The organism is Citrobacter sp. Cf125, from assembly GCF_030333935.1.
GTDB lineage: Bacteria > Pseudomonadota > Gammaproteobacteria > Enterobacterales > Enterobacteriaceae > Citrobacter > Citrobacter freundii.
In genome coordinates this window covers 1,191,245-1,248,357 of record NZ_JAOWEY010000025.1, presented here as the reverse complement: position 1 = coordinate 1,248,357, position 57,113 = coordinate 1,191,245, and the positions used below count along the sequence as shown (strand labels likewise).

The window sequence follows — 57,113 nt, the reverse complement described above, 5'->3', positions numbered from 1 at the left end:
CTCGAACAGCAGGCTGTACCGGAAACAGCCGAGCCGGTTGATCCACGCAAAGCCGCCGTCGAAGCGGCAATTGCTCGCGCCAAAGCCCGCAAGCTCGAGCAGCAGGCGGTACCGGAAACATCCGAACCGGTTGATCCACGCAAAGCCGCCGTGGAAGCGGCCATCGCCCGCGCTAAGGCCCGCAAGCTCGAGCAGCAAGTGGTAACGGAAACAGCCGAGCCGGTTGATCCACGCAAAGCCGCCGTCGCGGCCGCTATCGCACGCGCTCAGGCAAAGAAAGCCGCACAGCAGCAGGTTGTTAACGAGGAATAAATGGTATTCAGAATAGCAAGCTCCCCTTATACCCATAACCAGCGCCAGACATCACGTATCATGATGTTGGTGTTACTTGCGGCATTGCCGGGAATCGCCGCACAGCTGTGGTTCTTCGGCTGGGGTACGTTGTTCCAGATAATTCTGGCCGCCATCAGCGCTATCGCAGCCGAAGCGGGCGTGCTTAAACTGCGTAAACAACCCATTGTGCCGATTTTAAAAGACAACTCTGCGTTACTCACCGGGTTGCTGCTGGCCGTGAGTATTCCCCCGCTCGCCCCCTGGTGGATGGTGGTATTGGGCACGGTATTCGCGGTTATCATTGCGAAACAGCTGTATGGCGGTCTCGGTCAGAACCCGTTTAACCCTGCCATGATTGGTTATGTCGTGCTGCTAATCTCATTTCCAGTACAGATGACCAGTTGGCTGCCGCCGCACGAAATTGCGGCTACAGTGCCTGGGTTCTTTGACGCGCTGAACGTTATCCTTAGCGGCCATACAGTCAGCGGTGGGGATATGAATACACTGCGTATGGGCATTGATGGTATCAGTCAGGCAACGCCTCTCGATACCTTTAAGACATCACTGCATGCCGGGCATACCGTTGAACAGGTGATGCAATACCCGATTTACAGCGGTGTGCTGGCAGGCGCGGGCTGGCAGTGGGTTAATCTTGCCTGGCTGGCGGGTGGTATCGTTCTGTTATGGCAGGGGGCGATTCGCTGGCATATCCCGGTTAGCTTCCTGCTGTCGCTCGCCGTTTGCGCCACTCTGGGATGGTTGTTCTCACCTGAGTCACTCGCGTCTCCTCAGTTACACCTGCTTTCCGGCGCAACCATGCTGGGTGCATTTTTTATTCTTACCGACCCCGTTACGGCCTCGACAACTAACCGCGGCCGCCTGATTTTTGGCGCACTTGCGGGGTTGTTAGTATGGTTGATTCGCAGTTTTGGCGGTTATCCTGACGGTGTAGCCTTTGCTGTATTACTGGCAAATATCACGGTTCCCCTGATTGATTATTACACCCGCCCTCGCGTGTACGGACATCGCTAAGGACTCCCAATGCTGAAAACGATTCGTAAACACGGTATTACGCTGGCACTGTTTGCTGCTGGTTCAACGGGATTAACCGCGGCAATCAATCAATTAACCAAGTCCACCATTGATGAACAGGCCGCGCTGCAGCAAAAAGCACTGTTCGATCAGGTGCTACCTGGCGATCGCTACAATAATAACTTGTCTGAGAGCTGTTATCTGGCCAATGCGCAGGCATTGGGCAAAGGTACTCACCGCGTGTATATTGCCCGCCAGGACGACCGTCCCGTTGCAGCAATTCTTGAAGCTACAGCACCAGATGGGTATTCCGGGGCGATTCAACTGCTGGTCGGTGTCGATTTTACGGGTACCGTGTTGGGTACGCGGGTAACTGAGCATCATGAAACCCCGGGACTGGGCGATAAAATCGAACTGCGACTGTCCGACTGGATCACCCACTTTAGCGGCAAAACGATCGCTACGGGTAACGATGCCCACTGGGCTGTGAAAAAAGACGGCGGCGACTTTGACCAGTTTACTGGCGCAACCATTACGCCGCGGGCGGTAGTGAACGCAGTAAAACGCGCCGGTTTGTATGCGCAAACGCTACCCGCGCAGCTTCCTCAACTTAGCGCCTGTGGAGAATAAACCATGAGCGAAATTAAAGACGTTATTGTCCAGGGGTTATGGAAAAATAACTCCGCGCTTGTGCAGCTACTCGGGATGTGTCCGCTGTTGGCCGTTACCTCTACCGCCACTAACGCGCTGGGGCTGGGGCTCGCGACGACGCTCGTTCTGACGCTGACCAACCTGACGATTTCGGCCCTTCGTCGCTGGACTCCGCCTGAAATCCGTATTCCAATTTATGTCATGATCATCGCCTCCGTGGTGAGTGCGGTGCAGATGCTGATCAATGCCTATGCCTTTGGCCTGTATCAGTCTCTGGGCATCTTTATCCCGCTGATTGTGACCAACTGTATTGTTGTTGGCCGCGCAGAGGCCTTCGCCGCCAAAAAAGGCCCTGCATTATCCGCACTCGATGGTTTTTCCATCGGTATGGGGGCGACCGGCGCCATGTTTGTTCTGGGCTCGCTGCGCGAAATAATTGGTAACGGTACACTGTTTGATGGCGCAGACGGTTTGTTGGGTAGCTGGGCCAAAGTATTGCGCGTTGAGATCTTCCATACTGATACGCCGTTTCTGCTGGCCATGCTGCCACCAGGCGCGTTTATTGGTCTGGGCTTGATGCTGGCAGTTAAGTACCTGATTGATGAGAGAATGAAGAAACGTCGTGCCGAAGCGGCTGTCGCGGACAGTCCAGTTGGTGAAACAGGGAATGTCTCATGAACAAAGCAAAACGTCTGGAAATACTGACTCGCCTGCGGGATAACAACCCGCATCCGACAACCGAGCTTAATTTTACATCGCCGTTTGAACTGCTGATTTCGGTCTTGCTTTCCGCTCAGGCCACCGATGTCAGCGTCAATAAAGCGACGGCTAAACTATACCCCGTCGCCAATACGCCTGCTGCGATGCTGGAGCTCGGAGTTGAAGGTGTTAAGTCCTACATCAAGACAATCGGTTTGTTTAACAGCAAAGCGGAAAACGTAATTAAAACCTGCCGCATTCTGCTGGAACAACATAATGGTGAAGTGCCTGAAGACCGTGCTGCGTTAGAAGCTCTCCCCGGCGTTGGGCGCAAGACGGCTAATGTGGTGTTAAATACCGCCTTTGGCTGGCCCACTATTGCCGTAGATACCCACATTTTCCGGGTATGTAACCGGACACAATTCGCCCCAGGTAAAAACGTCGAGCAGGTAGAAGAAAAGCTACTGAAAGTTGTACCCAGTGAATTTAAAGTCGATTGCCACCACTGGTTAATTCTTCATGGCCGCTACACCTGTATAGCCAGAAAGCCACGTTGTGGTTCCTGTATCATCGAAGATCTCTGCGAATTCAAAGAGAAAGTCGATATCTAATGCTGCCGGGGCATCCTCTTTGCCCCATACATACATAACGTTTAGTTATGCACTCCCTAAAGTTTCTTTTCCCGACAATGATGCCATTCAATTGCTCAAATCTAATGCAATATTCTTGTTAATTAACACCTGAACAGGTTAATCGTTTTTTTAGCAAAAGAAATTTCTATCTATACGTGATCCAGATCATCCAGCTAACACAATGTTAATAATTTTTTATTTTTTAGTTAAGGTGACAATTGGATGACCTAACTGCACAGTTTATAAACAAAACATTACACTGCCTATTTTTCAGATAATGGCCTATATCACTGGATTCAACCTTAAATAGCAGAACATATAGCCACATTGCGGTTTTAGCGGTGATTAAACAGTGTAAAAATCTGCCATTTTACAAATGAAGAAATTTAACGCTAGATAACATTTCTCAGCCCCGACGATTTCACCAGCTATGATATATGTAACAGATTATTACAAACCACTTGTCTGAATGGTCAAGATAGTGAACATTACTTGCCGTTTCCCCTCCCACTATAACAATCGGACGGATGAACTTGACTCATCACGTACCTGAACACCCCCGTTGATATGGGATGTAAAAAAAGAGGTAAAAGTGTCTACTGCAAACAATAAACCAACAGAAAGCGTAAGTTTAAACGCCTTCAAACAACCAAAAGCGTTCTATCTCATTTTCTCTATTGAGCTGTGGGAACGTTTTGGTTATTACGGCCTGCAAGGGATCATGGCCGTCTACCTGGTTAAACAACTGGGCATGTCAGAAGCGGATTCCATCACCCTTTTCTCCTCCTTTAGCGCCCTGGTATATGGCCTGGTTGCGATTGGCGGCTGGTTAGGTGATAAAGTTCTGGGTACAAAACGCGTCATTATGCTGGGTGCCGTTGTCCTGGCCATTGGTTATGCGCTGGTAGCATGGTCCGGTCACGATGCGGGTATCGTTTATATGGGCATGGCGGCTATCGCGGTCGGTAACGGCCTGTTTAAAGCAAACCCATCCTCCCTGCTCTCTACCTGCTATGCCAAAGATGATCCGCGTCTTGATGGTGCATTTACCATGTACTACATGTCCGTCAACATCGGTTCATTCTTCTCTATGCTGGCAACGCCATGGTTAGCTGCGCGTTACGGCTGGAGCACCGCGTTTGCGCTGAGCGTCGTGGGTATGCTGATTACCGTTGTTAACTTCGCATTCTGTCAGCGCTGGGTTAAACAATACGGTTCTAAACCTGACTTTGAACCAATCAACTTCCGTAACCTGCTGCTGACTATCGTTGGCGTTGTGGTTCTGATCGCGATTGCGACCTGGCTGCTGCACAACCAGCAGATCGCACGTATGGTTCTGGGTGTAATTGCCATTGGTATCGTGTTTATCTTCGGTAAAGAAGCCTTCACCATGAAAGGTGCTGCGCGTCGTAAAATGATCGTCGCCTTCATTCTGATGCTGGAAGCGATTATCTTCTTCGTGCTGTACAGCCAGATGCCGACCTCACTGAACTTCTTTGCGATTCGTAACGTTGAGCACTCTATTCTTGGCATTGCTTTCGAACCTGAACAGTACCAGGCGCTGAACCCGTTCTGGATCATCATTGGTAGCCCAATCCTCGCCGCTATCTATAACAAGATGGGCGATACCCTGCCGATGCCGACCAAGTTTGCGATTGGTATGGTTCTGTGTTCCGGTGCATTCCTGATCCTGCCGCTGGGCGCGAAATTCGCTACCGATGCGGGCATCGTTTCCGTTAACTGGCTGATTATCTGCTATGGCCTGCAAAGTATCGGTGAGCTGATGATCTCCGGTCTGGGTCTGGCAATGGTGGCACAGCTGGTTCCGCAACGCCTGATGGGCTTCATCATGGGTAGCTGGTTCCTGACCACTGCCGGTGCAAACATCATCGGTGGCTACGTCGCTAACATGATGGCTGTACCAGAGAATGTGACTGACCCGCTGATGTCCCTTGAAGTCTACGGTCGTGTGTTCCTGCAGATTGGTGTTGCGACGGCTGTTATCGCTGTTCTGATGCTGCTGACGGCTCCGAAACTGAACCGTATGACTCAGGATGACGAAGCCGATGAGAAAGCCTCTAAGGCCGCGACAGCGTAATTCTCAGGGAAACTCATTTTCAGGCCGCTAACTGTTGTTAGCGGCTTTTTTTTTGCATGAGGTAGCACTACCATACGATATACCTCAGCCAAAAGGAGTTACCGATGAAACTGTTCTACAAACCGGGCGCTTGTTCTCTCGCTTCCCACATCACACTTCGTGAGAGCGGTAAAGATTTCACGCTGGATGGTGTTGATCTGATGAAGAAACGTCTGGAAAATGGCGATGATTTTTTCGCGGTAAACCCAAAAGGGCAAGTTCCCGCACTGCTGCTGGATGACGGTACGCTACTTACCGAAGGTGTCGCCATCATGCAATACCTGGCGGACAGCGTGCCAGACCGTCAGCTCCTTGCCCCTACCAGCAGCCTCTCCCGTTACAAAACCATCGAATGGCTTAACTACATTGCGACAGAACTGCATAAAGGCTTTACGCCACTGTTCCGTCCCGATACGCCGGAAGACTTCAAGCCAACCGTTCGCGCGCTGCTGGAGAAAAAAATGCAGTATGTGAACGACTCGCTAAAAGATAACCAATGGATCTGCGGCCCGCGCTTCAGCATCGCCGATGCCTACCTGTTTACCGTACTGCGTTGGGCCTATGCCGTTAAGCTGAATATGGCAGGATTAAGCCATATCGACGCGTATATGGCGCGTATGGCTGAACGCCCGGCGGTTGCCGCGGCGCTTAAAGCAGAAGGGTTAAATTAATTGTTGTTGCCGGGTGGTGCTGCGCTTGCCCGGCCTACAGCTAAAAATATGCCCGATAGGCGTGAATGCCATCGGGCATTTATTACAGCTGCGTCGCGCTGAAGTAGTGTTCAGGCTTGGCGATGCGATCCTGTGCAGCCACCACCTGCAGCTCATACTCGTGCATCTCTTTGGTGGCGATCATCACTTCGTACACTGCCGCAGTCACATGCTCAAGCGCCTGCTGTAAAGACGCGCCCTGTAACAGTTTCACCAGCAACAAGCCACTGGTAACATCACCCACACCAACCGGTTGACGTGTGCCAAAATCGACCAGCGGGCGACTGATATGCCACGCCTGCTCAGCGGTGACCAGCAGCATCTCGAAACGGTCGGTGCTAATACCTGCGCGTGCCAGATGCTTCACCAGTACAATTTCAGGTCCCTGAGCGATCAGTTCACGCGCCGCCACAACGGCCTCATCGACATTGTTCACCGCATGCTCGCACAGAATTTCGAGCTCAACCAAATTCGGGGCAATAATGTCACTAGCCGGAAGCGCATGACGTACATGAAATTCCGCCACACCCGGAGCTACGATACACCCCTTTTCAGGGTGTCCCATCACCGGATCGCAAAAGTATTTTGCCTGCGGGTTGGCCGCTTTTACTTTACGTACAATACCCAGAATATGCTCGCCCTGTTCAGCGGAGCCAAGATAGCCGCTCAGTACTGCGTCACAGGTCTGGAGTTTATCAATATCAGCAATGCCCTGGACAATTTCAGTCAGGTGGCTCGGCGGCATAACGCAACCGGTCCATTTGCCATACTGCGTGTGGTTTGAAAACTGGACGGTATTCAACGGCCAGACGTTTGCGCCAAGACGACGCATCGGAAATTCTGCTGCACTGTTGCCCGCATGGCCAAAAACAACGTGGGACTGGATGGCGAGGATATTCTTCATTTTACTTACCACAACCCTGAAAAAATAAAGGGGCGTAGTTTCCCACGCCCCTGCTAACTCAATCTTACTTCCAGCAAATCAGACAATAGTTCTTCTTGCCACGGCGCAGTAAGGTATAGCGCCCGAACAGGATATCACTCTCCTGGAAGAAATATTCCGGATCGGACTGCTTCTCACCGTTGATGGTCACTGCGTTAGACGCAATGGTCTTACGGGCCTGACCGCGAGAAGGTTGCAGCTCGGAGTCCACCAGCGCCTGCATCAAATCGGCACCTTTGTCCATCTCGATCATCGGCACGCCATCCTGCGCCAGCTGTTCGAAATCTGCTTCACTCAAATCGCTGAGATTGCCATTGAACAAGCTTTCGGTAATGCGTTTTGCCGCGACCAGACCTTCTTCACCGTGAACCAGACGCGTAACCTGTTCGGCCAGAACATACTGGGCACGCGGCGCTTTACCGCTGTTTTTATCTTCTTCTTCCAGCGCATTGATCTCTTCAATGTCCATGAAAGTGAAGAATTTCAGGAAGCGATAAACGTCCGCATCGGCGGTGTTAATCCAGAACTGGTAGAATTTATACGGACTGGTTTTCTTCGGATCCAGCCACACTGCGCCGCCTTCCGTCTTACCGAACTTGGTGCCATCAGCTTTAGTAATCAGCGGAACGGTCAGACCAAACACCTGATTCTGATGCAGACGACGGGTCAAATCGATACCCGAAGTAATGTTACCCCACTGGTCAGAACCACCAATCTGCAGCGCCACGCCGTGTAGTTTATTCAGGCAGGCAAAGTCATAACCCTGCAGCAGGTTGTAAGAAAACTCAGTAAAGGAGATCCCCTGATCGTCACGGTTCAGACGCTGCTTAACCGCTTCTTTGTTGATCATCTGGTTGACGGAGAAGTGTTTGCCGATATCACGCAGGAAAGTCAGTACGTTCATACTGCCAAACCAGTCGTAGTTGTTCGCAGCAATCGCCGAGTTGTCGCCACAGTCGAAATCGAGGAACGGTGCAACCTGTTTGCGGATTTTATCCACCCACTCCTGCACAGTGTCTTCGGTATTCAGTTTACGCTCGGCGGCTTTAAAGCTCGGGTCACCAATCAGACCGGTTGCGCCACCTACCAGTGCGACAGGCTTATGGCCTGCCTGCTGGAAGCGTTTCAGGCATAACAATGGAACCAGATGCCCCAAATGCAAGCTGTCAGCGGTAGGATCGAAGCCGCAATAGAGCGCGATCGGGCCTTGCGCCAGTCGCTCTGCTAACGCTTCCTCGTCCGTCACCTGGGCCACCAGCCCCCGCTCTTGCAATTGTTTAATCAAGTTACTGCTTGCCATCAAAATCTCCATGTATAAAACGACTGCACCTTTGCCGGTACACGACTTTTCGCCTGATGCGAAAGAAACATAGAATAAAGCGCCGGATTGATCAGCACCAGCGCTTAAAACAAGAAATTTGCATCTTTAGGGGGCCAGGCGATCAATTTTCCACGCGTTATCTTCGCGTTGGTATAAAAAACGATCGTGTAAACGGTTTTCACCACCTTGCCAGAACTCCATTTGCTCAATACTCACGCGAAAGCCGCCCCAGAAACTGGGCAGTGGAACTTCTCCTTGTTGAAACTTCTGCTTCAGTTCGAGAAATTTACTTTCGAGAATACCACGAGCTGAGATCCTGCTGGATTGCTTAGAGACCCAGGCGCCAATCTGGCTGTCGCGTGGGCGACTGTGGAAGTATTTCACTACTTCTAACGTGGAGAGACGCTCAGCCTTGCCGATCACCATCACCTGCCGTTCCAGCGTATGCCAGGGAAATAAAAGGCTGATGCGTGGATTTTTCTCGATCTGATGCGCCTTACGGCTGCCAAGGTTGGTATAGAACACCAGCCCTTTGTCATCAAAATGTTTGAGTAACACGATACGCTGATACGGCTGGCCATTTTCATCGACGGTCGCAACGACCATCGCGGTGGGATCGGCCAGTTTGGCGTCACAGGCTTGCCCCAGCCAGCGCTCAAACAGCGCAAGGGGTTCGGCGGGAAGATCGCGGCGGCGAAGACCGCCTTTCGTGTATTCACGGCGCAGATGCGCGATTTGCTGCAATTCGTCGTTATCAGACATGATGTTGGGCTACGGATTGTCAGTGGGTGACGCTATTGTGCGCCGCCCAGGTGAAAATCTCAACGCTTCGGGTTCTGTAACTGACAGTTATTTAGCACAATTCTGTCTCGTTTATAGACCGTTGCCTCGTCGCCTTTAGACCAGAAAACGTAGATCCCATCGGTATAGCGCGCACCTGATGCCGACATGCCCTGTTTGAGGTTCAATAGCTGATTATCATAAACAAAGCTTGCCGTCTGGCGGGTATTGTTCAGCTTGACGGTAAGTGGTTTTTCGTCGCAGCGGTATTCGAGCGTATCCGTTTGCATACGCTCAACAAATTGGTTGTACACGCTACACCCGCTAAGCAGTACCGGCAGACACACTAACAATAGTTTTTTCATAGCCATATCCTGAAGACTTTCCTGGTCCCGGAGGGTAATGGAACCCTCCCTAATATCCCTAGTTTACCGGCATACGGTGCTGAATAATTTCAGTTAACTCTGAGTTCGTGGGTTAGCAGGATAAATCGCCCCTAAAACGCTCGGCTCTGATGCGCCAGTCACAGAAGGCAGATTTCCAGGTAATCCGGCCAGTGTCCGCCACGCCAGCCAGGCAAAGGCTAACGCTTCCATATCATCGCCGCTGATCCCGGCTTCATCAGTTGAGGTGACCTCTGTTCCCGGCAATAGTGCCGCCAAACGCATCATCAGCAGCGGATTACGGCTTCCTCCACCGCAGACCATGAGCCGTTCACAACCGCCGCTTAGCAAGACCTGCTCTGAAATGGTCACCGCGGTCAGTTCGGCAAGCGTCGCCTGCACATCCCGCGGACTAATCCCCGGGAACTGCACCAGATGACGTTCTATCCAGCCATAATTAAAATACTCACGACCAGTGCTTTTCGGCGCAGGCGCGGAGAAATAAGGGTCGTTAAGCATATTTTGCAGTAACGGCAGGATAACCATTCCCGAAATGGCCCACTGCGCATCTTTGTCGTAAGGTTGACCGCATTGCCGCCAGATCCAGGCATCCATCAGCATATTGCCGGGCCCGGTGTCGTATCCGCGAACGGGTTGTTGCGGAATAAGCAGAGACAGATTGGCAATCCCGCCGATGTTTAACACCATCCGCCGTTCCGTTGGATGTGCCAGCAGTGCCTGATGAAACGCGGGAACGAGCGGTGCACCCTGCCCGCCAAGTGCAATATCACGTCGACGAAAATCGCCGACTACGGTTATCCCTGTACGCGCAACAATCTGGTTGTTATCGCCAATTTGCAGCGTGTGTGGCGCAGCACCGTTCGGTTCATGCCACACGGTTTGCCCGTGGCAACCAATCGCAACGATATCCTGCGGTTTCAATTTTTCTTGCGCCAATAACGCATTCACCGCCTCAGCAAATAAATAACCGAGCTGCGCGTCCAACTGACCAAACTGAGAAAGTGTAAGCTGCTGCCCCTGGCAGATATCCAGAATCGCTTGTTTAACATGAATGGGGATGGGCCAGGTCAGACTCGCCTGCTGCGCAACCATCGTTTCATCTATTGTCGCCAGCACAACATCGACGCCATCAAGGCTGGTTCCAGACATTACACCGATAAAACGGCCCGATTTCATAGGTCATCCTTTTAAGCAAATTAGCCTTGACACTCAACCATAAAGTGTCGACTAATGCCATGCTTCCTTAATGATTTTTGGTGGCTAATCATTACAATGATCGTTTAATTACATCAATTACATGAATGATTCGTTTATACTCGGTTGATCCGATTTCGGTTAAGATTTTCATATTGTTCCAGTAGAACATGTGATCTTAGGCTCACAAATGCCATATAATTTAACCATGAAGGGTGCTTTATTAGCGTTTCGTGGTGACAAAGGAGATTTGTAAATGATTAAACGTGTGCTGATTGTTTCATTAATGGGCGTATCTTTAGCGGGTTGCGTTAACAATGATAGCCTTTCAGGTGACGTGTATACCGCATCCGAAGCGAAACAAGTTCAGAACGTTACCTACGGTACGATTGTTCATGTTCGTCCGGTGCAAATCCAGGGTGGCGATGACGCAAACGTGATTGGTGCTATTGGTGGTGCGGTACTCGGCGGGTTCCTCGGTAACACCGTCGGCGGCGGTACGGGGCGTTCATTAGCGACGGCTGCAGGCGCAGTTGCCGGTGGCGTAGCGGGTCAAGGCGTACAAGGTGCGATGAATAAAACCCAGGGTGTGGAACTGGAAATCCGTAAGGATGATGGTAATACCATCATGGTGGTTCAGAAACAGGGTGCGACCAAGTTTTCAGCCGGCCAGCGCGTTGTTATGGCTAACAACGGCAGCCAGGTTACCGTGTCTCCACGCTAATCAAATTCACGTGTGGTCAGACTCTGGCCACACGTCATTTTTTTGCTTCAGCCCTGTGACTGCAGCTCAATAATATTGTGTTCCAGCCTGGCGACCAGTTTAATCAGCAGATCAATTTCCTCAGCTGAAATCCCTTCCAAAATTTCTCCACGCGTCTTGTTGATAACCGCTTCCATATCAGCGATCAACGGCTCTGCTTTTTCTGTCAGTTTAATTCTCTTTGCCCGACGATCGCTGGCGCAAGTCTGTCGTGAAATGAGTCCCTTTTCCTCTAACTGGTCAAGCGTACGTACCAACGAAGGCTGCTCGATGCCAATCGCTTTAGCCAACTGAATCTGCGATTGATCCGGCGGCAACTGATGAATGTTGTGCAGCGTAACCCAATGCGTCTGCGTCAACTCCAGAGGTTTCAGGCGATGGTCAATCAGAGCACGCCAAATGCGCACCAACCGTGCCAGATCAGAACCTAATGGCGATTCCAATTTCATCTCCTTATAATTAGCTTGCTAAGTTATTGTGCTGATTTTAGAATAGTGTGCAGCATTTGTATTCCCAAAACAAATGTATTGCCAAATTTGCTTACCGGCTGACATTTTTTCAGACATCATGCGTTACGGAGACTCATTGTCTCTTTTTTGCTAAACCTATAGCAATGCTCTCTTCCGCCAAGGATTTTGCCCGTGAAGTTTATGTTTAATGCAACAGGATTGCCCCTACAAGATTTAATGATCGGCGCATCTGTCTACTTCCCTCCTGTTTTCAAGGCGATTGTAGCAGGATTTATTCTCTGGCTGGTTGTTCATCGCCTACTGCGCGACTGGATTTACTCTGGCGAAATCTGGCATCCCTTGTTAATGGATCTGTCACTCTTTACGCTTTGCGTATGTCTGGCCTTTGTTATGCTGATAGCGTGGTGATTATGTCGCTTAAAACCGTTAAATACTTCTCCACTATTATAGTCGCTGCAATCGCAGTTTTCGCCGGGTGGTGGATGTGGAATTACTATATGCAATCGCCCTGGACACGTGATGGCAAAGTGCGAGCTGAGCAGGTCAGCATTACGCCACAGGTGTCAGGTAGCATTAGCGAACTCTATATAAAAGATAACCAGTTTGTGAATAAAGGCGATGTCCTTTTTATTATTGACAAGACACCATTTCACATTGCTGAACTGAATGCGCAAGCGCAACTTGCAAAAGCGCAGTCTGACCTGGCGAAAGCCAATAACGAAGCCAACCGCCGCCGTCATTTATCGCAAAATTACATCTCAGCCGAGGATCTGGATACCGCAAATCTCAACGTGAAAGCCATGCAGGCGAGTGTTGAAGCAGCAGAGGCCAGTCTGCGCCAGGCACAGTGGCAATTGACGCAAACGGTGGTCAAAGCCCCCGTAGCGGGCTGGGTCACCAATCTTTCAACCCGTCCCGGAGACTACGCTTCAACCGGGAAACCTCTGTTTGCTCTCGTCGACAGTCACTCTTTTTATGTAATGGGGTATTTTGAAGAAACTAAGTTGCGCCACATTCGCGAAGGTGCACCTGCCCTCATCACGCTCTACAGCGGTGATATAAAGTTACAGGGTCACGTTTCCAGTATTGGTCGTGCTATCTACGATCAAAGTGTGGAAAGTGATTCCGGCCTGATTCCAGATATCAAGCCCAACGTGCCGTGGGTGCGTCTGGCGCAGCGTATCCCGGTACGCATCGAATTCGACGCCCTGCCGCGGGATGTCACGCTGGTATCAGGTACAACCTGCAGCGTATCCATCGGCCAGCGTAAATGAAACTACCTCGCCTGACACCTGGCAATTTGCCGTGGTTTAAAGCCACGGCGGCACAGTGGCGTTATGCGCTGCGTAACACCATTGCGATGTGTCTGGCGTTAACTTTTGCTTATTATCTGAATCTGGACGAACCCTATTGGGCGATGACCTCAGCGGCGGTGGTCAGTTTTCCCACCGTTGGCGGGGTTATCAGCAAAAGTCTGGGGCGCGTGGCGGGGAGCTTACTGGGTGCCACCGCCGCATTGATTATTGCCGGTCATACCCTTAATGAGCCGTGGTTGTTCTTGCTGAGCATGTCGGTGTGGATCGGTTTTTGTACCTGGGCCTGTGCGCATTTCACCAATAACGTTGCCTACGCCTTTCAACTGGCAGGTTATACGGCGGCGATCATTGCGTTTCCCATGGTCAATACCGTGGAAATTACGCAGTTATGGGATATCGCGCAGGCACGCGTGTGTGAAGTCATCGTCGGTATCTTGTGTGGCGGTGTGATGATGATGATCCTGCCCAGCACCTCCGATGGCATCACGTTACTGACTGCATTGAAAAATATGCATTCACGTTTACTGGAACATGCCAGCCTACTCTGGCAACCAGAAACCACGGACGCCATTCGCACAGCCCATGAAGGTGTTATCGGTCAGATTCTTACTATGAACCTGCTGCGTATTCAGGCGTTCTGGAGCCATTACCGTTTTCGCCGACAAAATGCTTTGCTCAATTCGCTGTTGCATCAACAGTTAAGGATGACCAGTGTGATTTCCAGTCTGCGCAGGATGCTGTTGAACTGGCCTAATCCCCCTTCCAATACCCGGGAAATTATCGAGCAGTTGCTCAGCGAACTGATAAAATCCAATGCTAATAGCTACACCGTTGCACGTATTATTGCCCCACTGCGACCCGTCGATGCACGCGACTATCGACACGTCGCCTTCTGGCAACGACTGCGTTATTTTTGTCGGCTCTATCTGCGCAGCAGTCATTATCTGCATTTACTGGAAAATGGCGTTACCGCCGAGCGTATTAATATCGTCCGCACGCCGGGGCTTGCCCGTCATACCGATAATGCGGAAGCTATCTGGAGCGGGTTACGTACGTTCTGCACTTTGATGCTTATCGGCGCATGGAGCATTGGCGCACAATGGGAATCAGGCTCTGGCGCACTCACGCTCGCCGCCATCAGCAGCGTGCTGTATTCCGCCGTTGCCACGCCGTTCAAGTCGCTTTCTTTGCTGATGCGCACGCTGGTTCTGCTGTCGCTGTTTAGCTTTGTGGTTAAGTTTGGCCTGATGGTGCAAATTTCCGACCTCTGGCAATTCATTCTCTTTCTCTTCCCGCTACTCGCCACCATGCAACTGTTAAAGCTGCAAATGCCAGCCCTGGCAGGTCTTTGGGGGCAACTGATTGTATTTATGGGTTCGTTTATCGCGGTAACCAATCCGCCGGTATATGATTTTGCTGATTTCCTGAATGACAATATGGCGAAAATCACTGGTGTGGCGCTGTCATGGCTGGCCTTCGCCATTCTGCGGCCTGGATCGGATGCACGGAAAAGTCGCCGCCATATTCGCGCCCTGCGCCGGGATTTTGTCGATCAGCTCAGCCGACACCCATCACTCAGTGAAAACGAATTTGAATCGCTGACCTATCATCACGTCAGCCAGCTCAGCAGCAGTCAGGATGCGCTGGCGCGACGCTGGTTATTACGTTGGGGGGTCGTATTGCTGAACTGCTCGCACGTGGTGTGGCAACTGCGCACCTGGGAGGCGCGTTCGGATCCGCTGGCTCGCGTCAGGGACGTGTGTATCTCTCTGCTGCGCGATGTAATGAGCGAGCGTGGCGTCCAGCAACGACCACTGAATGCCACGCTGAGTGAGCTACAACGCATCTGCGATACGCTTGCCCACCATCATCAACCTGCTGCACAGGAGTTATCGGCATTGGTCTGGCGGCTACACTGCTCGCTTTCACAACTCGAACAGGCGCCACCGCCGGGCACTCTCAGTAGTTGATTATTTGATAACACCACAGGCGTAGCGCGCTCCGCCACCGCCAAGCGGTTTCGGTTGATCGGACATATTATCGCCGCCCACATGGATCATCAGCGCTTTGCCTTTAACCTCATCGAGCGTTTTGAGGCGCGGCGCAATGACCGGTGTTGTGGCGTTTCCGTCGTTATTCACCACCAGCAGCGGCAGGTCACCCATATGACCTGCGCCTTCCGGGCCTTCGTGTTTGCCGGTTTGGTTCGGATCATAATGGCCTCCAGCCGATTCCGCGGCTGAGGCTTTCCCTTCTTTAATCGCCGGTTGGCAGCTGCCGTTCATATGCACATGGAAGCCATGTTCTCCCGGCGGCAACGCTTTCAGATCGGGCGAAAACTCCAGCCCCTTTGCAGTTTCAGCAATAGTGACCGTACCAATCGCCTGGCCAACGCCTTGCGACGTGACCAGATTCATCGTCACTTTTTCTTCAATGGCAGCCTGCGCACCTGCACAGGCGAGTAGAGTGATGATGGCCAAACTCAAACGCTTCATAAGACCTCCGTCCAAAAGGTGTCTGATTGTTAAGTGTAAACCAGTGACACAATTTTGAACGGAGATGCACCAAAAACGCGATTAAGGTACGTCGTAACCCAGTGCCGCTTTACGAATGCGGAACCATTGCTGGCGAGACATGTTCAGCGTCTCAGACTCAATGGCGGCGCGTACGCGCTCTATTTTTCCTGAGCCAATAATCGGCAGCGGCTGAGACGGCAAACGTAAAATCCAGGCGTACACCACCTGCTCAATAGACTGCGCGTTTAGCTCTTCTGCGATCGCGGCAAGTTCATTTCGTAATGGCTGGAACGCATCGTCATTAAACAAGCGACCGCCGCCGAGGCAGGACCAGGCCATTGGACGAATACGCAACTGCTGCAGTTGATCTAAAGTGCCATCCAGCAGGAGCGGCTGATGTACCGGAGAGATTTCAACCTGGTTGGTCGCCAGCGTAAACGGCAGACGCGATTGCAACAATGAGAACTGTACCGGGGTGAAATTAGAGACACCAAAGTGACGCACTTTGCCACTGTGGTGCAATTTTTTGAAAGCGTCGGCGACGTCGTCAGCATCCATAAGCGGATCGGGACGGTGGATCAGCAACAGATCAATATGATCGGTCGCCAGCAGCTTCAGCGATTCTTCCGCACTGGCAATAATATGCGCGCTGTCGGTAATGTAATGGCCCAGCGCATTTTCCGCGCGCGCCGTCGTCGCGATCCCGCATTTGGTCACAATCTGCATTTTTTCACGCAAATGCGGAGCCAGTTTCATAGCCTCACCAAACGCCGCTTCACACTGGTATCCACCGTAGATATCGGCGTGATCGACGGTGGTCACGCCCAGATCCAGATGCTCTTCAATAAAGCTGACTAGCTGGCGCACGGACATATTCCAGTCCATCAGGCGCCAGTACCCCATCACAAAGCGAGAAAATTCCGGGCCTTGCGGCGCAATAGTAATACGCTGAACCATAGCAGCTTCCTTTTAAGTGAATGTGCCTCGAGTATACGCAATTACGCTTTTAAAAGAGTGAAGGTTGTTGCGGTTCTTCCGAAGGGTTGGCTTTGTTCGCACGTAATTTACGCATCAGGCGCTGACGACAAAGCCGTAGCACTTCCTGCTTTTGGGCATCGCTCATCTTTTGCCAGTTAAAACGCTCATCCCGACTGCGAAAACAGCCACGGCAAAATCCGCGTTCGTCAGACTGACATATTCCACGGCATGGGCTCTGGACGGGGAAAAACTCCAGCTGTTCGGCCACATCCCCTCCTTTAGTAAGATTGATATACTTATTGAAGACGTTAACTGAATTTCTCGCAAGCGCTATTGCATTAGACCGACTGGTCTATTACACTCCTTTTCATGAACAAAATCACTGAACACGATACACGCGAACATCTGCTGGCGACTGGCGAACTGCTGTGTATGCAGCGCGGCTTCACCGGCATGGGTTTAAGCGAACTACTGAAAACCGCTGAAGTACCCAAAGGTTCGTTTTATCATTACTTTCGCTCTAAAGAAGCGTTCGGTGTCGCGATGCTGGAACGCCACTATGCGGCCTATCATCGGCGACTGGCTACGCACTTTGATACGGGAGCGGGAAACTACCGCGACCGCATTCTGGCCTACTATCAGGAAACCCTGAACCAGTTTAGCCAGCACGGCATTATTAGCGGCTGTTTAACTGTAAAACTGTCTGCCGAAGTGTGCGATCTGTCAGAAGATATGCGCACAGCGATGGATAAAGGCGCGCGGCACATTATTGTGCTGTTAGCGCAGGCGCTGGAGAAAGGTCAGGCCAGCCATTGCCTGTCTTTTGTTGGCGAGCCGTTACAGCAGGCGCAGGTACTGTATGCGCTGTGGCTTGGCGCCAACCTGCAGGCCAAGATTTCTCGTAGCGCCACTCCGCTGGAAAATGCGCTGGCGCACGTTAAAAACATCATCACAACGCCTGCCGTTTAACAGGCGTTTTTATTTCCCTTATTACTAGACGACCGGTCTATTCAGGAGTACCACATGTCATCTGAAAAACTGTTTTCCCCACTGAAAGTGGGTGCCATTACGGCAGCAAACCGCGTATTCATGGCGCCACTGACGCGTCTGCGCAGTATTGAGCCTGGCGACATCCCTACTCCGCTGATGGCCGAGTATTACCGTCAACGCGCCAGCGCGGGTCTTATTATCAGCGAAGCGACGCAGATTTCCGCACAGGCGAAAGGTTATGCCGGAGCACCCGGCTTACACAGCGAAGCGCAAATTGCCGCATGGAAGAAAATCACCGCTGCCGTACACGCTGAGCAAGGTCATATTGCTGTCCAGTTGTGGCACACCGGACGCATCTCTCACGCCAGTCTGCAGCCAAATGGTCAAGCTCCAGTTGCACCTTCCGCGATTAGTGCAGGAACCCGCACCTCGCTGCGCGATGAAAACGGCTTGGCAACGCGTGCCGATACCTCAATGCCACGTGCGCTGGAAACCGAAGAGATTCCGGGCATCGTTAATGACTTCCGTCAGGCGATAGCCAACGCGCGCGAAGCGGGTTTCGACATGGTTGAACTGCACTCTGCCCACGGCTACCTGCTGCACCAGTTCCTGTCGCCAACCTCTAATCAGCGTACCGATCAGTACGGCGGTAGCGTCGAAAATCGTGCGCGTCTTGTGCTGGAAGTGGTTGATGCCGGTATTAAAGAATGGGGTGCCGATCGTATTGGTATTCGCGTCTCCCCGATTGGCTCATTCCAGAACGTTGACAACGGTCCGAACGAAGAAGCCGATGCGCTGTATCTGATTGAACAATTGGGCAAGCGTGGAATCGCTTACCTGCACATGTCTGAGCCGGACTGGGCCGGTGGCGAGCCGTATTCCGATGCGTTCCGCGAAAAAGTTCGCGCGCGCTTCCACGGTCCTATCATTGGTGCTGGTGCCTACACCCCTGAAAAGGCAGAAGCGCTGATCGAGAAAGGTCTGATCGACGCCGTTGCTTTTGGTCGTGCCTATATTGCTAACCCGGATCTGGTGGCGCGTCTGCAACGCAAAGCGGAGCTGAATCCACAACGTGCTGAGAGCTTCTACGGCGGCGGCGCGGAAGGTTACACCGACTATCCTACCCTCTAACGTCACAATCTCCGTTCTGCCATTGATAGCGGCGTAACAACGCCGCTATACTAAAACAACATTTTGAATGTATTAGCCATTTTCGAAGGGGAAAAAGATGCGTTTACTCCATACCATGCTGCGCGTGGGTGACCTGCAGCGTTCCATCGAGTTTTATACCAACGTGCTGGGCATGAAGCTGCTGCGTACCAGCGAAAACCCTGAATACAAGTACTCTCTGGCTTTTGTCGGCTACGGTCCTGAAACCAGTGAAGCCGTAATCGAACTGACCTATAACTGGGGTGTCGACAAGTATGAGCTGGGTACTGCCTATGGCCATATCGCCCTGAGCGTAGACAACGCGGCTGAAGCCTGTGAACGTATTCGCCAGAATGGCGGTAACGTAACGCGTGAAGCGGGTCCGGTAAAAGGCGGCACCACAGTGATTGCGTTCGTTGAAGATCCGGACGGCTATAAAATTGAGCTGATCGAAGAGAAAGACGCCGGGCGCGGCCTGGGCGACTAACCTCCCCTCGGGCGCAGATCGTCTGTGCCCGTAGTTTTATACTCATCATTTTGCCATAATACGCGCTGCAATTTTCCCGTATTAAGAGACCCAGATGTCCGATAACGCTCAACTTTCCGGTCTGTGTGACCGTTTTCGTGGTTTTTATCCTGTCGTCATTGATGTCGAAACCGCAGGGTTCAATGCCAAAACCGATGCGCTGCTTGAGATTGCAGCCATCACACTGAAAATGGATGAACAAGGCTGGCTGATGCCGGACACGACGTTACATTTCCACGTAGAGCCGTTTGAAGGCGCGAATCTGCAGCCGGAGGCCCTCGCCTTTAACGGTATTGATCCGAACAATCCGCTACGCGGCGCGGTCAGCGAATATGACGCTCTGCATGCCATCTTCAAAATGGTGCGTAAAGGCATTAAAGACAGCGGCTGCAATCGGGCAATCATGGTGGCGCATAACGCTACGTTCGACCACAGTTTCATGATGGCAGCAGCAGAACGCGCTTCGCTGAAACGGAATCCGTTTCATCCATTTGTAACCTTTGATACAGCGGCATTAAGCGGTCTGTCATTGGGGCAAACGGTGTTGTCAAAAGCGTGCCTGGCGGCGGGAATGGAGTTTGACGGGAATCAGGCACACTCGGCACTGTATGACACCGAACGTACGGCCGTGCTGTTTTGCGAAATCGTTAACCGATGGAAACGTCTCGGTGGTTGGCCTCTTCCCGTGCCTGAAGAAGCGTAACGGCGACATAAAAAAAGCGACCATTTCAGGTCGCTTTTTTACTTCTGCTGATATTACTCAGCGTCCGGCTCTTCGGTTTTGTATTTCGCAGCTGTTTCTTTAATCAGCTGCTGCAACTCACCGCGCTGGTACATTTCGATCAAAATGTCACAACCGCCAACCAGCTCACCATCAACCCACAGTTGTGGGAAAGTTGGCCAGTTTGCGTATTTCGGCAGTTCGGCGCGAATATCCGGGTTCTGCAGAATATCAACGTAAGCAAAGCGTTCACCACAGGCTGACAGCGCCTGCACAGCCTGAGCGGAGAAACCGCAGCTTGGCAGTTTAGGAGAACCTTTCATGTACAGGAGAATCGGGTTTTCAGCGATCTGGCGCTGGATTTTTTCGATAGTGGTGCTCATTATCTTGCTTCCTTAAACTTCTTTTACGGCAGTAGTCTGACATTGTAACGGGTCAGACAGGCAACGGAAAATAACATTTTCATTACGCGTTATTATTTTATCCCCTGACGCTAAAAGTTGCATTCATAATCTCATTTATCCCCTTCAAACATGTGGATTTGATTATCTGTTCACCAACTCCAACGTTAATTGATGTTTTTTTTTGCGGTCGGTTACGAAACATAGTTTTAAACAAAAAAAGCTATTAACTTTCCCTCTTTCTATAGATTAGAATCGTCAAGTTTTGAAAATCACACGCAGGCACGATAGACCTGCCTTACCAGAGGACTGCTCAGTGGCGCGGATAAACCGAATCTCGATCACGCTCTGTGCTTTACTTTTTACCACACTGCCTTTTACGCCTATGGCTCATGCTTCCAAGCAGGCCAGGGCGACACCTACCAATTCTCACACCATCAAAACGGTAGATAAAAAGAAAAGCGCAACAACCAGCCAAAAAACAACAAAGACCAGCAAGAAAACGGCGACAAAAACCGCCAGTAAAATCAGCACCAAAACCGCTTCCTCTTCTAAAAAACGCACTGCCACTCCGGCAAAGTCGACTAAAACTGCAAATCGTCGTGGTAAAACTGCCGTAGCACACACCGCAGCCGTTACCTGGACTGAAAAATGCACACCGCGCAAAGGTCATAAACCACGCTGCGTGAAGGTGAAAACCACTGCACCAACTACGCTTGCTGACGCCCATAAAGTGAAAGTGCAGAAAGCGACTAAAACCGCTATGTCCACTTTGATGAACCAAATCGGTAAACCTTATCGTTGGGGCGGTTCCTCGCCAAGAACCGGGTTTGACTGCAGCGGTCTGGTTTATTACGCCTATAAAGATCTGGTGAAGTTCCGCATTCCGCGTACCGCGAACGAAATGTATCATCTGCGTGATGCCGCACCGATTGAACGTGGCGAACTGAAAAATGGCGATCTGGTCTTCTTTCGTACCCAGGGTCGCGGAACGGCCGATCACGTCGGCGTCTACGTCGGAAACGGTAAGTTTATTCAGTCACCGCGTAGCGGGCAGGAAATTCAAATCACCTCTCTGAGCGAAGATTACTGGCAGCGCCACTATGTGGGCGCTCGTCGGGTAATGACGCCAAAAACAATTCGCTAAAAACTTACCCTACAGAACATGCTGTAGGGTAAGTTCTTCTTTTGCATAACCTTTCAATTTGCTACCCTATCCTTACTCACAATGAGGCTATTGTGTGTACTCAATATAAATAATAAGGAGAGAAGCAATGTCGTTTGAATTACCTGCATTACCGTATGCCAAAGATGCTCTGGCACCGCACATTTCTGCCGAAACGCTGGAATATCACTATGGCAAACACCATCAAACCTACGTGACCAATCTGAACAATCTGATTAAAGGCACGGCGTTTGAAGGCAAATCACTGGAAGAGATCGTTCGTAGCTCTGAAGGCGGTGTATTCAATAACGCAGCACAAGTATGGAACCACACGTTCTACTGGAACTGCCTGGCACCAAACGCAGGTGGCGAACCAACCGGTAAACTGGCCGATGCAATTGCCGCCTCCTTTGGCAGCTTTGCAGATTTCAAAGCGCAGTTCACCGATGCCGCTATCAAAAACTTCGGTTCTGGCTGGACCTGGCTGGTTAAAGGAACTGATGGCAAACTGGCTATCGTCTCCACCTCCAACGCAGGTACTCCGCTGACCACCGACGCGACGCCGCTGATGACCGTTGACGTATGGGAACACGCCTACTACATCGACTATCGCAATGCCCGTCCTGGCTACCTGGAACATTTCTGGGCGCTGGTGAACTGGGAATTTGTTGCGAAGAACTTCGCAGCATAAAAAAGATAACGCAGAAGGGCTTCCTTCTGCGTTTTTGCATTAATTCGCGGTCGTGAAAGCCTCTTCTGGCTGTCTTCTTGCGGAAATAAACACCAGCAGCAGCGCAAGACCCGCCACAATCGCCCCCATCACTGGCACAAAACTGTAGCCCAGGCCGCCTGATATCACCGCCCCACCGGCCGCTGCACCCAGAGCGTTCCCCAGATTAAACGCGCCAATATTGACTGACGATGATAATCCAGGCGCTTCACTGGCAACGCGCATCACACGCATCTGCAACGGTGGAACGACCGCGAACGTCGCCGCGCCCCAGACCACCATACTGATCGCCGCACCCAGCTCATTACGCGCAAGGAAAGGAATGGCCAGCATAATAACCATCAGCAGCAGTAAAAAGCCTTTCAACGTACCGTTGACTGAACGGTCAGCAAACTTGCCACCAAAGTAGTTACCGATCGAGAAACCAATGCCTATCAACACCAGCATCCCGGTAACAAATGCCGGAGTGGCATGAGTGATAGTATGCAGAACTGGCGAGATGTAGGTATAAAGCGTGAACATCGCCCCAGCACCCAGTACGGTAGTCAGTAACGCCGACAACACCTGTGGGCGCATAAGTACCGCCAGTTCGCTGCGAACATCCGGGCGCTCTCCGGCTCCACCCTTGGGTAAGGAGAAGAACAGGCTGACCATAGCAATGACGCCCAGACCCGCAGTGGCCATAAATGACATGCGCCAACCGATGGTTTCACCAAGCCATGTCGCCGCCGGAACGCCGCCAATATTGGCGATGGTTAACCCCATAAACATCGTTGCTACGGCGCTGGCCTGCTTATGTTTGGGTACAACACTGGCAGCAACCACTGAACCGAGACCAAAAAAGGCCCCATGGTTAAGACTGGTCAAAATACGCGATAGCATTAGCGTGGTGTAATCCGGCGAGATAGCCGAAAGCACATTACCCAGCGTGAAAATTGCCATCAGGAATATCAAAGCATTACGTCGCGCGCGATGAGACAGCAGCAATGTCATCAGCGGTGCACCTACCATCACACCTACCGCATAGGCGCTGATCAGCATGCCGGCCGCCGGAATCGAGACATCCACACCTTTGGCTATGACGGGCAATAATCCCATTGGCGAAAATTCGGTGGTGCCAATGCCAAACGCTCCGATCGCCAGCGCCAGTAAAGGATAATTGAGTTTCATATTGCGACTCCGTAACGTCGAGCCGTGGCGCGACATAAAATAAGAGTCAAAAGCATGACATTGATCGCAAAATTAATAAAGTTAACAAAATTGCAAAAGACTTTTGCTAATTCGCAAACAATAGAAGAGATAGACGAGCGGAAAGAGTGAGGGAGAGCTAACTCCCTCGGGGGAAATCAATGCAGCGCTGCGGTCAGGCCACCCGCGACGATCAAACTCAGAACAATAATGGTAGTCACTAACGAAAATTTCAGATCGGTGCTCATCAAGTTTTCTCCTTTTTATTCCCACACAAAAAGTGATATTGCGCATTTTTACACACTTGAAAGCAAAAATCTCTCACGATTTATATTGATAACTGCTTTTAACTCTTCCCCTTTTCGTTAAGATCAGACAAAATTCCACGCTTACTTGATTAGCGTACCGGCCATTGACCCCTTCCTGACGTTCCGTGTCGTTTTCCCGGCGTGCCGCAACCCTTACGTTGCGCTAAGGGTGTGTAAAGGCAAACGTTTACCTGGAGTATTCTCAGGAGCTTAGGATATGGTCTGGAGTGAGATGTAATGGCAACAATTAAAGATGTAGCGAAGCGAGCAAACGTTTCCACTACAACCGTATCACACGTAATTAACAAGACGCGCTTTGTCGCGGAAGAAACGCGTAATGCTGTCTGGGCAGCGATCAAAGAACTGCACTATTCTCCGAGCGCAGTTGCCCGCAGCCTGAAGGTGAATCACACCAAGTCTATTGGCTTACTGGCGACCAGCAGCGAAGCGGCCTATTTCGCAGAAATTATCGAAGCCGTGGAGAAAAACTGTTTCCAGAAAGGCTATACGCTGATTCTGGGTAACGCATGGAACAGTCTCGAAAAGCAGCAGGCCTATCTGTCGATGATGGCGCAAAAGCGCGTTGATGGTCTGCTGGTGATGTGTTCTGAGTATCCGGAGTCGCTGCTTTCGATGCTCGAAGAGTATCGCCATATTCCGATGGTCGTCATGGACTGGGGCGAAGCTAAAGCCGACTTTACCGATACGGTCATTGATAACGCCTTCGAAGGCGGTTATATGGCGGGTCGGTATCTGGTAGAACGCGGTCATCGTGAAATTGGCGTGATCCCAGGTCCAATGGAACGTAACACCGGGGCCGGGCGTCTGGCGGGCTTTATGAAAGCGATGGAAGAAGCGCTGATTAAAGTGCCTGATAACTGGATTGTCCAGGGCGATTTCGAGCCTGAGTCCGGCTATCGCGCCATGCAGCAAATTCTGTCGCAATCGCATCGTCCAACCGCTGTCTTCTGCGGTGGCGATATTATGGCGATGGGTGCGCTGTGCGCCGCTGACGAAATGGGTCTGCGCGTACCACAGGATGTCTCACTCATCGGCTACGACAACGTGCGCAACGCCCGCTTCTTCACGCCGGCCTTAACGACCATTCACCAGCCGAAGGATTCACTAGGTGAAACGGCCTTCAACATGCTGTTAGACCGTATCGTGAATAAACGTGAAGAGTCACAGTCTATCGAGGTGCATCCACGTCTGGTTGAGCGTCGCTCCGTTGCCGACGGTCCGTTCCGCGATTACCGCCGTTAAGCCTGTTGTGCGGGAGTCTCATCTGGCTCCCGCAGCCATTCCTTGTTCAACGTTTCACTATCCCCTAAATAGTCCAGCAGCCAACTCAATGCCGGTGACATATCGTTCTGCTGCCATGTCAGACAGCATGCAGCATCAGGAAAGGGGTTCTCCAGTTGCAGCGCAACCCACTTGCCGCTATCGATCCACGGCTTGGCAAAATGCGTCGGTACCATGCCAACACACAGCCCTGCTGATAAGCAGGTAGCGGATGATTCCCAGTCAGGCACCACGACGCGCTTTTGGTTATCCAGCAGCCAGGTAATACGCTTTGGCAGTGTACGGGAGGTATCTTCGCGCACCAGTGACGGCCAGTTGCGCAACGTATCATCACTTAGCGGTCCGGGCATTGATGCCAGTGGATGATGGCTGGCTACCACGCAACTCCAGCTCAGCATTCCCATATCGCGGAAGGTATAGCGCCCCCCTACCGGAATCGCCTGTGTGGCGCCGATGGCCAGCTCCACGCGTCCATCGGACAGCGCGTCCCATACGCCGTTAAACACTTCCTGAAAAACTAACAACTCCACATCATCAAAGTGACGGTAAAAATCCACGATCATCTGTCGGGTACGATCCGGGCGGACAATGTTATCGACTGCGATCGCCAGCTGCCCGCGCCAGCCGTTGGCAATTTGCTGGCATTGCTGGCGCGTGATCTGCATTTTTTTGATAACAGAGCGACCTTCTTTTAAAAACCATGCCCCGGCAGGCGTTAATTCCACATCCCGATGGCGTCGCTCAAAAAGTGGTACCGCTAGCCACTCTTCCAGTTGGCGCACAGTGTAGCTTACCGCCGAAGGTACACGGTGTAACTCCTGCGCGGCCGAACTAAAGCTACCGTTACGCGCAACCGCATCAACCACTTCAAGTGAATATTCCGACCACATATTCTGCCTGCAAAAATTTTGAAATCAGTAAGCAAATATTAGCGTTTCACAGCGAGAATTACACTCACTACACTCAGCGGCATTGTTCTACTGCTAAAAAAAGAGAAATGATGATGCAACCTGGGAAAGGGTTTTTAGTCTGGCTGGCGGGCCTTAGCGTGCTCGGCTTTCTGGCAACAGATATGTATCTGCCCGCCTTCGCCGCAATTCAGTCCGATCTGCAAACGCCTGCATCTGCCGTCAGCGCTAGCCTGAGCTTGTTCTTAGCCGGTTTTGCCGTCGCACAACTGCTGTGGGGACCGCTCTCTGACCACTATGGTCGCAAGCCTATTTTGCTGCTGGGTTTATCTATCTTCGCACTGGGCAGTCTGGGCATGCTGTGGGTTGAAAACGCCACAGGCCTGCTGGTACTGCGATTTGTTCAGGCCGTTGGCGTCTGTGCAGCATCGGTTATCTGGCAAGCGCTGGTTACCGACTATTATCCTTCACAAAAAGTAAACCGCATCTTTGCCACCATTATGCCGCTGGTCGGGTTATCACCTGCCCTCGCCCCGTTATTAGGTAGTTGGATCCTGGTACATTTTTCCTGGCAGGCCATTTTTGCCACCCTGTTCGCCATTACTCTGATTCTGATGCTTCCGGCGCTGCGTTTAAAGCCTACAGCTAAAGCACGCGATGACAGCCAGGATAAACTGACTTTCACCACCTTGCTGCGCTCGAAAACTTACCGTGGAAACGTGCTGATTTATGCCGCCTGTTCCGCGAGCTTTTTTGCATGGCTGACGGGTTCCCCGTTCATCCTTAGCGAAATGGGTTATAGCCCAGCGGTAATTGGTCTGAGCTATGTTCCGCAAACTATCGCCTTTTTAATCGGTGGTTACGGCTGTCGTGCTGCGCTGCAAAAATGGCAGGGTCGTCAGCTGCTGCCCTGGTTACTCATTCTGTATGCCTTCAGCGTTGTGGGCACCTGGGCGACCGGCTTTATTCATCATGTCGCATTGGCTGAAATCCTGATCCCATTCTGCGTTATGGCGATTGCAAATGGCGCAATCTACCCTATCGTTGTCGCGCAGGCATTACGCCCTTTCCCACAGGCCACTGGACGCGCTGCCGCATTGCAGAATACGCTGCAACTGGGTTTATGCTTCCTGGCAAGCCTTGTCGTTTCCTGGTTGATTGCTACCCCGTTGCTCACCACTACCAGCGTTATGCTGACCACGGTATTGCTGGCTGCTGTGGGTTACAAAATGCAATCGCAGAAAACTGACGCCCCGCAAACAGATGACCGCGCGCAAATTGCCCACGGAGAGTCTCACTAATAATTGTCGCGGGCAATTAATTAGCCCGCTAAGAATTATCGGTTGAATCGTCAAAAATTCAGGCCTATACTGATTTCCGGATGTTAAAAAAACGATAATTTTTATGTGTTAACGGGAACAAGAATGTTCCCGTATTCCCACGGATGGTCTTTTCGGCAAGGGTTCCTCCCTTCCTCTGTTCTACGTCGGATTATAGATTCACGGATTAATTCCGTGAGATTTCTCACAAAGCCCAAAAAAGCGTCTACGCTGTTTTAAGGTTCTGATCACCGACCAGTGATGGAGAAGCTATGAGTTCATCGTGTATAGAAGACGTCAGCGTACCGGATGATGACTGGTACCGCATCACCAATGAATTATTGAGCCGTGCAGGCATTACCATTAATGGTCCGGCACCGGCGGATATTCGCGTAAAGAACCCCGATTTTTTCAAACGAGTATTGCAGGAAGGATCGTTAGGGTTGGGTGAAAGTTATATGGATGGCTGGTGGGAATGTGACCGGCTGGATATGTTTTTTAGTAAAGTCCTGCGCGCCGGTCTTGAAAACCAACTCCCCCGCCACTTCAAAGATACGTTACGAATTGCCGCTGCTCGCTTGTTCAATTTGCAGACCAAAAAGCGTGCATGGGTTGTCGGCAAAGAACATTACGATTTAGGCAACGATCTCTTTACTCGCATGTTGGACCCCTATATGCAGTATTCCTGCGCCTACTGGAAAGATGCCGACACCCTGGAATCTGCCCAGCAGGCGAAGCTAAAAATGATTGCTGAAAAATTGCAGTTGAAGCCAGGGATGCGGGTGCTCGATATAGGCTGCGGCTGGGGCGGCTTATCCCAGTTTATGGCATCGCAATATGGCGTAAGCGTGGTGGGTGTAACCATTTCGGCAGAACAGCAGAAAATGGCGCAGTCACGGTGTGCGGGGCTTGATGTCACAATTTTGCTGCAGGATTATCGTGACCTGAATGACAAATTCGATCGTATTGTTTCCGTCGGCATGTTTGAGCATGTAGGGCCGAAAAACTACGCCACCTATTTTGACGTGGTCGATCGCAATTTAAAACCGGATGGTCTCTTTTTACTGCATAGCATCGGCTCCAAAAAGACCGACAATAACGTTGATCCGTGGATCAATAAATATATCTTCCCGAACGGCTGTTTACCATCAGTTCGCCAGATTGCCAACGCCAGCGAGCCACATTTTGTAATGGAAGACTGGCATAATTTTGGCGCGGATTACGACACGACGCTGATGGCCTGGCACGAACGTTTCATTAACTCCTGGCCTGAAATCGCCGATAACTATACCGAACGTTTCAAGCGGATGTTCAGCTATTATCTGAACGCTTGTGCCGGAGCGTTTCGAGCTCGCGATATTCAGTTATGGCAGGTGGTATTTTCTCGCGGCGTTGAACACGGCCTGCGCGTTCCCCGTTAATCGTTATCGCCCCCGTATCAACGAGGGCTTAACTCTCAGGCTTAGGCTCCCGCTTCGCCCGTTATGTTGCTGATGGCGCTTTCACGCGCCGCCAGTACACGCTCAACAGTATCAACCACCGCCTGCGTTTGGGGATCGATTTCGATATTGACCCTTGCGCCCAGCTTTTTCTTGCCAAGCGTCGTACGCTCCAGCGTTTCCGGGATCAAGTGCACACAGAAACGCGTCGGCGTCACTTCACCGACCGTCAGACTGATACCGTCAATACCAATAAATCCTTTGTACAGGATATATTTCATCAGCGACGGGTCCTGGACTTTAAACCACACCTGACGGTTATTCTCCGAGGTCAGAATTTTCGACACTTCGGCAGTGGTCATAATATGGCCCGACATTAAATGTCCGCCAATCTCATCACTGAATTTTGCCGCACGCTCAACGTTAACCAAATCACCGACCTTCAGATCGCCCAGATTGGTGATACGCAGCGTTTCTTTCATCAGGTCAAAGCTTATCTGGTTACCGTTAATTTCGGTGACCGTCAGGCAGCACCCATTGTGGGCAACCGATGCGCCGGTCTCCAGCGCATCCAGCATATATTCAGGCAACTCCACAACATGCGTACGAAAATTTGGTTTTTCATCAATGGACACCAATTTTGCGGTGCCCTGCACAATACCCGTAAACATACTTCCTACTCCTGAACTCAATTAAGACATCTCTGCACAGCACAATAGCAGGTGGAAATTCAGGTTGCCAGCAATGCGCCACCAGCGCCTGTTTTTTCACTGGAGAATTACGTATTCCTCGCTACAATAGACTGAAATTTCCCCTGCTTTTTCTCCTTGCTGCCATATAAGGCGGCTTTTTTAGTCTCTCAAATAACAACAATATAGTGGTGTACACGTGCAAAAGTATGTAAGTGAAGCGCGTCAGTTATTAGCTCTGGCAATACCGGTGATTCTTGCGCAAATCGCTCAAACCGCAATGGGATTCGTTGATACCGTCATGGCGGGCGGATACAGCGCTACTGATATGGCGGCAGTCGCCATTGGTACCTCTATCTGGTTACCTGCCATTCTGTTTGGTCATGGACTACTGCTGGCTTTGACGCCGGTCATTGCGCAACTCAATGGTTCCGGACGCCGCGACCGTATCGCCCATCAAATACGTCAGGGATTCTGGCTGGCGGGCAGCGTCTCCGTGCTGATTATGGTTGTGCTATGGAACGCAGGGTACATTATTCGCTCCATGCATAACATTGACCCGGCGCTGGCGGATAAAGCCGTTGGCTACCTGCGTGCCTTGCTGTGGGGTGCACCGGGGTATTTGTTCTTCCAGGTAGCCCGTAACCAGTGCGAAGGATTAGCCAAAACTAAACCAGCGATGGTGATGGGCTTTCTCGGCCTGCTGGTGAACATTCCGGTTAACTACGTTTTCATTTATGGACATTTAGGCATGCCGGAACTGGGCGGCGTAGGCTGCGGCGTGGCTACGGCGGCTGTTTACTGGGTGATGTTTATCGCCATGCTCTCTTACATCAAACGTGCGCGCTCAATGCGCGATATCCGTAATGAGCGTGGTTTCCAGAAACCTGACACCGCAGTAATGAAGCGTCTGGTGCAACTGGGTTTACCTATCGCGCTGGCGTTATTTTTCGAGGTAACGCTGTTTGCGGTGGTCGCTCTGCTGGTTTCCCCGCTGGGGATTGTCGACGTGGCCGGACACCAGATCGCACTGAACTTCAGTTCGTTAATGTTCGTCCTGCCGATGTCTCTGGCTGCTGCCGTCACCATTCGTGTCGGTTATCGTCTGGGCCAGGGCTCCACGCTGGATGCACAAACTGCAGCCAGAACGGGTCTGGGTGTCGGTGTCTGCATGGCGGTCGTAACGGCGCTTTTCACCGTGACATTCCGCGAGCATATTGCCCTGCTCTACAACAATAATCCGGAAGTTGTCGCCCTGGCCGCGCAGCTCATGTTACTGGCCGCGGTGTATCAAATATCGGACTCTATCCAGGTTATTGGCAGCGGGATCCTGCGTGGTTATAAAGATACGCGTTCCATTTTCTTTATAACCTTTACAGCCTACTGGGTGCTGGGTCTGCCGAGTGGCTATATTCTGGCGCTGACCGATCTGGTGGTTGACCGCATGGGGCCAGCAGGATTCTGGATGGGCTTTATTATCGGCCTGACCTCTGCGGCGGTGCTGATGATGCTGCGGATGCGCTTTCTGCAACGCCAGCCGTCAGCGGTTATATTGCAACGAGCTGCACGATAATGCCTAAATAGCCGCCGTCTGGCGGCTTTTTTTACATCCTCAGAACGGACTGGCGTTTTGGGCGTTCATCCACGCTTCACTAATGGGATGCCTGAAATGCAGTTCACTGGCATGCAGCATCAGTCGCGGCACCCTTTCAGTGCCAGGCAGCAGACGCCCGCCATACAAATCACAGCCTAAAATCGGATGTCCCAACAGCTGACAGTGGATCCGCAGTTGGTGGGTCCGCCCGGTTTCAGGCATCAGTTGTACCCGCGTCAAGGGGAGCAACGCCCCCTTTTCCTGACGATGATAAAAGCGCTCGACAACCTGATAGCGCGAACGTGCGGGTTTGCCGTTGAGAGCACAAATTGACATTAATGGAAACAGCGACGGGTCTTTGGCAATCGCTGCATCGATAACTCCTTCGTCGTTTTCCAGATGCCCGCATAACAGTGCGCTGTACACCTTAGTGACCGTACGCTGGCTGAACTGCTGGCAAAGCGCAGCGTTGATAGCCTTGTTACGGGCGACCACCATCAGTCCAGAAGTGCCGAAATCAAGCCGATGTACCAGCGTGCAGCCAGGGTAAATCTGTACCAGCCGATGATGTACCGAATCGAGATTCTGCGGATTTTTGCCCGACAAGCTAAGTAACCCGCTGGGTTTATTGATTAGCACCAGATGCTCGTCCCGATAGAGGATCTCTATCTCGTCATGACAAGGCGGGGCAATAAAGGTATCGAGGATCGTAGACATCAGGCGGCCAGAATGAGGTGTGGGGACGGATGATAACGAATTTTCACCGCAGTGGCGAATCGGAGCGCTGACCCAATGGCTGGCATGGTAGAGTGTGATTTATCCTGAGTGCGATGAGAGGGTTATTCTGTGCAACAAATCGATTTTTACATGGTGGATGCCTTTACCACCACGACGTTTGGCGGTAATGCCGCAGCAGTCTGTCCGCTCACGGACTGGTTACCCGATGAAACATTATTAAAGATGGCGCAGCAGCATAATCAGTCAGAAACCGCTTTTTTTGTCGCCAATGAGAATGGTTTTGAGCTGCGTTGGTTTACCACTCAGGGTGAAATCAATCTGTGTGGGCATGCCACGCTTGCCGCCGCGCATGTCATCTTTGAACATCTGGATTACCCGGATACAAAAATCCATTTTGCTACCCGCTTTGTGGGACCGCTGACGGTCACGCGCAGCGGTGAATGGCTGACGCTCGATTTTCCTGCCTGGCAAAGCGAATCTGCCGTGCCGCCCGCTTTACTGCTGGAAACATTAGGCATCACCGAATACAAAGAGATGCGCGTGGCACGCGATTACATGGTGGTGTTGGAAAATCAACAGCAGGTTGAGGCTGTTCGCCCAAACATCCACGCCATGCTTCCGCTGGGGAAAATGGTGTGCATCACCGCGCCGGGTGACGGGGAATACGATTTTGTCAGCCGTTTCTTCTGCCCGGGTGAAGCCGTCGCGGAAGACCCGGTCACAGGCTCGGCACATAGCATGCTGATCCCTTACTGGGCTGCAAAACTGAATAAAACACAGATGCTGGCGCGCCAGGTCTCTGAGCGCGGCGGGGATTTACGCTGTCAGTTAGCAGGAACGCGTGTTTATATCAGTGGACAGGCAATAACTTATCTGACCGGTAAAGTGCTGCTGCGCTAGCAGCCTTACCCGAAATAACCAATCCATGGAGGATTTATGTCGAACAAACTCGTACAGATACACTTTGATTTTCATGGTCCGTTTGGGGCTAAGATGTCGAATCAGCTCGTTGAACTGGCCGAATCAATCAACCAGGAGCCGGGGTTCATCTGGAAAATCTGGACCGAGAACGAAGCAAATCACGAAGCGGGTGGCATCTACCTGTTCCAGGACGAAAACACCGCTCAGGCCTATATCAAAAAGCATACCGCCCGCCTGAAGCACCTGGGTGTGGAAGACGTGACGTTCAAAATCTTCGATATCAATGAACCGTTAAGTAAAATTAACCACGGTCACATCGGCTAGTATTTTGCCTTAGACGCCCCGCCCGGGGCGTTTCTTCACTCTCCTGCCTTCCCCTCTTCGTTCCTACCCAGGTTAGCGATTTACGTTAGCCACATTTGCAATAGTTCACAAAATCATCACCCGCGAAAATTATCTCTAGCCGAAAGTGGCATATAGGCGTATAAAATAATACAAATTGTATTATTTTATACAAAGTGAATCATCAGCTACAGGAGGTTTATTATGTCCGCGGACATTACACTGAACTCATCTGCTGGAAGCTTCCCGCCAGCAGGTCATTACTCGCACAGTACAACGGCTGGCGGTTTCGTATTCATTTCCGGGCAATTGCCGGTCACTTTCGACGGCGAGAAAAAAGCGGATGCCTCTTTTGAAGATCAAACCCGGCTGGTGCTACAGAATATTGATGCTTGTCTGGCGGGTGCTGGAGTTTCCCGCCAGCATCTGGTGTCAGTTCGCGTCTATGTGACGGATATGAATCAGTGGCCGACGTTTAACAAAATCTATGGGGAGTGGATCGGTGATTTCCGTCCATCCCGTGCTGTAGCCGGTGTTGCGGAACTTCATTATGGTTTTGCGCTGGAAGTTGAAGCTATGGCGTTGGCCCCGCAAGCGTGACATTTAACAACATACAGGTGAACAACAATGACTGAAATGACACTGCCTGATTATAACGATGTTGCCGCTGCGGCAGAGCGCATCGCAGATTATGCTAACAAAACGCCGGTGATGACATCCCGAACGGTTAATGAAGAATTTGGCGCGGAAGTCTTCTTTAAGTGCGAAAACTTCCAGAGAATGGGCGCCTTCAAATTTCGCGGCGCTATGAATGCGCTACGCCAGTTCACACCACAACAACGTGCTGCGGGCGTCGTGACGTTTTCTTCCGGTAACCATGCGCAGGCCATTGCACTGTCGGCAAAATTATTGGGGATTCCAGCAACAATTATCATGCCGCATGATGCTCCGGTAGCTAAAGTTGCAGCAACAAAAGGCTATGGCGGAAAGGTGGTAACTTACGATCGCTATACTGAAGATCGTGAAAAAATTGGTCGGGACCTGGCAGAGAAACAGGGGTTAACGCTGATCCCCCCTTACGACCATCCGCACGTGATTGCAGGCCAGGGCACCGCCACAAAAGAGCTGATTGAAGAAGTGGGTCAGTTAGACGCCCTTTTCGTTTGTCTGGGCGGTGGCGGCCTGCTCTCAGGATCCGCTTTGGCGGCCAGACATCTGTCTCCTGACTGCATCGTCTATGGTGTCGAACCTGAAGCGGGTAATGATGGTCAACAGTCGTTTCGTAGCGGAAAAATTGTTCATATCGATACGCCCAAAACCATTGCTGACGGTGCTCAGACCCAACATCTCGGGAACTATACGTTTCAGATTATCCAGCAAAACGTGAACGATATTCTGACGGTTTCAGACGCTGAGTTAATCACCTCAATGAAATTTATCGCTGAACGCATGAAAATCGTCGTTGAGCCGACCGGGTGTCTGGGTTTTGCTGCCGCCAGAGCGCGCAAAGCTGAACTTCGCGGCAAGAAAGTCGGCATTATCATCAGCGGCGGAAACGTGGATATCAGCCGCTACAGTGAATTTCTGGCCGGATGATAAACAGGGTATCTGTCATGCAGATACCCTAATGTTACTGTCTGTACATTGCCGTCTGGAAAAACGATCCCAGGTCACTGTAAACTGCTCGCAATCATGGCAACAGGCATCACCGCAGGAGACTGGCATGCCAAAAACCGACAATAACTCGCTTCTCAGCCAAATTGATACTATCGCCAGGGGATTGAGTGAGACCTTCTCTCCGTTTTGCGAAGTGGTGGTTCATGACCTCGAAAATCCTGAACATGCCATTTTATCCATCCATAATAATCTGTCCGGACGTCAACCCGGCCAGCCAGCAACCGAGCTTGGCCTGGCGAGAATCGCATCGCCTGACTTTCCCAGCATCATTGCAAACTACAGTAATCAGTTTGCCGATGGTCGCCCGGTGAAAAGTACCTCAATTGGCATCAAGGACGAAGAAGGCAGATACGTAGCAGCTCTCTGTCTGAATGTAGATATGACGCTGTTTCGTGGTATGCAGAGTGCTCTTGCGCGTTTTACTGAAACCGAAAACTCCCCCATTAAGGAACATATCGATCCCGGCAGTAACGAAGTCATCCGCCAGCGTATTGATGACTTTGCCGCTAAACGCGCTACGACGGCCCGAGCCCTTAAACCTCAAGACCGTAAGCTGCTGATTCAACAATTACGCCAGGACGGTTTGCTGAACGTACGCAAATCTATGGATACGGTGGCGCAGCATCTGGGCGTATCAAGGGCCACCGCCTACCTGTATGCCCGCCAGTCAGTTCAGGCGGGTGAATAAATGGGTTCAGTTGAACTACACCAGCCGCAGTATAAAAAGTCTGATCTTGCTTACCGACACGAAGCGCTCCCGCTATACTTTGGCCCGCTTCGTATCCGATATAGCCACCAACCAGTAAACAACGCCCCGCCGCTGGGAAAAAATAAACCTTTATTTTCGTAGGCATTTATTGGCACTGAGTCAATAAATGATTTATTTTTGTACATACATAGTGAGATTACGTTTTCCTCAAATAACACCATCAGCATTGATTAAACATCATAATAAAACAAACAAAATCTAACCCATTGATTTAGAGGAATAAAAATAAAGCTGAATTTATTGCATCAATAATACCTATGCAATATATATAAATAGAGTGATATCTAAATTATAATTCTTTTACATCCGGCTGATTGGTGAGGTAAGAATGCGGTTAATCGTAATGTTAGTAAGCTTTGTGCTCACCACCCAGCTCTGGGCAGGTGAACTTCCCCAGCCTTCCGGTACAGTTCTTTTAACGCTGTCCGGTAATATTGAAAATACAAATGCAGACGGGAAAGCCGTTTTTGATACCGCCAGCCTTGAGAAGCTGGGCATGGTCAGTTTCCAGACCACCTCCCCCTGGTATAATGGACGCACTACTTTTACGGGTATTCCACTACAAAAGCTCATGGATTACGTCGGCGCGAGCGGCTCGGTTGTAAAGGTCACTGCGCTCAATGACTACACCACCGTAATCCCTCTCAGTGATTTCAAAAAATACAATGCCATCCTTGCGTTAAAAATCAACGGAAAATATATGCGCATCCGTGATAAAGGTCCTTTATTCATTGTGTACCCCTATGACAGCATGCCGGAACTGAATAATCAGATTTATTATTCAAGGTCTGCATGGCAGGTCAGTAGTATGGATATTGAGTAAACGTTCAGAGGAACATCATGAACAGAATACTGGCTGGCATCATCTTTTTTCTTTTTATATCTACCGGATATATCTCTTTCCTCGTGCATGAACGGCAACAAGAGTTACAGAAACTGACTCACTACACCGATTCCTGGTCTGCTGCTCAGCTGGTATCACAATATTACCGATTCGAGTCATTGCTGGGTCTTTACACTATCGATGACACGATGAATCTCGATGATGTACGCATGCGCCTCGACATTATGCTCAGCCAGAGTGATTTAATAAAAGAAGGTGACCTGGGGCGCTACATAGAAAGCAATATAGCCCACCGTGAGCTGGCGGTAAAACTTGAAAACACTCTTAGTTTTCTGGATGTTAATCTAGAGAAAATGAACCGTTCAGCACTCCAGGCTTATCTGAAAAAAATGCATACTCTGGATGCGCCACTGGGTCGTCTTTCATCTGGTGCGTTAAACAAAGATGTTAACTCGATCAATAACGCCAACCAAAAAATTCAAACGCTGTACTATATTTACTCAGCAACCTCGGTGCTTCTGATAATACTGAGTGCAATTCTGGGAGTGCTCATTTTCTATCAAAACAGAAATATTCTGCGGGCGCACCTGCAGGTCAAGAGTCTTGCCGAAGAACTGCAGAAATCTAAGGAAAAGCTGCAAATCCAGAATGCTAAACTGGAATATGACGTCTACCATGACTCTCTTACCGAGATGAATAATCGTCAACTATTCTGGAGCGATTTAAATAAAACAATTGAGATAGCAGAAAAAAATCACGATTCTGTGACTGTGATGTTGTTTGATTTAGATCGATTCAAAGAGGTAAATGATACGTATGGTCATGATGCCGGTGATATGTTGCTACGCCAGATATCAGACCGACTGGTTTCAATGAGCCTTACTTCGGATACGCTGTATCGCCTGGGTGGAGATGAATTTGCGTTTCTCTCAAGTGGCCTGACAGAAAGCCACGCCGTTTCGCGGGCCCAGAAAATATGTGAATTTATCAGCCAGCCCTACACTATTTATAACACGATTATCAACATAACCACCTGTGTTGGCATTGTTATCTCAGACACTGAACGTCGTTCCGACTATCTTTATAAATTTGCCGATCTGGCCCTTTATGAAGCCAAAGGTGAAGGCTCAGGTAAGATAAAAGTCTTCCGACAACGAATGTTAGAAAAGCTACAAGAAAGCAGAACGCTTGAGCATGATATGGCATTGGCAATAGTGAACAAAGAATTCGTGGTTTATTACCAGCCCATTGTTGACTCCTTCAGCCAGGAAATTTATAGCTATGAAGCCCTAATTCGTTGGCTCCATCCTCTGAAGGGCCTCCTGTCGCCGGATAGTTTTATTCCTGTTGCTGAAAAAACCGGAATGATTAATGAGATGGGGAAAGCAGTGCTTGAAATTGCCTGCAGGGAAGCGGCTTGTTGGGCGGTTCCTGCTAAAATTTCAGTAAATGTCTCTCCTGTCCAGCTAAGCAGCAAAGCCTTTGTCGGTATCGTACTGTCTATTCTGAAAGAAACTGGACTCCCAGCCGATCGTCTTGAACTGGAAGTAACAGAGTCCTCTCTCTTCACTGAGAGTACGACACCGATGAATACGCTTAATAAGCTCAGAGCCCTGGGCGTAAAAATCTCCATCGATGATTTTGGTACCGGATATTCTTCTCTTTCGCGCCTGAGCAAGCTTGCCTTCGATAAAATTAAAATAGACAAGTCTTTTGTGCATTCAATATCCACACATGAAGATGCGCTTAATATCATCAAACTGATCACGGGCATGGCGAAATCCCTCAATATGAAGGCTGTTGCTGAAGGTGTTGAAACGCAGGAACAACTAAAAAGCCTTCAGGCGCTGGGCTGCGATTTCGCCCAAGGATATCTGTTTGGTAAACCTCAACCTTGTGTCAATGAGGAAATCAGAAATGGTCAAGTTGTGCCAATAAACAACAGAAAAACGATGCCATGAAGATTTTCTATCAGGCTTCAACTGCCCGTAACGCGCTAAGTGGCAATGTCGACGCTAAACTCACCCTGACCTGAGGTTTAAAAAATGAGCACTTTTCATCAACTTACCGCCACAAGCCTGAATGGTCAGCTTATTTCAATGGCCGACTATGCAGGCAAACTGGTACTGGTGGTTAATACCGCCAGCCATTGTGGCTTTACGCCACAATATGCGGGCCTTGAAGCACTGTATAAGAAATACAACACACAGGGCCTGGTGGTGCTTGGTTTCCCCTGCAACCAGTTTGGTAAGCAGGAACCCGGTGGGGCCGACGAAATCGCGCAGACCTGCTACGTCAACTACGGCGTGAGTTTTCCAATGTTTGAGAAAGTGGAGGTTAATGGTGCCGCTACACATCCGGTATTTCGTTACCTGAAAGATGAATTACCCGGCATACTGGGTGGGAGGATCAAGTGGAACTTCACTAAATTTCTGGTCGGACGCGACGGAAAACCGCTTAAGCGTTTTGCCCCCTTCACCACTCCAGAAAAAATAGAAACCGTCATCCTTGATGCACTAAAAATCTAATGGTTGCTGTCATTCGAATATCACATTAATACTGTGGATATTCATTGGTTTTTATCTTCAGTAAGTCACCGTATTAGCCAAAATAAGCGGCAATCTTCAGCTAAAGTTGGTAAATCCCCTGAACGGTTCTATAGTCTGGACTGCTTTTCATTACAGGGTTCACTAATGCGATTTAACGGACTGACTAAAGGTTTCTTCATTTTCATACTTGCCCTCGTGACCTGGGCGTTCTTCGATGTGCTGTCCCCCTACTTTTCCGCCATTTTGTGGGCCGCGATACTAACGACTATCTTTAACCCGGTAAAAAACAGACTGCGCAGCGCGCTTGGCGAACGCAACGGACTGGCATCGTTGATTACCATCGTCATTATCTGTCTGATTGTCTTTATCCCGCTGATGGTAATCCTGTCATCGCTGGCCATTGAACTGAACGTGGTGTACACCAAACTGCAACAGAATGACACGCAGTTCCCGGAGGTCGTCGCTTCTGTTCTTTCGTATCTTCCTGACTGGGCCAGAGGTTTTCTGGCAGAACACAATTTGGATGATGTCGCGCAGATCCAGAAAAAACTGTCCGATGTCGTGCTGCAGGGTGGACAGTACCTCGCCGGCAGCGCGTTCCTGATTGGTAAAGGAACATTCGGCTTTGCTATTAGCTTCGGCATCATGCTGTATCTACTGTTCTTCTTACTGAAGGACGGACCGTACCTGGTGCGCCAGATTCTGGACTCATTACCGCTTTCTGATTTTGCCAAACAGCACCTGTTTGCAAAATTCGTCGGCGTGACGCGGGCAACAGTCAAGGGCACGGCGGTCGTCGCTTTGGTTCAGGGTATTCTTGGCGGCATCGCGTTTGCGATTGTAGATATCGACGGTAGCGTTCTGTGGGGCGCGTTGATGGCGTTTCTCTCCCTCGTGCCCGCCGTCGGTTCAGCGATCGTCTGGGTACCAGCAGCAATATTTCTGTTCGCCACCCATCAGCTATGGCAAGGGCTGTTTATCGTTGGCTTCTTTGTGATTATCGTTGGGCTTGTGGACAATATCCTGCGCCCGCTGCTGGTAGGTAAAGACACCAAAATGCCTGATTACCTGATCCTGATAAGCACCCTCGGTGGAATGGAGATCTACGGTATCAACGGCTTTGTGATTGGCCCACTGATTGCCGCGCTATTCATTACCTGCTGGAACCTGTTTTCCGGGCGTGACCATGAAGGTAACGTGGAAGGAATTGACGAAGCCTTTATGGAAGAAGGAAAAAATCCTCCAGATCTGTGATGGCCGGACGATAACAAAAGGCGGTCTTCGGACCGCCTTTTTTATTTTCACGCAAAATCATACGTTTTCTATAATTTCAATCATGCGTATTCATTAATCGTCGCAGAAGGAACTAATTAGTGCGAATTGCCACAATCACCAACTGGGCCTATAGCGCGACGGTATGTCTGACCATCGCCTCCGGTATTGTCATGCTGATGGCATCCAGCGCCGATAACACCGAACGCCAGGTGGTAGAGCAGCGTTATCAATTCGATCAGTTGACCGAAGAAGTGGAGCTTGACGCCTGGTCGCTGTCCGACCTGGCGCGCGACTATGTTATTGCAAAAGATCCTGAGGTGCTCAACGCCTACCGTCAGAAAGAAGCGTCGCTGAAAGCCGTTGAGCATCGTCTGTCGAAGCTCAAAGACCTTGGTGCAACGGATGAAGAGCTGGCGCTATTGCACGAAGGGCTGCAGATTGTGGATGCTCTGCAGGATGAGCAGGCCGAGGCGCTTGCCAGCGTCGCGCGTGGAGAAGAGTCGCAGGCCATCACCCTGCTGTACGGGAAAGCCTATGAACAGGAACTGGAGCGAGCCCAGGACCGTATAGATCATTTCCGCCAGTTACTCGATAGCCGCGTACGCAACACGATTGAAGATGCAACCCAGTCATCCCGCATGCTGCGGACGGCTTCCGAAGTGATGGTCGGTCTGACGGCGCTGCTGTTTTTATTCGTTCTCGGTTTCATTTTAAAGCGTCGTGTCCTGCGCCCCGTCGTGCGTTTGAGCGATGTCGTAAACCGTCTCGCATCGCAGGATTATGCCGTTGAGACGCCCAGCTTTAACCAGATAGACGAAATAGGCGACATGGCACAGGCGATCCGGATCTTCCGCGAGAACGGTCTGGCTCGTCAGAGACTGGAGAAGGAGCGAGATGCCGACTGGGCAATCCGCGATCTGCTGGCACGTATGACGCAGCGCCTGCAGGGCTGCGAGAATTTTGCCGATGTCATCAATGTGGCGGAACTGTTTGCACCGAATATTGCCCCAGGTATTGCCGGGCGGCTTTACATACTGGACCGGGAACCCTGGCAAATGCGCTGCGTTGCACAATGGCTCTCACCGCAGGGTAAAGCGGATGCGTTCCACCCGGACGAATGCTGGGCTGTGCGCCGCGGCCAGAGCCACCCTCCGGTACAAGGTGAACCAGATATCGCCTGCTACCATCTGCCGGATTCATGCCAGCAACATACCCTGTGCGTTCCGCTGATTGCCCAAGGAGAAGCCATCGGTCTGCTCTCATTCCAGAACCTTAGCGATGATTCCACCCCTTCTCGTGCGTATCTGGAGCTAATGGCAGAAGCACTCGGCCTCGCATTAGCCAACCAGCGTCTGCGTGACGCCCTGCTGGAGAAAGCGCTCTACGATCCGCTAACTGGTCTGCGTAACCGTCATCATCTGGAAGATACCTTACGCACTCAGATGAGCCAGGCCGTACGCAACAAGGAGCCGATCAGTTGCCTGATGATCGATATCGACCATTTTAAAAATATTAACGATCGCTTTGGTCACGAGGCGGGAGACAGCGTGATAAAAAGTATCGCCGCCACCATTCAGCGCGTGGTTCACGACAGCGGCATGGCCTTCCGCTATGGCGGTGAGGAGTTTCTGGTGCTGCTGGCCAATACGGATGAACAGGCCGCCAACCGCCTTGCGACGGATATTTATAACGGCGTACGCGAACTGTCGCTGCGCTTTGGCGTCTCTGAAATTGGTCACGTCGATGTCTCTATTGGCGTAGCCAGCTATCCGCAGCACGCCCAGAGCGACAACCTGCTGCGTGCTGCAGACGTGGCGCTGTATCGCGCTAAAGAGCTGGGACGTTCGCGCATCGTGAGCTTTGGCATGCTGGAGGCCAGTTGAACATGGCTTTACCTCAACGCCAGGCGGTGATATGTTAATTCAATGAACACAAAACACGATATCACCGCTTTTAATTACAACCTGTGGTGGCTGCCTTCTTAAAGGCGGTCAGAATGTGTTTTTCCCATTTTTAGATAACCGCCGAAAGGCGGTTATTTGCATTTAGAGACCCCTTTCGGTTTTATGACTAAGGAGTCTTACATGAACAATAAAACCATCATCCTCACTGGCGATCGTCCCACCGGCCCGCTGCATCTTGGCCATTATGTGGGGTCATTGCGCCAGCGCGCCGCGCTGCAACATGATTATCGGCAGTTTATATTGGTGGCTGACCTGCAAGGACTAACCGATAACGGCAGCACACCGCAAAAGATCCGCGACAATATTCCCGAGGTACTTGCCGACTATCTTGCCGCAGGAATAGATCCTTCACTGACCACTATTTGTTTGCAATCGGCCCTGCCTGCCCTTGCGGAATTGACCGCGCTTTATATGAATATCGTCACCGTGGCTCGCGTAGAGCGTAATCCTACGGTTAAAAACGAAATTGCGCAGAAAGGCTTTGCCCGCTCGTTACCGGTTGGTTTTCTGGTTTATCCCATCAGTCAGGCGGCAGATATTACGGCCTTCAAAGCCGAAGTGGTTCCCGTCGGCGACGATCAGTTGCCAATGATTGAGCAGACTAATGAAATCGTGCACAAGATGAATAGCCTGTTACCGGCCCCCGTCTTATCGCACTGCAAAGCGCTGCTGAGTGAAACCAGCCGCCTACCAGGGATCGACGGGAATGCCAAAATGTCAAAATCGCTTGGTAATACATTGCTCCTGTCAGCCAGCGAAGAAACCATTCATCACGCGGTCAGTGCAATGTACACCGACCCCAATCATCTGAAAGTATCCGACCCGGGGCAAATCGACGGCAATATGGTATTCATTTACCTCGACGCTTTTCATCCGGATAAAGCAAAAGTGGCGGAAATGAAAGCGCATTACCAACGGGGTGGACTGGGTGACCGGACATGCAAAAACGAGCTGGAGGTGTGCTTGCAGGAACTCATCGCCCCAATGCGCGAGCTGCGGGCAACCTACATTCAGGATAAAGGCATGCTGATGGCAATGCTCAAAAAAGGCAGCGAACAGGCGCACGAGATCACGCAGCAGACATTAAGAGAAGTGAAGCAAGGGCTGGGTTTGCCGGTGTTCTGAACTCGAGTTGCAACAGGAGCGATAAATAAGGATGACTCCCGTCTGAATGCCACCGCCGGGAGTTATCAGAAACTGGCTCACGTTTTTCGACCAAACCCAGGGTAAAAATCAATCTCCCTTAACCCGCTGAAAAATCTTGTCCCGATACGCATCAAGATGATGTTTTTGCAGATAACGCTCCACCTCCGTAGCCCATTGGGTTCCCTCGCCGAGAGTAGCGCGGCTATGTGTTGACGCGTAAAGATATCGTCTGTCATAGAGGCTAATCAGCGTCTGATTTACCGCATTGACACTGTAGTTGGGATTGTTAGCCAGCTGCTTTTCCAGCGACTGAACGATGCGCAGCTGATTGACGGCATCGGCTGGATATTCCTTTTCAGTAAGCCCGCTCAGCACCAGAAACAAAGGGGGGATCTGCTCTTCAATCGCCGCCTGTAATCGATAATGCCCATCGAGGATTACATAAGATCCTAATCCGGCGAAATACCAGACCAGTATCGGTGGCAACGTCCCCTCTCGGCATTTTTTACGCCACCATTTTAACCGCCCCGTATTGGGTTGAATGGCATAACGTCCAAGTAGTAAATAACCGCCCCACCACCAGTCAACCAATCTGACGTTTTCCGGATGCGTCAGAACAGGGAAATCTTCACCGTACAGCGTCCACTGGCAGTTAATATTTTCAGTGCTTTCTGGCGCTGCGAAACGCCAGTTTTCTAACGCAACGGATTGGGGACTGGAATAGCGTGATGAAGGTTGAATCGGTAACATCGGTCTTATCAACCAACGCTGCGGTGAAAGTAACGGTGCTGGCGTATTCATTAACTGACGAACAAAATACCGGCACCATTCGCCGATCCACATCAGCTCGCCTTTGGCTTTTATCCGTTCAATGTCTTCAGAGGTCACCGCAGGTAGCATCACCTGACTCCGTGGATGATCTGCATTAAAAACCAGCCAGACGCCGGAATGATCTTCAAGCATTGAAGCCCAGAATAACGGCTCTCCGGCGAGCCGCAATGCCATACGTCCAAAATGGCCACTGAGCATTTCCATCGCGGGCTCAGTTCTTTGATTTTCTTTGAAGGTCAGTTCCAACCCTTGCCACTGGTTATTACGATCAACCAGGTCTTTCCACCAATAATCTGTCATTGCCGCCTTCCCTGAGTAACGGGTTAATATCCCATGACCTTCACCATCGGTCAGCAAGTGTATGTTGCGTTCAGAATAAGATGTACTGTGCCAGAATCCAACTAATCTATTGATAAGTCGCGTCAATCCCCGTCCAGGAAGGGGGATGATTAACGTCAGTATGAGGTACGTTTGTATTGACGATACTGCGGATGCCAACACTAAAGGCAATAGTTTTTGTTACTTCCTGAATATTATTTAAGTTGCTGTGTAATGATTTAAGTGATTCCAGCACACAGGAATGCAAAACATCACGTAGTTTAACAATCAGGTGTGATTCGTCCAGCGCACAGCCTGAGTAAAAAACACGCTGCAAAATCAACAAAATATAGTCAACTTGCTTAATTACTCTGCAATTACACAGGAAAAAAACAATCAGTCGTAAACTCAAATACATACATATATATCAGTAAGATAAGAAATTGCAGGGACAGTTAATAGCGGGGTATAGCAGCTATTAATGTGTCCCTTTTCATGTCCCTGCCCCTAAAAATGCCCCCAAATCTGCCCCCAAAATCACGCCCTCAAGTGTGGTAAAACCGCTCCATAACCACACAGTTCATTCATTCCTCTCATTTACATATTCACATAGCTCATTTCGAGCCATCTCACATTGTTCAGTCTTCGAGTTGTTGTGTGCCTGTCTTTTGCACATCACATTCTCATCACCGATTTAATCATCCGTACTTATGACCTTCAACTAATCAAATCTCACGTGAAAAACAGTGCCCCCTCTTACGACTGCTTAGTGCCATAAGCGGACGTTCCAGTCGATATTACCCCTGTGATGAGTGGAGACTTACAGGGGATGTTATTGAAATGAACCTGCAGCTTTAGTTTCCGATAGCATGAATTTTAGCGAAAAGAAGCTATACCCTTACATCTTCACAGGCTGTAGTCTTGCCCCGGTTCGTTCAAGCCGTTCAATCATCAGTTCTGGATTGATCTTTTGCGAAGTCAGATACAGCCCTGTCTTTTCGGCATTCATCAGCATTGACTCAATACCTGCGGCTACTCCGACGGCCGTCAGATAAGACTGGCCCTTCGGATGGGTCAATTGAAATGACACGCTCTCATGTTGGCCGTTGACAAGGATGCCGTCAATCTCATACAGGATTTCTACCGACGGATTGTCTCCCTTCAGGCTTCCAGGAGACTGACCGACAACCAGATCGACCCTGACGGAATGTGCTTTCGTCATCTGAGCCAATTCTGCGGCATCAAATCCTGGCAGGCTTGAAGCAATAAAACTTGAACCATCATTCAGGATATATTTCCGCTGCTCATCGCCGTTACGGGGTACCTTCCACTGCGAGCGTTCCAGCACCAGGCCCGCCTCTTTCTGGGAAAAATCATCAAAATCAGCCATGCTGGCAGGGCCACCGAGGTCATTTTCATCCATCAGCACGCCCACCCTGATTTGTTCCACGGACCTGAAATCTTTAGTGCAGAAAATTCCTGCAGAAATTAGCGCCCCGGCAAAGCTGGTATCCTGAATGAGAACGCGACAGGTCGATAGGTGATTCAGGTACAATGCAAGTTTTGGTGCGATGTGGTTCAGTTGAGTGGCAATGCTAGTGTACGGTATGCCCTGACTAATAGCGTATTCTGCAGGGTGAGTGGATAAATCATTGGTCAACAAGGCAATACCGCTGAACTGAGCCTGTGGATCTAACCCCAGGTCAGCACGTTGTGTATCAACGGCGATGCCGGTCGCATTGCTGAAGCGGGATGCCGCTTCACTGGCTTTTTGCGCATTTCGTCCAGCGATCACAACAGGCAGTTCCGGCAGAAACTGGTTGAGTATAGACACAAGATGGGAACCCACTGTGCCGTATCCCCCGATAATAAGAAATGGATGGGTCATATGTTGCTCCAGGATTGAATAAAGTTGGTTCTAGGGTAAGGACGCCATCTGGCGCAGCTTAGCAATGAGATTATCCGGATCTCCTTGCGCTATCTGCATGCTGAGGCTAAGGCATAAACCATCAGCGGCCAGTCTCACCAAGGTAAGTTGTGGGTTGTCGTCGAGGTCGCCGCGTTTTTCAAGCATTCCCTGATACCAATCACGCCAGCGGGAACAGATGTATTCATCATCCATGGCTGATTTCCATAAGGTCATAAGACCGGCATTTTTCAGGGTTGCGAACCCCTGCTCCAGATAGGCTCGAGTAAATGCACCTTTCTCACAGGGGTCGGCAGATATAAGTCGGCCAATTTCTTCTGAATAATCTGTGATCATCTGTTCAAAGACGCACTTCAGCAGCGCGTCCTTATTCTCAAAGTGATGGAAAAAAGCCCCTTTTGTTACACCAGCCTGATCGCATACCGCCTGTACGCTGATAGCGGACAGACCGCTTCTGACTGCCAGAGTTTTCGCACATCTGAGCAAGGTTGCCCTTACGATTTCGGGCTGTTTTTTACGTTTATTATTAATAGTCATTCATGAAACATACCGGCAGGTATGTTTCATGTCAATATGTCCCGGATACAGGAAAGTACTAGTCCAGTATATGAGAATGGTAAAATCTGAACGAAAGTTGGGCATGCGAATGGACCTTTAGATAAAGAAATTAGTGGTTGGTTTACGCTGCGGGGTAATCCCCAAGGGCTGCTTTTCGCTCATTAGGGACAACCATACTCAAATCTCCCACATTGCAGGAGATTTGAGTATGAACACGTTACCGTGGAACAAAGACCGTATCATCGGCCAAAAAGACCACTTCAGATATCTCATATCTGGGGGATCCGAATCCGGCTTGAACTGGAAGGTAAAACACGTGATTTAGCTCTGTTCAATATGGCCTTGGACAGCAAGCTACGAGGCTGTGATCTGGTCAGACTCAAAGTATCTGATGTTGCTTATGGTAGCTCCGTTTCAAGCAGAGCAACGGTGTTGCAACAGAAAACCGGTAGTCCTGTGCAATTTGAGATAACCAAAGGGACAAGAGAATCTGTTGCTGCACTGATAAAGCTTAGCAATTTGCATAGTAAAGACTTCTTGTTCCGATCTCGAGTCAGAACTAATCAGCACATATCAACCCGGCAATACAATCGAATTTTCCATGGGTGGGTAGCAAAGCTTGGTCTCGAAGCGACGCTTTACAGCACACATTCCATGAGAAGAACAAAACCTTACCTAATCTACAAGAAAACCAAGAACCTTCGGGTAATCCAACTTCTGTTGGGCCATAAGAAACTGGAAAGCACAGTCCGTTATCTGGGGATTGAAGTCGATGATGCGTTAGAGATCTCTGAATCGATTGAAGTCTTAAGTTGTCAGGGCTGCAACAGAAGCCCTGTGCCAGGATCGGACATTAAGTGTTGCCGAGGGAGCTATCTAATATGGCATCAACGGTGAACTCATTGCCAGCTGGGAAATGATGCGAACAACAGTGTTTAATTTTATCGAGTGCGATTACAATCGGTGGCGAAATCGCAGTGCAGTGGCGGACTCAGCTCGGAATTTATTGAAACCAGAACCTCGCTAGAGTTGTGCCTACATTGGGTAGGATCAGGCTTGTAATGCACCTGTTATATGGCCTTGTTCGTCCGAAGATCCTGCAGTGGCTGACGGTGCATGAGAAGTTTGAGAACAATGAGGTCTATACCATAGTCTTTGGCCTCGATGTGGTGGCCAGCCAGCAACTAAGATTTATCCTCTATACCCACTAATCTCTGCAGCAGCTGCCGGCCCCCCGTGATAACGGAGAACAGGATGCATACACGAACGAAATTACCTGCCCCCCTCGCAGCTGATGTGGCGGCTCTCATTAAGAATGGCATGGATTTTCTGGACAAGGCACGTGAAGAGTTCGAGGCCAAACAGTACAAACACTCGGTAGTTAGTTTCTGGACAGCTGTAGAAATTTTGCTCAAGGTACCCCTTGCCAGCGAACACTGGACGCTGGTCTGCAGCGGTAAAAAAGTATCACGTAAAAGCTATCTTGCCGGTGATTTTCAGTCGGTGTCCTTTGATGATGTCTGTACCCGGTTGAGGGATATCCTTGAAAAGCCTCTACCTAAAGAAACCGAAGCTGTGTTCAATACCATTCGCAATCACCGAAACCGTGTAGTTCATTTCTTTCATACGGCTTTTAGTGATTCTGAGGTGGAGACCATTCTGGCGGAACAGGCTCGGGCATGGTTTGCACTGAACCGACTAATGCGTGAAGACTGGCAACAGCATTTTGCTTCACCACACAACTGGGCATTAGCATTAGGTGAAACACAACTCCTGCGAGGCAACGAGTTTTATGCTGAAACCCGTCTGAAACATATCCAGCCTGAGCTGGAACAACTTGCTATTGAGGGCTCTGAAATTCATCCCTGCACCATTTGCCACAAGCCTGCAGCCATCATGGAAATTCTCGCCGTCGGGAAGAACGGTCCCACCGTTTATGAGCAAACCTGTCGCGTCTGTTTTCACACAGAGCGCCATGTGAAGTTTACCTGTCCTGAGTGCGATACAGACCAAGTTCTGCCGGTGGAACAAGATGATGACGATACCTTCACCTGCCGCACCTGTAACGCAGAGCTCTCAAGGTATAACTTGCTTGATGAGGAGAATTTTCGTCATGTGGAGGAAATGATGTATTCCGATGGCCTAGCAAATTGCGCTCACTGCGATGGCCATGAAACGGTCTGCGTGTTTGGTGAGAACTTCCTGTGCACACGATGTCTTGAGATCCATACAGGCTATGATACTTGTGAAATTTGTGGAACTCCCTGTGAAGCAATGGGCGAGACAATGAGGTATACGGGCTGCCCACATTGTGCGGATGAGGACTGAATCGCCACAAATTCATTAGTCTTCTTATAGCCTTCAACGTCTACTCCTCGCTCGCAGCAGACCTGATGGCAACGCAGCCTGTCCACTGCGTGCCAGAAGCGGACGGTGGCAATTTCGTTGTCTAACTACCGCTACTCCTGATACCCGCCAACGGCGTTGGAAGCATTATGAAAGCTCGCAGCTTAACGGTGACAGGTATTCACCTAAAAGCCTGCCAGGTTCAATACAGATGATCTGATTAACAATCTACGCCAGGGACTGGGTTAACTCTCTTTACAGGAATAACTGCATCTTGCGGACCGCATATTTGTAAAATTTGCTCCCTCATCCATAAGTGCCCTGGTGAGTTACTGAGCGCTGGGCAGTAATAGGCCTTCAAAATATACTGTGGTGTCGGGAACGGGGGAGCAAACACCACCAGATTTTTCATATCAAAAATCGATGAGATGCCCCGCCTGGGAAGCGTGATAACCAGATCGGTATTTGAAACAATTATCGGGGCAATCATCAGGCTTGGCAGTTCAACAACGATTCGGCGGCGTACCTGCTGGCTTTCGAGATAACGATCGATAACCCCACGTGATTCCAACCATGGACGCACGACTACATGTCCAGCACTTAAATAACCCTCTTGGGTAAGGGAATCATGGATATCAGGATGACCGCGTCGCACAGCAACCACATAATCATCAGCAAAGCAGGTGATAGATTCAATACCGCGTCGCAGGCTCTTCTGCTCCTCCTCGAAGCCAAGGGCAAAATCAACTTTGCCCGAAAGCAGATCTTCATCGGCGTTAAAATCGCGTGAGTAGATAAGCTTAATGGCAATGCCCGGGGCGAGGCTGTTAACTCTCGCAATCAGGCCTGGCAGGATCACAGCCGCAGTATAGTCCGTAGCGGCAAAGGTATAAGTCTCCCGGCTCTTTTCCGGCTCAAAGAGTTCAGGCTTATGCAGGCAGAACGAGAGACTACCCAGTGCAGCGGAGATATTAGCCGCAATACTCTCAGCCCTTGAAGTGGGCACCATGCTTCCGCCTGTGCGGACGAACAAGGGATCGTCCAATGAGGCGCGTAACCGGTTGAGCGCATGACTCATTGCAGAGGGGCTAAGCGCCAGTTCGTTGGCCGCCTCTGTGACACTCCCAAGCCGATAAAGAGAGTCGAATATAAGTAATAAATTCAAATCGATCTTACGCAACGTCGACATCATGATTCTTTTTCCAGGGAATGACTTCAAACGGCAATAAATGCATGTTTTACATTTTAGCGTTGAATAAAATGCAGCGAAAGCAGGATTAAAACAACGTAGTATGTTTCTAACAAAATGATTCTGAAGAGGCACAACTATGTCTACACCTGCATTCCGACTGGCTACTACTGGCGATGTTGACCGCTGCTATGATATTGAAATCACATCTTACGAAGGAGATGAAGCCGCGACGCGCGATAAAATTGCCACCCGCATTAACCGCTATCCAGAAGGTTTCCTGTGCATGGAGTTAGATGGCGAAGTTATTGGTTTCATTAACGCCGGATGCGCGTGGGAAGTCGTTATGTCTGACGAAGAGTTTAAAGAACTGGTAGGACACGATCCGGACGCCCCCAATACAGTGATTATGTCTGTCGTGGTTCACCCGGATTACCAGGGCAAAGGATACTCGTCGTTACTGATGCATGAGTTCGTGGCACATATGAAAGCAATGAACAAAAAAACCATTCACCTGATGTGCAAAGATCGCCACGTCGATCTCTACGCCCATTTTGGTTACCAGTACATCAAACCATCAGAATCAGACCACGGCGGGATGGCCTGGCATGAAATGATGATGGCACTCTGATTAACGATCCAGACACGACTCTTTTTCTGTTCATCTCCGGTTTGCGCTGGCAACCCGTTTCGGTTATCAGCGCCCCACCAACAGACGTTTAAGCGTAGCCTGCGTACACGCCATCTTGAGATGATCGCTAATGGTGGCTCAATTGGAGGCTTACTGTATTTCAATTTATGTCCGTTCCTCGCTCAAAGCTGACCTAACGGTGCCTCATGCGGTCTGCTTCGTGCCAGGAGCGGAAGTTGAGACTAATGCTCGGTGGCAAGTACACACACCGGGCATTAGATTATTTTTGAACTGATTTGTAATGTGCTTCCAACTTATCCAGGAAGCCAAAAAGTACTTGGTTCATTTCGCTATAATCGTGCGTCCGGAGTTGTTCAGGAGTGTTAACAAAACGGTATTTTGCAGCACAGCTCAGGTCTTTTTCAGAATGAGCGATTAGCAGTTCAACAACTTCCAGGGTTAGCTCCATGTGGCACTGGAAACCAAAGACGCGGTCTGAATAAGAAACGATCTGGCGCGGACAGCCTTCGCTAAAAGCGATAATTTTTGCTTCCGGGGTCAGACCTGGCATGTCGTTATGCCAGTGACCCACTTCAAGTATTTTCGTAAAGTGAGAGAACATTTCATCCTTGCAGCCATCTTCAGTCAGTGTAATCGGGAACTTACCAATTTCTTTTTCAGGGCTGTGAGCGAACGGCGCGTCCAGCGCTTCACCGATTAGCTGTGAGCCGAGGCAAATACCGATCACGGCTTTACCTGTTTGAACCGCAGAAGCAATTAACGCTTGTTCACCTTTGGAATTAAAGTGCGGGCATTCTTCCAGAGTAGTGACTGGATCTTGCGGACCGCCCATAACGATCAGGAAATCGATGTCTTCGGTGCCTGCTGGCAGCTCATCGCCTGCATAAACACGTGAGTAAGTCACATCATGACCTCGATTTGTTGCCCAGGTCTCATAAGCCCCTGGTGCTTCAAAACTTTCATGTACGATAAAGTGTACTCGCATTAGGATATGCTCCTGTAATAACTATGAAAATCAGAATTAGGAATAGCTCACCCATCCAGTAGGGCTATACTCCGGGTGGTTCCAACTTCGATATGATAATTGCAGGAGCTAAATCTGAAATGCCAGGTAGTATAGATAAAGCGCCAAGACATGATGAAGAAACAGGCTGGTCAAGCACAGCGATAAGCTATCAACGTGGAGAGGCAGACCCTCCCCATCATCATGTTGAGGGACAGTTACTATTTGCATCCAGAGGGGTGATGCTGGTTGAAACAGAGGGTGACCGCTGGGTTATCCCTCCTCAGCGTGCATTATGGCTACCGCCTCTTCACATCCATAGTTACAACCTGCTTTCACAAACAGACCTACGGGCTGTTTATTTCAGTAGCAGCCTTATCGCTGAATGTACAAACTTTACGAAGAGTAACCAGGTGCATGTCATTACTGCTACGGCATTGGTGAAAGAGCTGATAGCAGGGCTTTTCAGTGAGGATTACCACAGACCGAGTCAACGGAAAATGGCTCTGTTGCTTCTGGAAATCCTCAGCGAGGCTCCACCTTTAACTACGGAGCTTCCAATGCCGCATGATGAGCGGTTATTCAGTGCGGCCAGAGAGTTGCTGGTTAATCAGCGCTGGGAAGCATCGTTGAGCGAGCTTGCTTTTATAGCAGCCATGTCTGAACGTACATTTTCTCGATTGTTCATTAAGGATACTGGCTTCAGTTATAGAACGTGGAAGCAGAGAGCCAGAATTTGTGCTTCGTTAGATCTTCTCGCGAATGGTATCCCAATCAAACAGGTTGCTTACCAGCTGGGTTTCTCATGCCCCGCATCATTTACAGCCGCTTTTCGGTTCATTCTGGGCTCAACACCGCGCGATTTTTTGCCTTAATCTTTTCAATGTCCGCACCTCGCTCTCAGCGGACCTTCAGCTCAGTCAGCTTGTCCGCATTGTGCCATAAGCGGATGTTGATAGCTTTAGCTTAACAAACGGGGTGCGGATTAAAGCCGGGCATTAGCGTATGGCAGGATGGAAAAAGTTAGTAGTATCATTTCATTCAGTATGGGATTTCAACATTGCAGATACCGTCAGTCCGTCATAATCCCAAACTAGTTGCAGTTGTCAGGCAATTCCAATGTTTGAGGACAAGATATCAATCAGGGCACATGTATTAGCTGTGAGCCCTCCCTTACGCCATATCAGTTCCGTTGTTATTTGGCTGTTTTCACTTTCAAAGGGATGGATTGTGATGAGTTCCCGTGTCGGAAACGTATCGAGGATTGGTGTTGGTATCACGCCCGCCCCCATTCCTGCACTGACGCCGCCCAGAATGGCATGGTAGGAAGACATTTCTGCAAGCCTGTAAGGTCTGATCCCTGCCTCTCTGAACCAGGTTGTTAGCCGGTCGCGATAGGAGCAGCCGTCACTGAATACCAGCAACGTTGTGTGAGTCAAATCGGCAGCAGCACGTATCGGCGGGAAATTTGCTGCGGCGATAATAACCAGTTCTTCTTTGTAAACAGCCATGCGTTCCAGTCTGTCATCAGCCGGTGCGTCAGCAATGAAGGCTGCATCAAGTTCGTGACTAAGCACTGCATCGAGCAATGTGCGGCTTATCCCGGTAACCAGCTCCACCGACACTGATTGATGTTGCTGGTAGAGGCGCGCCAGCGGCTCTGGCAACCTTGTTGCAGCCATACTGTCGAGAGCGCCCAATCTGAACCGACCACCAGGGACCGGCTTCACCATCTGCTGTTCTGCTAAAGTAACCAGCTCGATAATCTTCAGTGCATTGTCATAAAGCATCTGGCCTTCATTTGTCGGAAGAAACCGACGACCAGATTTTACAAACAGTGTGGTACCAAGCTGGCTCTCCAGGTTCTGAACTCGAGTGGTGATTGCTGAGGGGACTCGGCAAAGCACATTTGCTGCTGCAGTAATGGTACCTGTTTCTACCAGTGCTATGATGGTTCGGAAGTCGGTTATATCCATAAATTCACCATAATTGAAAATTAGATTCTATTTTATTCAATTGAAATGAATCTACATGTTTTTTAATTTATTTACTCCATTTAAATAGCTACCAGCCCCAGTTAGCCTCAACCACTTGTTGTTCCTGGCAAGATTGTCACGGTTGATTAATACGGGAGCTTTTGAGGGTAAAATGAAGAAACTTGGATTAATCGGCGGTACCGGACCTGAATCAACATTGCTCTACTATCGCAAATTTGTTTATGAAGCTAACAAAAGAATTGGCGATACATTCTTTCCGTCTCTAACTATTGAAAGTATCAACGTATATGACGTCCTGTCTATGTGTGGAAGGGAAGATTATGAAGCGCTGACGAAGTACCTGGCAAAGGCTGTCGGGAATCTGGTGGCCGCAGGGGCTGAAGTCGTCGCCTTGACTGGTAACACACCACATATCGTCTTCAATGAACTCCAGTCGTGTACCACAGTTCCGCTCGTCAGCATTATAGAGTCCACTTGTGCAGAAGTTCAGACTCAGGGCCTGAAGAAAGTCGGGCTGGTAGGGACAAGATTTACAATGGAGGCTGACTTCTTCAAACGGCCTTTCACTGAAGCTGGCATTCAGGTGGTCATCCCGCATGGTGATGAGATTGATTACATCGCAGATAAAATCCACGATGAACTCGAAAGAGGCATTATAAAGCCACAGACGCGAGACAAGTTTACCGCTGTAATTGAACGGATGTGTCAGGATGAAGGCATTGAGGCCATCATCCTGGGATGCACAGAGCTTCCCCTTTTGTTCGTGGGTACAGAGTTACCTGTTAAAGCACTGGATACGGTTGATATTCACATTGAGACGTTGTTTAAAGCTCTTCAGTAGCATTTAACATGAGTGTTTCGGAAACAACAGGGAGCGACCTGCTCTCTGTTGTTTAACACACCACGATTCGAAGTGGATCAGCGAAATGAATGCGGATCAGGTAAGCATGCTGAACAGCAGGATGCCGACCCAAATGCCCCCATTATGCCCCCAGCGCACAGCCTGAATAAAAAACACGCTGCAAAATCAACAAAATATAGTCAACTTGCTTAATTACTCTGCAATCGCGTGAGATCAGGAAGAAAAATGCCATTTCCCTCTTGCCTCATTCGGTCTGTGCCGCTAATATTCGTCCCCGTTGTCACCTACAACGTTGCGTTCATAGCTCAGTTGGTTAGAGCACCACCTTGACATGGTGGGGGTCGTTGGTTCGAGTCCAATTGAACGCACCATCTTGCGTCCGTAGCTCAGTTGGTTAGAGCACCACCTTGACATGGTGGGGGTCGGTGGTTCGAGTCCACTCGGACGCACCAAATCATCTCTTCGATTTGGTGCTATTTCCCCTCAAAGCTATCGTTTTATCTTAGGTTTTATCATTTCCTACGTTGCTACAATAGCAATGCGTTAAATCATTCTAAATTCCATGCTCAACGCGTATCATTCATCTTCTTCGTATAATGTCTTTCGTCAGAGCCCGGATACCATGCCCTCTTCCATTCTCCTGTTCGCCGCGGGCAGTTTACGCCCAGCATTTACCCCGCTGATAAGCCAGTTCACGCGCATGAGTGGAATAGACGTCAAGATTGAATATGGTCCGGCCGGTTTACTGCGCGAGCGTATTGAAACGGGTGAACCGTGTGCGCTCTTTGCCTCCGCCAACCGGGAACATCCGCAAAACCTGCTGGTACGTAATAAAGCCGTCTCAACGCACACCTTTTGCTGGAACAAACTGAGCCTTGTCAGCAACCGAATCGGAACCTGGCTGGATTTACTCCGCGACCCAACGCTGCGACCAGGGACATCAACGCCCGGCTGCGACCCTTCCGGAGACTATACCTGGGCATTTTTCGACAATATGGATGTACTGGAACCAGGACTCGGGCGGCAACTTCGGGCGCGCGCTATCCCACTGGTTGGTGGCCGTGATACGATAAAAATCCCGCAAGGAGAACTGGCGAGCGCCTGGATCCTGCGCCAGGGGCTGGCCGATCTGTTTATCGGTTACGCGCATTACGCACACGCGCTGCACGCGATGACCGACGTACATTACGTGGCTATTCCGGATGAGCACAATATTTGCTGCGAATACCAACTGGCGGTGCTTGAAGCCTCCAAAGAAGTCATGGCGCTGGTTGAATTCATACTTTCCCGCAGCGGTCAGGCGTTCCTTACCGCCGCAGGATTCTTACCGCTTAACGCCGAATAGAAAACAACGGTGCGATAAACGGCGTAGGGTGATTCTCCACGCTAAGTTTTCGCAGCGGTAAGCCATAGGCCAGAAACAGATTCTCTTCGGTCACAATGCTGTTCGTTGGCCCTGCCCGCCATTTACCTTCAGGGAGTAGCAGCAAAGTATGGGAAGCAACCTGCAACGCATGAAGCGGATCGTGGGTCGAAAAGAGAATGCTGCATCCCTGTTGATGGGCCAAATCGCTGATGAGCTGGAGCACCACCTGCTGATTGGCGAGATCCAGCGCGGAACACGGTTCATCAAGTAACAACGTTTGACACTCAGTCACCAGAGCCCGGGCAATCATCACTAACTGTTGCTGCCCGCCAGAAAGTGAGCCAAATGAGCTGGAGGCAAGATGCGCAATACTCAACTGCTCTAATGCCTGCATTGCTCTTTGTTGATCCTGCTGGCTGGGTTGCGCAAAAAGCTTCACGTGCTGTGCTCGCCCCATCAGCACCACATCGCTGACCGTATAAGGAAACGGTAGATGGCTATGCTGTGCCACAATTCCTATCCCACCGTTAT

Annotated in this window: 59 protein-coding genes, 2 tRNA genes and 2 pseudogenes (2 of these 63 running past the window's edge); 41 read left to right on the top strand and 22 right to left on the bottom strand. The window is 50.3% G+C overall.

The features are described from left to right. The 7 genes from rsxC to gstA form a co-directional block, all read left to right on the top strand. A protein-coding gene (gene rsxC / locus OGV89_RS22735) for an electron transport complex subunit RsxC (RefSeq protein ID WP_286559353.1) crosses the window boundary here: on the top strand, positions 1-312 show its 3' end. 1,713 nt of this gene lie to the left of the window's left edge; 312 of the gene's 2,025 nt are visible here — the last part of the coding sequence; its start codon lies off the left edge, out of view; the stop codon is at positions 310-312. Then, the gene (rsxD, locus tag OGV89_RS22730; protein WP_003836424.1) at positions 313-1,365 is read left to right on the top strand and encodes an electron transport complex subunit RsxD; all 1,053 of its coding nucleotides are present in this window, start codon (positions 313-315) and stop codon (positions 1,363-1,365) included. A gap of 9 nt (positions 1,366-1,374) precedes the next feature. After that, positions 1,375-1,995 carry an electron transport complex subunit RsxG gene (gene rsxG / locus OGV89_RS22725; protein ID WP_046670636.1) on the top strand — a complete coding sequence of 207 codons (621 nt, stop codon included), beginning with the start codon at positions 1,375-1,377 and terminating at the stop codon, positions 1,993-1,995. Positions 1,996-1,998: 3 nt separating this feature from the next. Continuing rightward, the gene (locus OGV89_RS22720) at positions 1,999-2,694 is read left to right on the top strand and encodes an electron transport complex subunit E (protein ID WP_174329317.1); all 696 of its coding nucleotides are present in this window, start codon (positions 1,999-2,001) and stop codon (positions 2,692-2,694) included. Then, positions 2,691-3,326 carry an endonuclease III gene (gene nth, locus OGV89_RS22715; RefSeq protein ID WP_003029161.1) on the top strand — a complete coding sequence of 212 codons (636 nt, stop codon included), beginning with the start codon at positions 2,691-2,693 and terminating at the stop codon, positions 3,324-3,326. Before OGV89_RS22720 ends, nth begins: the two co-directional genes overlap by 4 nt. 613 nt (positions 3,327-3,939) lie before the next feature. Next, entirely contained in the window at positions 3,940-5,445 is a 1,506-nt protein-coding gene (gene dtpA / locus OGV89_RS22710; protein WP_003843542.1) for a dipeptide/tripeptide permease DtpA, read from the top strand. A gap of 104 nt (positions 5,446-5,549) precedes the next feature. Beyond that, the gene (gene gstA / locus OGV89_RS22705) at positions 5,550-6,155 is read left to right on the top strand and encodes a glutathione transferase GstA (RefSeq protein WP_003029164.1); all 606 of its coding nucleotides are present in this window, start codon (positions 5,550-5,552) and stop codon (positions 6,153-6,155) included. 82 nt (positions 6,156-6,237) lie between these two features. Here gstA and pdxY read toward each other — a convergent pair whose 3' ends face one another. The 5 genes from pdxY to anmK form a co-directional block, all read right to left on the bottom strand. After that, positions 6,238-7,098 carry a pyridoxal kinase PdxY gene (gene pdxY / locus OGV89_RS22700; protein ID WP_071687636.1) on the bottom strand — a complete coding sequence of 287 codons (861 nt, stop codon included), beginning with the start codon at positions 7,096-7,098 and terminating at the stop codon, positions 6,238-6,240. 64 nt (positions 7,099-7,162) lie between these two features. Further along, complete coding sequence (gene tyrS / locus OGV89_RS22695) at positions 7,163-8,437, bottom strand: tyrosine--tRNA ligase (protein ID WP_003836431.1); 1,275 nt, start codon at positions 8,435-8,437, stop codon at positions 7,163-7,165. Between the two features lie 126 nt (positions 8,438-8,563). Next, on the bottom strand, positions 8,564-9,220 hold the full coding sequence (gene pdxH / locus OGV89_RS22690) for a pyridoxamine 5'-phosphate oxidase (RefSeq protein ID WP_003836433.1): 657 nt from the start codon (positions 9,218-9,220) through the stop codon (positions 8,564-8,566). A 59-nt stretch (positions 9,221-9,279) separates the two neighbouring features. Continuing rightward, the gene (gene mliC, locus OGV89_RS22685) at positions 9,280-9,609 is read right to left on the bottom strand and encodes a C-type lysozyme inhibitor (RefSeq protein WP_003836435.1); all 330 of its coding nucleotides are present in this window, start codon (positions 9,607-9,609) and stop codon (positions 9,280-9,282) included. Between the two features lie 87 nt (positions 9,610-9,696). Next, positions 9,697-10,818: an anhydro-N-acetylmuramic acid kinase gene (gene anmK / locus OGV89_RS22680; protein WP_003029171.1), complete on the bottom strand. Its 1,122-nt coding sequence runs from the start codon at positions 10,816-10,818 to the stop codon at positions 9,697-9,699. Positions 10,819-11,092: 274 nt separating this feature from the next. Here anmK and slyB point away from each other — a divergent pair, with 274 nt between their 5' ends. Continuing rightward, positions 11,093-11,560 (top strand): outer membrane lipoprotein SlyB, encoded by a 468-nt coding sequence (slyB, locus tag OGV89_RS22675; protein WP_003029175.1) that lies wholly within the window; start codon positions 11,093-11,095, stop codon positions 11,558-11,560. Positions 11,561-11,607: 47 nt separating this feature from the next. On the opposite strand, the gene slyA is transcribed toward slyB, so the two are convergent. Then, positions 11,608-12,048: a transcriptional regulator SlyA gene (gene slyA / locus OGV89_RS22670; RefSeq protein WP_019076732.1), complete on the bottom strand. Its 441-nt coding sequence runs from the start codon at positions 12,046-12,048 to the stop codon at positions 11,608-11,610. A gap of 192 nt (positions 12,049-12,240) precedes the next feature. On the opposite strand from slyA, the gene OGV89_RS22665 reads away from it, so the two are divergent. From OGV89_RS22665 to OGV89_RS22655, 3 genes and pseudogenes are all read left to right on the top strand, one after another. After that, complete coding sequence (locus OGV89_RS22665) at positions 12,241-12,477, top strand: DUF1656 domain-containing protein (RefSeq protein ID WP_003029180.1); 237 nt, start codon at positions 12,241-12,243, stop codon at positions 12,475-12,477. Between the two features lie 2 nt (positions 12,478-12,479). Next, positions 12,480-13,343, top strand: a complete 864-nt coding sequence (locus OGV89_RS22660) for an efflux RND transporter periplasmic adaptor subunit (RefSeq protein WP_003836440.1) — start codon at positions 12,480-12,482, stop codon at positions 13,341-13,343. Continuing rightward, positions 13,340-15,380 (top strand): annotated as a pseudogene (locus OGV89_RS22655) (FUSC family protein). Before OGV89_RS22660 ends, OGV89_RS22655 begins: the two are co-directional and overlap by 4 nt. Here the strand turns inward: OGV89_RS22655 and sodC are convergent. From sodC to OGV89_RS22640, 3 genes are all read right to left on the bottom strand, one after another. Next, positions 15,356-15,880: a superoxide dismutase [Cu-Zn] SodC gene (sodC, locus tag OGV89_RS22650; protein ID WP_003843535.1), complete on the bottom strand. Its 525-nt coding sequence runs from the start codon at positions 15,878-15,880 to the stop codon at positions 15,356-15,358. The pseudogene OGV89_RS22655 and the gene sodC overlap by 25 nt on opposite strands. A gap of 81 nt (positions 15,881-15,961) precedes the next feature. Continuing rightward, on the bottom strand, positions 15,962-16,858 hold the full coding sequence (locus OGV89_RS22645) for an aldo/keto reductase (protein ID WP_003843533.1): 897 nt from the start codon (positions 16,856-16,858) through the stop codon (positions 15,962-15,964). A gap of 49 nt (positions 16,859-16,907) precedes the next feature. Continuing rightward, positions 16,908-17,147, bottom strand: a complete 240-nt coding sequence (locus OGV89_RS22640) for a DUF1289 domain-containing protein (protein ID WP_003029191.1) — start codon at positions 17,145-17,147, stop codon at positions 16,908-16,910. Between the two features lie 101 nt (positions 17,148-17,248). On the opposite strand from OGV89_RS22640, the gene OGV89_RS22635 reads away from it, so the two are divergent. The 4 genes from OGV89_RS22635 to rnt all read left to right on the top strand — a co-directional run bounded on the left by OGV89_RS22635 (position 17,249) and on the right by rnt (position 20,247). Next, positions 17,249-17,848, top strand: a complete 600-nt coding sequence (locus tag OGV89_RS22635; RefSeq protein ID WP_003832766.1) for a TetR/AcrR family transcriptional regulator — start codon at positions 17,249-17,251, stop codon at positions 17,846-17,848. Between the two features lie 54 nt (positions 17,849-17,902). After that, positions 17,903-19,000 carry an alkene reductase gene (locus tag OGV89_RS22630; RefSeq protein ID WP_003029197.1) on the top strand — a complete coding sequence of 366 codons (1,098 nt, stop codon included), beginning with the start codon at positions 17,903-17,905 and terminating at the stop codon, positions 18,998-19,000. 97 nt (positions 19,001-19,097) lie between these two features. Further along, positions 19,098-19,505, top strand: a complete 408-nt coding sequence (gene gloA, locus OGV89_RS22625; protein ID WP_003029198.1) for a lactoylglutathione lyase — start codon at positions 19,098-19,100, stop codon at positions 19,503-19,505. A gap of 94 nt (positions 19,506-19,599) precedes the next feature. Further along, on the top strand, positions 19,600-20,247 hold the full coding sequence (gene rnt / locus OGV89_RS22620; RefSeq protein WP_003029200.1) for a ribonuclease T: 648 nt from the start codon (positions 19,600-19,602) through the stop codon (positions 20,245-20,247). 53 nt (positions 20,248-20,300) lie between these two features. Here the strand turns inward: rnt and grxD are convergent, their stop codons facing one another. Then, positions 20,301-20,648, bottom strand: coding sequence for a monothiol glutaredoxin 4 (gene grxD / locus OGV89_RS22615; protein ID WP_003832760.1), 348 nt, complete (start codon positions 20,646-20,648; stop codon positions 20,301-20,303). Positions 20,649-20,982: 334 nt separating this feature from the next. On the opposite strand from grxD, the gene OGV89_RS22610 reads away from it, so the two are divergent. Then, positions 20,983-21,813, top strand: coding sequence for a C40 family peptidase (locus tag OGV89_RS22610; protein ID WP_003843531.1), 831 nt, complete (start codon positions 20,983-20,985; stop codon positions 21,811-21,813). A gap of 127 nt (positions 21,814-21,940) precedes the next feature. Beyond that, positions 21,941-22,522, top strand: coding sequence for a superoxide dismutase [Fe] (gene sodB / locus OGV89_RS22605; RefSeq protein WP_003029205.1), 582 nt, complete (start codon positions 21,941-21,943; stop codon positions 22,520-22,522). Positions 22,523-22,561: 39 nt separating this feature from the next. Here the strand turns inward: sodB and OGV89_RS22600 are convergent, their stop codons facing one another. Together OGV89_RS22600 and cydH are read right to left on the bottom strand one after the other, a co-directional pair. Then, entirely contained in the window at positions 22,562-23,731 is a 1,170-nt protein-coding gene (locus OGV89_RS22600; protein WP_003029207.1) for an MFS transporter, read from the bottom strand. 176 nt (positions 23,732-23,907) lie between these two features. After that, the gene (gene cydH / locus OGV89_RS22595) at positions 23,908-23,997 is read right to left on the bottom strand and encodes a cytochrome bd-I oxidase subunit CydH (RefSeq protein ID WP_151219083.1); all 90 of its coding nucleotides are present in this window, start codon (positions 23,995-23,997) and stop codon (positions 23,908-23,910) included. Positions 23,998-24,294: 297 nt separating this feature from the next. Here cydH and purR point away from each other — a divergent pair, with 297 nt between their 5' ends. Further along, positions 24,295-25,320 carry an HTH-type transcriptional repressor PurR gene (purR, locus tag OGV89_RS22590; RefSeq protein ID WP_003029211.1) on the top strand — a complete coding sequence of 342 codons (1,026 nt, stop codon included), beginning with the start codon at positions 24,295-24,297 and terminating at the stop codon, positions 25,318-25,320. Here purR and punR read toward each other — a convergent pair. Continuing rightward, positions 25,317-26,249, bottom strand: coding sequence for a DNA-binding transcriptional activator PunR (gene punR / locus OGV89_RS22585; protein ID WP_286559346.1), 933 nt, complete (start codon positions 26,247-26,249; stop codon positions 25,317-25,319). The two genes, purR and punR, sit on opposite strands and share 4 nt — an antisense overlap. Before the next feature lie 113 nt (positions 26,250-26,362). On the opposite strand from punR, the gene punC reads away from it, so the two are divergent. Together punC and cfa are read left to right on the top strand one after the other, a co-directional pair. Then, positions 26,363-27,568: a purine nucleoside transporter PunC gene (punC, locus tag OGV89_RS22580; RefSeq protein ID WP_003836456.1), complete on the top strand. Its 1,206-nt coding sequence runs from the start codon at positions 26,363-26,365 to the stop codon at positions 27,566-27,568. A gap of 290 nt (positions 27,569-27,858) precedes the next feature. Next, positions 27,859-29,007, top strand: coding sequence for a cyclopropane fatty acyl phospholipid synthase (cfa, locus tag OGV89_RS22575; RefSeq protein ID WP_044699909.1), 1,149 nt, complete (start codon positions 27,859-27,861; stop codon positions 29,005-29,007). A 41-nt stretch (positions 29,008-29,048) separates the two neighbouring features. On the opposite strand, the gene OGV89_RS22570 is transcribed toward cfa, so the two are convergent. Continuing rightward, entirely contained in the window at positions 29,049-29,696 is a 648-nt protein-coding gene (locus OGV89_RS22570) for a riboflavin synthase (protein WP_003832752.1), read from the bottom strand. Positions 29,697-29,913: 217 nt separating this feature from the next. Here OGV89_RS22570 and mdtK point away from each other — a divergent pair, with 217 nt between their 5' ends. Then, entirely contained in the window at positions 29,914-31,287 is a 1,374-nt protein-coding gene (gene mdtK, locus OGV89_RS22565; RefSeq protein ID WP_200003815.1) for a multidrug efflux MATE transporter MdtK, read from the top strand. Positions 31,288-31,326: 39 nt separating this feature from the next. Here mdtK and OGV89_RS22560 read toward each other — a convergent pair whose 3' ends face one another. Beyond that, entirely contained in the window at positions 31,327-32,025 is a 699-nt protein-coding gene (locus OGV89_RS22560; protein ID WP_003836466.1) for an RluA family pseudouridine synthase, read from the bottom strand. A 129-nt stretch (positions 32,026-32,154) separates the two neighbouring features. Between OGV89_RS22560 and OGV89_RS22555 the strand changes: the two genes are divergently transcribed. From OGV89_RS22555 to trpS, 11 genes are all read left to right on the top strand, one after another. Continuing rightward, complete coding sequence (locus OGV89_RS22555) at positions 32,155-32,946, top strand: PhzF family phenazine biosynthesis protein (RefSeq protein WP_054528350.1); 792 nt, start codon at positions 32,155-32,157, stop codon at positions 32,944-32,946. A gap of 36 nt (positions 32,947-32,982) precedes the next feature. Further along, positions 32,983-33,291, top strand: a complete 309-nt coding sequence (locus OGV89_RS22550) for a monooxygenase (RefSeq protein WP_286559344.1) — start codon at positions 32,983-32,985, stop codon at positions 33,289-33,291. Positions 33,292-33,513: 222 nt separating this feature from the next. Then, positions 33,514-33,909: a RidA family protein gene (locus tag OGV89_RS22545; RefSeq protein ID WP_003029233.1), complete on the top strand. Its 396-nt coding sequence runs from the start codon at positions 33,514-33,516 to the stop codon at positions 33,907-33,909. 27 nt (positions 33,910-33,936) lie between these two features. Further along, the gene (locus tag OGV89_RS22540; protein WP_003029236.1) at positions 33,937-34,905 is read left to right on the top strand and encodes a threo-3-hydroxy-L-aspartate ammonia-lyase; all 969 of its coding nucleotides are present in this window, start codon (positions 33,937-33,939) and stop codon (positions 34,903-34,905) included. Between the two features lie 127 nt (positions 34,906-35,032). Next, positions 35,033-35,674 carry a helix-turn-helix transcriptional regulator gene (locus OGV89_RS22535; RefSeq protein ID WP_044712334.1) on the top strand — a complete coding sequence of 214 codons (642 nt, stop codon included), beginning with the start codon at positions 35,033-35,035 and terminating at the stop codon, positions 35,672-35,674. Between the two features lie 409 nt (positions 35,675-36,083). Continuing rightward, positions 36,084-36,578, top strand: a complete 495-nt coding sequence (locus OGV89_RS22530; protein ID WP_003029241.1) for a putative pterin-binding protein — start codon at positions 36,084-36,086, stop codon at positions 36,576-36,578. Between the two features lie 17 nt (positions 36,579-36,595). Then, the gene (locus OGV89_RS22525; RefSeq protein ID WP_003029244.1) at positions 36,596-38,560 is read left to right on the top strand and encodes a putative bifunctional diguanylate cyclase/phosphodiesterase; all 1,965 of its coding nucleotides are present in this window, start codon (positions 36,596-36,598) and stop codon (positions 38,558-38,560) included. 84 nt (positions 38,561-38,644) lie between these two features. Next, a complete protein-coding gene (locus OGV89_RS22520; RefSeq protein WP_136346163.1) occupies positions 38,645-39,127 on the top strand; it encodes a glutathione peroxidase in 483 nt (160 codons plus the stop codon). Between the two features lie 165 nt (positions 39,128-39,292). After that, positions 39,293-40,402, top strand: a complete 1,110-nt coding sequence (locus OGV89_RS22515) for an AI-2E family transporter (RefSeq protein ID WP_003836479.1) — start codon at positions 39,293-39,295, stop codon at positions 40,400-40,402. 119 nt (positions 40,403-40,521) lie between these two features. Further along, positions 40,522-42,306, top strand: a complete 1,785-nt coding sequence (locus OGV89_RS22510) for a diguanylate cyclase (protein ID WP_088902351.1) — start codon at positions 40,522-40,524, stop codon at positions 42,304-42,306. Positions 42,307-42,507: 201 nt separating this feature from the next. Continuing rightward, entirely contained in the window at positions 42,508-43,512 is a 1,005-nt protein-coding gene (gene trpS / locus OGV89_RS22505) for a tryptophan--tRNA ligase (RefSeq protein WP_032935863.1), read from the top strand. Between the two features lie 108 nt (positions 43,513-43,620). On the opposite strand, the gene OGV89_RS22500 is transcribed toward trpS, so the two are convergent. The 3 genes from OGV89_RS22500 to OGV89_RS22490 form a co-directional block, all read right to left on the bottom strand. Further along, entirely contained in the window at positions 43,621-44,664 is a 1,044-nt protein-coding gene (locus tag OGV89_RS22500) for a ParB N-terminal domain-containing protein (protein ID WP_286559342.1), read from the bottom strand. 916 nt (positions 44,665-45,580) lie between these two features. Continuing rightward, on the bottom strand, positions 45,581-46,570 hold the full coding sequence (locus OGV89_RS22495; RefSeq protein WP_088902448.1) for a hypothetical protein: 990 nt from the start codon (positions 46,568-46,570) through the stop codon (positions 45,581-45,583). 30 nt (positions 46,571-46,600) lie between these two features. Then, the gene (locus OGV89_RS22490; protein WP_088902449.1) at positions 46,601-47,146 is read right to left on the bottom strand and encodes a TetR/AcrR family transcriptional regulator; all 546 of its coding nucleotides are present in this window, start codon (positions 47,144-47,146) and stop codon (positions 46,601-46,603) included. A 229-nt stretch (positions 47,147-47,375) separates the two neighbouring features. Between OGV89_RS22490 and OGV89_RS22485 the strand changes: the two are divergent. From OGV89_RS22485 to OGV89_RS22475, 3 genes and pseudogenes are all read left to right on the top strand, one after another. Further along, positions 47,376-47,974, top strand: a pseudogene (locus OGV89_RS22485) (tyrosine-type recombinase/integrase); the annotation flags it as partial. 254 nt (positions 47,975-48,228) lie between these two features. Continuing rightward, complete coding sequence (locus OGV89_RS22480) at positions 48,229-48,378, top strand: hypothetical protein (protein ID WP_200003372.1); 150 nt, start codon at positions 48,229-48,231, stop codon at positions 48,376-48,378. 43 nt (positions 48,379-48,421) lie between these two features. After that, positions 48,422-49,495 (top strand): HsdR, encoded by a 1,074-nt coding sequence (locus tag OGV89_RS22475; RefSeq protein WP_200003371.1) that lies wholly within the window; start codon positions 48,422-48,424, stop codon positions 49,493-49,495. A gap of 238 nt (positions 49,496-49,733) precedes the next feature. Here OGV89_RS22475 and OGV89_RS22470 read toward each other — a convergent pair whose 3' ends face one another. Continuing rightward, positions 49,734-50,705 carry a LysR family transcriptional regulator gene (locus OGV89_RS22470; RefSeq protein WP_200003370.1) on the bottom strand — a complete coding sequence of 324 codons (972 nt, stop codon included), beginning with the start codon at positions 50,703-50,705 and terminating at the stop codon, positions 49,734-49,736. Between the two features lie 136 nt (positions 50,706-50,841). On the opposite strand from OGV89_RS22470, the gene OGV89_RS22465 reads away from it, so the two are divergent. Next, positions 50,842-51,333, top strand: a complete 492-nt coding sequence (locus OGV89_RS22465) for a GNAT family N-acetyltransferase (protein ID WP_200003369.1) — start codon at positions 50,842-50,844, stop codon at positions 51,331-51,333. 280 nt (positions 51,334-51,613) lie between these two features. On the opposite strand, the gene OGV89_RS22460 is transcribed toward OGV89_RS22465, so the two are convergent. After that, a complete protein-coding gene (locus OGV89_RS22460; protein ID WP_106924311.1) occupies positions 51,614-52,339 on the bottom strand; it encodes a type 1 glutamine amidotransferase in 726 nt (241 codons plus the stop codon). A 119-nt stretch (positions 52,340-52,458) separates the two neighbouring features. Between OGV89_RS22460 and OGV89_RS22455 the strand changes: the two genes are divergently transcribed. Beyond that, a complete protein-coding gene (locus OGV89_RS22455) occupies positions 52,459-53,232 on the top strand; it encodes an AraC family transcriptional regulator (RefSeq protein WP_106924312.1) in 774 nt (257 codons plus the stop codon). Between the two features lie 231 nt (positions 53,233-53,463). On the opposite strand, the gene OGV89_RS22450 is transcribed toward OGV89_RS22455, so the two are convergent. Further along, positions 53,464-54,333 carry a LysR family transcriptional regulator gene (locus OGV89_RS22450; RefSeq protein ID WP_106107327.1) on the bottom strand — a complete coding sequence of 290 codons (870 nt, stop codon included), beginning with the start codon at positions 54,331-54,333 and terminating at the stop codon, positions 53,464-53,466. A gap of 172 nt (positions 54,334-54,505) precedes the next feature. Here OGV89_RS22450 and OGV89_RS22445 point away from each other — a divergent pair, with 172 nt between their 5' ends. From OGV89_RS22445 to OGV89_RS22430, 4 genes are all read left to right on the top strand, one after another. Next, positions 54,506-55,195 (top strand): aspartate/glutamate racemase family protein, encoded by a 690-nt coding sequence (locus OGV89_RS22445; protein ID WP_106107326.1) that lies wholly within the window; start codon positions 54,506-54,508, stop codon positions 55,193-55,195. A 315-nt stretch (positions 55,196-55,510) separates the two neighbouring features. After that, positions 55,511-55,587, top strand: a tRNA-Val gene (locus OGV89_RS22440). A gap of 4 nt (positions 55,588-55,591) precedes the next feature. Continuing rightward, positions 55,592-55,668, top strand: a tRNA-Val gene (locus OGV89_RS22435). A 170-nt stretch (positions 55,669-55,838) separates the two neighbouring features. Then, complete coding sequence (locus OGV89_RS22430) at positions 55,839-56,561, top strand: substrate-binding domain-containing protein (protein WP_106107325.1); 723 nt, start codon at positions 55,839-55,841, stop codon at positions 56,559-56,561. Here OGV89_RS22430 and OGV89_RS22425 read toward each other — a convergent pair. Beyond that, on the bottom strand, positions 56,548-57,113 hold the 3' portion of the coding sequence (locus OGV89_RS22425) for an ABC transporter ATP-binding protein (protein WP_061550045.1). It continues 187 nt past the right edge of the window; the window shows 566 of its 753 coding nt (coding positions 188-753); the start codon falls outside the window, past its right edge; it ends in the stop codon at positions 56,548-56,550. The genes OGV89_RS22430 and OGV89_RS22425 overlap by 14 nt on opposite strands.

Coding starts and splice junctions, on each gene's coding strand:
- rsxD (WP_003836424.1), top strand. CDS start 313: ATGGTATTCAGAATAGCAAGCTCCCCTTATACCCATAACCAGCGCCAG.
- rsxG (WP_046670636.1), top strand. CDS start 1,375: ATGCTGAAAACGATTCGTAAACACGGTATTACGCTGGCACTGTTTGCT.
- OGV89_RS22720 (WP_174329317.1), top strand. CDS start 1,999: ATGAGCGAAATTAAAGACGTTATTGTCCAGGGGTTATGGAAAAATAAC.
- nth (WP_003029161.1), top strand. CDS start 2,691: ATGAACAAAGCAAAACGTCTGGAAATACTGACTCGCCTGCGGGATAAC.
- gstA (WP_003029164.1), top strand. CDS start 5,550: ATGAAACTGTTCTACAAACCGGGCGCTTGTTCTCTCGCTTCCCACATC.
- pdxY (WP_071687636.1), bottom strand. CDS start 7,098: ATGAAGAATATCCTCGCCATCCAGTCCCACGTTGTTTTTGGCCATGCG.
- tyrS (WP_003836431.1), bottom strand. CDS start 8,437: ATGGCAAGCAGTAACTTGATTAAACAATTGCAAGAGCGGGGGCTGGTG.
- pdxH (WP_003836433.1), bottom strand. CDS start 9,220: ATGTCTGATAACGACGAATTGCAGCAAATCGCGCATCTGCGCCGTGAA.
- mliC (WP_003836435.1), bottom strand. CDS start 9,609: ATGGCTATGAAAAAACTATTGTTAGTGTGTCTGCCGGTACTGCTTAGC.
- anmK (WP_003029171.1), bottom strand. CDS start 10,818: ATGAAATCGGGCCGTTTTATCGGTGTAATGTCTGGAACCAGCCTTGAT.
- slyB (WP_003029175.1), top strand. CDS start 11,093: ATGATTAAACGTGTGCTGATTGTTTCATTAATGGGCGTATCTTTAGCG.
- slyA (WP_019076732.1), bottom strand. CDS start 12,048: ATGAAATTGGAATCGCCATTAGGTTCTGATCTGGCACGGTTGGTGCGC.
- OGV89_RS22660 (WP_003836440.1), top strand. CDS start 12,480: ATGTCGCTTAAAACCGTTAAATACTTCTCCACTATTATAGTCGCTGCA.
- sodC (WP_003843535.1), bottom strand. CDS start 15,880: ATGAAGCGTTTGAGTTTGGCCATCATCACTCTACTCGCCTGTGCAGGT.
- OGV89_RS22645 (WP_003843533.1), bottom strand. CDS start 16,858: ATGGTTCAGCGTATTACTATTGCGCCGCAAGGCCCGGAATTTTCTCGC.
- OGV89_RS22635 (WP_003832766.1), top strand. CDS start 17,249: ATGAACAAAATCACTGAACACGATACACGCGAACATCTGCTGGCGACT.
- OGV89_RS22630 (WP_003029197.1), top strand. CDS start 17,903: ATGTCATCTGAAAAACTGTTTTCCCCACTGAAAGTGGGTGCCATTACG.
- gloA (WP_003029198.1), top strand. CDS start 19,098: ATGCGTTTACTCCATACCATGCTGCGCGTGGGTGACCTGCAGCGTTCC.
- rnt (WP_003029200.1), top strand. CDS start 19,600: ATGTCCGATAACGCTCAACTTTCCGGTCTGTGTGACCGTTTTCGTGGT.
- grxD (WP_003832760.1), bottom strand. CDS start 20,648: ATGAGCACCACTATCGAAAAAATCCAGCGCCAGATCGCTGAAAACCCG.
- sodB (WP_003029205.1), top strand. CDS start 21,941: ATGTCGTTTGAATTACCTGCATTACCGTATGCCAAAGATGCTCTGGCA.
- OGV89_RS22600 (WP_003029207.1), bottom strand. CDS start 23,731: ATGAAACTCAATTATCCTTTACTGGCGCTGGCGATCGGAGCGTTTGGC.
- cydH (WP_151219083.1), bottom strand. CDS start 23,997: ATGAGCACCGATCTGAAATTTTCGTTAGTGACTACCATTATTGTTCTG.
- purR (WP_003029211.1), top strand. CDS start 24,295: ATGGCAACAATTAAAGATGTAGCGAAGCGAGCAAACGTTTCCACTACA.
- punR (WP_286559346.1), bottom strand. CDS start 26,249: ATGTGGTCGGAATATTCACTTGAAGTGGTTGATGCGGTTGCGCGTAAC.
- punC (WP_003836456.1), top strand. CDS start 26,363: ATGCAACCTGGGAAAGGGTTTTTAGTCTGGCTGGCGGGCCTTAGCGTG.
- cfa (WP_044699909.1), top strand. CDS start 27,859: ATGAGTTCATCGTGTATAGAAGACGTCAGCGTACCGGATGATGACTGG.
- OGV89_RS22570 (WP_003832752.1), bottom strand. CDS start 29,696: ATGTTTACGGGTATTGTGCAGGGCACCGCAAAATTGGTGTCCATTGAT.
- OGV89_RS22560 (WP_003836466.1), bottom strand. CDS start 32,025: ATGTCTACGATCCTCGATACCTTTATTGCCCCGCCTTGTCATGACGAG.
- OGV89_RS22550 (WP_286559344.1), top strand. CDS start 32,983: ATGTCGAACAAACTCGTACAGATACACTTTGATTTTCATGGTCCGTTT.
- OGV89_RS22545 (WP_003029233.1), top strand. CDS start 33,514: ATGTCCGCGGACATTACACTGAACTCATCTGCTGGAAGCTTCCCGCCA.
- OGV89_RS22540 (WP_003029236.1), top strand. CDS start 33,937: ATGACTGAAATGACACTGCCTGATTATAACGATGTTGCCGCTGCGGCA.
- OGV89_RS22535 (WP_044712334.1), top strand. CDS start 35,033: ATGCCAAAAACCGACAATAACTCGCTTCTCAGCCAAATTGATACTATC.
- OGV89_RS22530 (WP_003029241.1), top strand. CDS start 36,084: ATGCGGTTAATCGTAATGTTAGTAAGCTTTGTGCTCACCACCCAGCTC.
- OGV89_RS22525 (WP_003029244.1), top strand. CDS start 36,596: ATGAACAGAATACTGGCTGGCATCATCTTTTTTCTTTTTATATCTACC.
- OGV89_RS22520 (WP_136346163.1), top strand. CDS start 38,645: ATGAGCACTTTTCATCAACTTACCGCCACAAGCCTGAATGGTCAGCTT.
- OGV89_RS22515 (WP_003836479.1), top strand. CDS start 39,293: ATGCGATTTAACGGACTGACTAAAGGTTTCTTCATTTTCATACTTGCC.
- trpS (WP_032935863.1), top strand. CDS start 42,508: ATGAACAATAAAACCATCATCCTCACTGGCGATCGTCCCACCGGCCCG.
- OGV89_RS22500 (WP_286559342.1), bottom strand. CDS start 44,664: ATGACAGATTATTGGTGGAAAGACCTGGTTGATCGTAATAACCAGTGG.
- OGV89_RS22495 (WP_088902448.1), bottom strand. CDS start 46,570: ATGACCCATCCATTTCTTATTATCGGGGGATACGGCACAGTGGGTTCC.
- OGV89_RS22490 (WP_088902449.1), bottom strand. CDS start 47,146: ATGACTATTAATAATAAACGTAAAAAACAGCCCGAAATCGTAAGGGCA.
- OGV89_RS22480 (WP_200003372.1), top strand. CDS start 48,229: ATGCACCTGTTATATGGCCTTGTTCGTCCGAAGATCCTGCAGTGGCTG.
- OGV89_RS22475 (WP_200003371.1), top strand. CDS start 48,422: ATGCATACACGAACGAAATTACCTGCCCCCCTCGCAGCTGATGTGGCG.
- OGV89_RS22470 (WP_200003370.1), bottom strand. CDS start 50,705: ATGATGTCGACGTTGCGTAAGATCGATTTGAATTTATTACTTATATTC.
- OGV89_RS22465 (WP_200003369.1), top strand. CDS start 50,842: ATGTCTACACCTGCATTCCGACTGGCTACTACTGGCGATGTTGACCGC.
- OGV89_RS22460 (WP_106924311.1), bottom strand. CDS start 52,339: ATGCGAGTACACTTTATCGTACATGAAAGTTTTGAAGCACCAGGGGCT.
- OGV89_RS22455 (WP_106924312.1), top strand. CDS start 52,459: ATGCCAGGTAGTATAGATAAAGCGCCAAGACATGATGAAGAAACAGGC.
- OGV89_RS22450 (WP_106107327.1), bottom strand. CDS start 54,333: ATGGATATAACCGACTTCCGAACCATCATAGCACTGGTAGAAACAGGT.
- OGV89_RS22445 (WP_106107326.1), top strand. CDS start 54,506: ATGAAGAAACTTGGATTAATCGGCGGTACCGGACCTGAATCAACATTG.
- OGV89_RS22430 (WP_106107325.1), top strand. CDS start 55,839: ATGCCCTCTTCCATTCTCCTGTTCGCCGCGGGCAGTTTACGCCCAGCA.